Consider the following 57,671-nt stretch of genomic DNA (forward strand, 5'->3'; position numbering starts at 1 on the left):
CGTCGTTAGCGAAGCTCGACCGCCTGGTTCGGCTGGTGCTGGAAACCGACCTCGTACCGTTTCGTATCAGAGTCACCATGCGCTGGGAGTCCGTCACTGTGCCGGACGTGTTCGGTCGGAATCACCGCGTTCGGCAACCGCGCTACGTCAAGGTTGCGGCGCCGAATTCGTTCAGCAACGCTACGGAAGGACTGGCCAACTTTTTCAGCTCGAGGGAGCTTCGCGGCGGCTTAACGGTACTGCAGCAATCGAACCCGGCCGCTAATCAACTGCTGCATGCGCCGCACATTCGACTGTTCATGGATGTGTTCTTCAGACACCGGATCAGTGAGTGTTTGGGGGGCGCCATGGACACGTTGGTCGATGCCGAAGGTCATACTCGAGCGGAGATATACAACGATTTCTCGGCCAATTTTCATCGGGCCATGCGGGACAGCGAATCTCTGCGGCAGGAGTGGCACAACTGGAATCTCGGCAGCCACGAGAACGCCGCCAACCTGTCCCGACACCTCGATCGACTATTCGAGAAGCACGGCAGCTTGACCGTGCTGCACCTGCGTCTCTTTCATGCAAAGGAGCGCACCAATCTGATCACGTCCCCGGTTGAGGCGCAGATCCAAGACCTGCAGATGTTGCGGGCATGCCGCACGAGATTCCTTGACCGTCTGCGGCGAAAGCCGGCGCTCTTTACCGATGAGCCCGGTTACGTTTGGGCCATCCTGCCGTCGCTGGAGGGCGGGTATGACCTACACTTTACCTTGCTGTTCAGCACAGTCGCCTTGCGCCGGGTGCTCGCAGACAAAACAGTGGAAGCCGGGCAGCTTGGTGTGGTCCTTCAGGATCACGCTGATCAGGTCGGCGCCTACTGGGTGCAGATGGCAACGGGCGGTCAGGGAAGCTACTTGCGCGGCGACGCGAACGCCGTCCTGTACGGTCCGGATTGGGTGCACGGCGAGGTTCGTGCCGATGACGTTGAGCGGCGTGGCAAGCTCATGAAATCGCTTGGCTACCTGGCTATGCGACGCGCATTGGTGCGCCTGAAAAACGAGCCGCCTGGGCAGTATTTCGGCCTGCCCGAGCGCAAGGTTCGCCGCTCACGCCGGCGGTCGAGAACAGCGCACTGATGCCCTGGATCGGTGCGAACACAGATGCGGCATCTCCGAAAATCTGTATCCAAGATGCCTAACCTACTGATTTTATTGGGGCGCTGATTTCATGAACTTTGAAGCCCAACGACCCCCTCTCCCCGTCCGCTAGGCTGCTGACTGACGCGTTGCCCGGTACTTGCGTTTGTATGAATTCCGGTCGAAATTCCGCACAAATATTCGCAGGGAAATTCATGGCGTGAAGACGTGCGCGCGGCAGCACTTGTACGCGAAATTCTGCTGAAGAATTTCTGCGAATTTTACGCAGAAATCTTCGCGGCGATCGGTGTGTATCGCCTCGATATGAGCCTCAGTTTGCGGAACTGGCGTGATCGTCAGTGTGGGGGAACGGTCGCACTTGTTTTTGCGTCTAGCAGGCGGAGCCTGCCGCTTTTTGTTCGCGTTTGTCACAGCGTCTTCATGCGTTTGGCCGGAGCGTATCTCGGCATCATCGGACAAAATTTACTGCGTGCAGATGTATACATATGAGGAGCGGCACAAAAGCGTGAATTCCTCGATAGGTTCCCGATCGAATCGATGATTTTTCTTGCGAATCCGTCTGTGCAGACTTTTTCTTCCTCTATATATGGAATACGAAGTATCTAAAAGAAGAGAAGGGATGGTAAATCACAGAGACATCGAGATCATGAACATGACGTAGAGGATGCTCAACATCCTCGAAGGCATGTACTCAGGTTCGGTCGAGAAACCAAAAAAGAAGGTCCCAGGTATCCGCTGAGATGACCGACCACGGTCAGATCAGACAGCGTACCCGAGACCGAACACGACGAACCACCGTCGCCACCACAGCGACGGATCACATCATTGACACCATGAACAACATCATTGAAGACTTGGAAACTCAGGAGGTACTCGCTCGTCATGACGAGCGTAACCGCTACGAAGAAGTCGAGATCAACGATCGGAAGGTGATCTTCCGTCATCGCAGCATGCGATACCTATTCACAATCGAACAGTTCGTGAAGGCGATTGAAGATGCGTATGCAAAGAGAGGCAATACAAAAGGTATTCGTGAATGGGTAGATCGAAAGGGCTGCTTGCAGACTCACAAGTACCCGCTCGGAAAGAAGTATTACAGCAAACTTAACGGGTGGCTGGAACGCTATCGAGAAGGAACGCGGTACTCACCACACGTTGAAGCGTTCCATGATGCTTGCAAGGAGCTTGGCATCATTGGCCAGCGACGCTTCTGGTTCGGTGAGCCGGGCGATACCGATGCGCAGCGCGATAAGCCGTATACGGACTGGTTCAATGAACTCATCGTGAAGATCCACGAAAAATGTCAGTCGCGCAGGTTCAAGGAGCGCATGCGTCTGATCGAGGTTCACAGGCTGCGCAGCTTTGATCGCGTGATAGCGTTTGGAGAGGAACTGTTCTCGGAAGAGAACGGGCGAGCATGCTGGCTGGTGATCGAACTGACGCTGCAATACGAATCGAAGTATCGTGGATCAATCACGCTGGACGATGTGATGAATCACCGCGATAAGTTCTTCCGGGCACGCTGGTCCGAGAGTAACTTGATGTCATGCATCAAGGCTTACGCTTGGGCTATCGAAGAAGGAGAGGACACGGGGTTCCATCTGCATGTCGTGCTCTTTTGCCTGCCAGTGACGAAAGACGACGAAGCGCTTGCGAATCAGATCGGTGATTTCTGGAACGAAGGGGTGACAGACGGCCGCGGCAAGTATTGGAACAGTAACCGTGCAAACCTGAAGCCTCGTTACGAAAAGTATGGTCACGGTGTCGGCGTGGGCCTGATCGAGCATGGCGCCCGCAAGATGCGCACGGCGATGCTGGTAAATTTGCTTTATCTGGCAAAAGCGGAGCAGCAACTGCAGATCAAGGCGGGGGGCAACGTCCATACGTTCGGCATGAGCGATGTACCGAAGAAGGTGAAAGCGGGACGTCCTCGTAAGGGTAGCGTCGTTGATGTCGAGAACAATGACGTTGGTCAGTTCTGGGGCATGCAGATGGAAGGCGTGGTCGTGCAGCAAGGCTCGGCAAGCGCTGCAGAAGGCTCTACAAACCGCTTCTGCAAGTCGGGAGTGGCGTGGCCCTTCCCGATAGAGGCAACGTTGTTAAAGGCCTCAAATCGAGCGTAATTGTAAAAGAGAAGAGCCAGAGTGACTGGCTCTCGTCACGGAGGTAGTGGTCGACATGAGTTTCACGTGGTGTGGCCTCGTGCTGGAACGCACTTGCACGAGGCTCGCTCGGAAACTGTTAGAGGGCTCGAATCGCGCTGATCACGCCCGCGCCGAGTGCGCGTGTATTGAGGAGTTTCCCGCTGCCGTTCTGTAACGAAACGCCTAGTTTTGCAGCAAGTTCTCGCAGTGCGGGCTTGGCCGGCAATTGGAGCACGCCATCTCGCTCGACCTCGATGGTGCCGGTATCGCGGCGACGGATGACATGCGCACCATAAGTCACTTCATCCGCTACGCCAGAAGTGGCCTCGTATTGAATCGTATCTGCACGCGGCATGTGACTGATGATGGCGTCAACGGCGGCCAACGTACGCGGCCCCCATTGGTTCGAGAGCGCATAAGTCTTGCCGTCTATATGAAACAACTCGTCATCCGCCGTAAAGTAGCGTGTTTGTTCGCCTCCGATTGCGTTCTCTAATCCGGCTTCGTCGAGGGTGCCGTCAGCGGACAGAAAGAGATTGCCTCTCCACGGCACTGAGCTCTCGATAGCGCTTACCGGTACGCCTTGCTTGAATGCCTCACCGACGATGGCATGAATGAGCCGGCGCTTTGGAAGATTTGGATACGCGTCATCGCCGATCGTCAAATCGTAGCGGGTCAGATCTCGTTCTGACTCCCGTGCGGCTTCCTGCTCGAGCGATTTTTCCCGAACAGCAACCTGATACTGCTCCGCTTCCGGGAGAGGTATGACCTGCTGTATGTCGAGCAATACTCGGTCGGCAATCTGGTGCGGTCGCATCTGCACGCAGCGAATGTCTAGCCGTTGTTTGTTAAGCCACAGGACGGTAGTCGTCAGCTCGGTCGAAAAGTCGGCTGATGCCAGGATAATGCGCACCTTATCCGACAAGGCGACGTTGCCCTCTTCCACACCGAGGAACTCTCGAATCACCTGTTCCGCATCTTCGTCTGACCCGATCGACTGGAGATATTTTCTGTGCGCGGCAACAGCTTGCTCGAATCGCATCGTCGAAATCATTGCCGCGTATCGCAGCGCTTGCAACTCCATGTGGCCATCGTTGTCACGCTTGAGCTCTACGACTACGAGCTGAGCCTGATCGTCAAGGCACAGCAGGTCGATGCGCCGGTTCGCCCCGACCCAGTCTCCAAACTCTTCCGCAAGCACCATTGTTTTGACGCTTGGCGTAATCGCGGCTATGTGCGCACGGATGGCTTTCTGGATGTTCTGACGCTCGAGTATCCCGAGCTGCGTGAACGTCTGAGGCCTGATTTCTTTGAGGCTTTCGCCGGTCATCTCGTACAGCGCCATCAAATTTCCCCGTATGAACAGTGGCAGTGTTCGCCACAAATGCGTGAGATCATGCAGATGTTCCGCACCCGGCGCGCTAGGCGACTTTCAGGAACGCGTCGCGGTGGCAAACGCAAAGACCATTGTAGTCTTCATCCTTCGGTCAGAGATGCTTGCGACAGGAACGGGATCTCCGTCACAAACTGTGGCTCTAGCAGCCTGACACTCGGAAACGCCCCGGCGATGCTGATGGCGCTTCGCATTCGCCCGGCGCCGCCGACTTGCATCCATAAATGAGGGGACATGCATGGACAACTAAGCAAAGATGTCGGTCTACAGGCATTTGCCCAAAATATGGGCAAATCACTTTTTCGATACCGGTGAACTACTGCTGACTACGCTGCCGAAGTGTCGGGAACACGAGGAGGAGAGTCGGCGAGACGGAACTGATGGCAAGCTTTCATTTGCGATTCTGGACGGGCAGCAGATCATGGCCGGTCTGAGTATTGCCGGCAAGAGCAGTTATCTACTCTGCACTAGTTGCTCGTGTGCTGAGCCGATTCAGCAGCGCTTCGGGACCGATAGCTGGATCGAGATCATCGACGTACAGGGATTCGCGCAAGCCGTTTGTCGAGCGGTGGGGAGCGATACGCGCCCCATGTTCGTGCCGTGCCGCTACTTAGTGGACAAGTCGGTGACCATCAACGCGGCTTCGCCTATCGCGGATGACTTTGCCGAGATGTGCGAAGCCGTAACGACAGGTAAGACAGAGAACATCAAGCAACTATTTTACGAAACCAACGCGCGGCTCAGGGCGAGGGCCGAAGCCTTTGAGCATGATGTTTACTTCCTGAAGCCGGCGGACCCATATCAGATTGAAGAAGAGTTTCGCTTTGTCTGGACCGTTGATGCAGCAGTGTCCGGGCCAAAGGTGTTCGACTGCTCCGAAGCCAGGCAGTTCTGTCAGCCGGCCCGGCTGGCGGGCTGAGGAAAAATACGCAATAAGGTACAGCGAGCCAGCGGCTGCGAGGAGGCCTTTGCTTCTCCGGCGTACCCTGAAGATCCGCACTTGGAAGCCGCCATCGTGACCGCCCTGATTCGAATGTTGCCCATGAGGCCGTTTCGGCCGACCGCATCGGTCGGCAGTCGGCCATGAGCTGCCGTTCGACAATGGCTCGTAGATCGTCGACAATTGACCGCGTTTCCGTAGAAAACTACTGACCGAGGGGCCATTTGCTATGGAATTCGAGCACGCTCTCGTCGTTGGCGGTACCGGCATGCTCGAGAAGGCAAGCCGTTACTTGTCTGATCATGCATCACGCCTGACATTAGTTTCCCGGAATGGCGAAGGTGCTCGAACACGATTGGGTCTGCCTAGAGTCAATTACATATCGGCGGACTGGACCATGACCACAACGTTTCTCGACAAAGTGAAACCAGTATTCGATCTTTGCCCGGTCGATCTTATCCTGTTGTGGATGCACCGGTCCGGCTACGATGCGAGGCTCAGTATGCTCGATATGGCGCGCGGATCGAACTGTCGCATCATTGACGTGCACGGAAGTGGTGTTGGCGATGCCCTGGCAAAGGTCGAGCAACGTCGATTTGATGCGGGCCAAGCGGGTTGCCGTTACAACGCCGTGTTGCTGGGCACTGTCAAGGATGGCGGCGAATCGTCGCGCTGGCTAACCCACGATGAAATATCGGCGGGCGTTATAAAGGCAATAGAGGCTAAAAACGACGTTATGGTTGGATATGTCTGACCAACTGCCCCAGGCGATTGTCTGCTTTCAAGCGATGCGAACGACAGCTACGGTCGCGTGCTGCCGATCACGGCCTCGCATGGTTGAAGCTGCGCAGGCCCATTGCATGAGACAGCACCCGAACCGAATCGCCCGCCGGTCGCGTTCCGGCCGTTTTACTTTACTTCAGTGACGAAGTTATCGCGGCTGCGCCGGACTTTCTTCAAGTTCACAAGCCAATCACCTTCGGCTGCTCGATATCCAACCGGCAGCATGACAACGCTACGCAGGTTCTTCGATTTCAAATCGAGGATCTCATCGACCGCTACCGGGTCGAATCCTTCCATCGGCGTAGCATCAACATCTTCGAAAGCTGCTGCAATCAAGGCAGCGCCGAGGCCAATGTAAGCTTGCCGCGCGGCAGCGTGATAATTAGCCTCCGTTCCTCGATCGGCAACGATACCTAGTAACATCTGGCGATAGTTTTCCCAGCCCTCGTTTTTGAAACCTCGGACTTCGTTGGTGAGATCGAACATCATATTGACGCGATCAGCAGTGATGTCGTCCCATGCAGCGAATACCAGCAGGTGCGAACAGTCGGTCACTTGCGCCTGGTCCCAAGCCACTGTCCGAATCTTTGCGCGGATGTCCGCATTGCTGACTACGAACAACTCAAACGGTTGGAGCCCGCTTGAGGTAGGTGCCAGCCGCACCGCTTCAACGATACGTTCAAGCTTATCCGCAGGCACGCTTTTCGTCGCATCAAACTTCTTGGTTGCATAGCGCCACGCCAGTCTTTCATTTACTGCTGTCATTACATTTGCCTTTAGGTGTGAATCTGCAAGCCGATATCGGACCGCCGTTTCAAGATCAGCAGACGAGGACATGGCCTCTGCTCACCCCTCATAGACGCAGCCGAAAACACAATTTTGCCGACATCCTAACGTAAAGAGCGTAAAGAGCGCCTGCCCGCAGACAGGCAAGCACCAAGGGGGCCGCTTTCTGAACCTGTCTGGTCGTCACCATTGCAGGCGGGCAAGATCGGCCGAGGCCGTGTGAAAACGCAAAAGTGCTCGGTTTTCGGGTGTCGCTTTACCCTTCCCGAGTCGCCACCAGGCCGATACGCGGCGATCTGAAGGGGCGACTTTTGAGAAGCCTTCGTGCGGCGCGAGTTTTCACACGGCCTCGGCCAAAAGCCGACGTCCATCGATGTAGGTCGAATCGCCGACAATCGGTTCCCTCGTGGTAGGGCCGTTCTCGTGCGGCGGTTGCGCACCCGCCGCATGCCGCGCCTTGTCAAACCGTACCTATCAGCGCTCGGGAACGACGTCGAGCGGTGTAGCCAAGATTGCAATCGTCGCTATTTTTTTCTTCAAAACGTTGTGTAGACTCTTATCTCGGAAAAGAACTGCTTACGTGCCAATGGCATTATTTTTCTGTGATTTCGTTCAGGCGCGCGCCTAAGGGACAGCAAATCAATGGACAAGAATACCCAGGCTGCCGCTCCGGACTCTATCGGGCAGAAAATCACAGAATTACTCGCTGCGATTAACTCAAACGACCGCCTTGCAGTTCGAGCGTTTCTGGATGAAAACGTCGTTTCCCCGCCGGCTTCGCAGAAATATCCTGCCCGAAACGATCTCGAATGGTTGCTTGGCCTTTTCCGAATTACGCAGGGCGTGGACTTACTGTCCGTGGCCGAAGATACGAGTAACTCGACGGTGGTGGTCACCGTCGAGGACCGAGTGTACGCGGGATGGCACGAAATTCGATTGATTATGGAATCTGGTGGGTCAGGACGCATATTCGAGATGACCGCGAGGCCAACTCTCACGCGAAACGCAACTCGGACACAACTGGCCACGACGGATTTGGCTGAGCAGGCGCTCGAACTCTGCGTGAAAGGATTCAATGCCGGTGTGTTTTCCGGGGCGGTGCTCATCGCGCACGGGGGTGAGGTTCTGTTCGAATATGCATGTGGTCACGCAAACAAGCGCTTTCACATCAATAATGGTCCGGATACCAAATTCAACCTGGGGTCCGCGAACAAGATGTTCACTGCCGTTGCGCTCGCGCAGCTGACAGAAACCGGTCAGCTCAGTTTTGAGGACTCTCTCGACAATTATCTGAGCGATGAGTGGCTTCCTGCCTCCGTGTCGAGTAGGGTAAAAATAAGACACCTTCTTACCCATACCTCTGGCTTGGGAAGTTACTTCAATGAGACATTTTTCAAGACTTCCCGCGACCTTTTCCGCAGCATAGACGACTTCAAAGTACTCGTTCGAGACGACAGCCTTGCGTTCGAGCCTGGAAGTGAGTTTCTATACAGCAACAGCGGTATGTTGCTGGCAGGTGCCGTTATTGAACGGGTAACTGGTGCGGACTACTTTAGTTATGTTCGCGATCGAATATTTGTTCCGTGCGGAATGTTTGACACCGACTGCTACGACATCGACGACCCCATCGAAAATCTCGCGATGGGCTATGTTCCCACATCGCAGAATCGGTCCGGGTGGCGCGAAAACATATTCACCCACGTTGCCAAAGGCGGACCGGCAGGCGGCGGTTTCTCAACCGTTCGAGATCTTCACCGATTCGCCACGTCGCTCTTGTCCGATCGCCTGATCAGTCGCAAGACACGTGATTTGCTGTGGAGAGATCACATCGGGGCGCAGTATGGGTACGGATTTTTTGTGTGTGGTGAGGGGAGCGACTTAAAGGTCGGCCACGCTGGTGGTTTTCCGGGCATCAGTGCAGACTTCGAGATTCAACTGAATGGCGGTTTTGTTACAGTTGTGTTGTCTAACTACGACCTTGGAGCATTGGAACTATCACGGCGCCTACACGAGCTAGTTGACCAAATACATTTTTGAATTGTCTCGATTCTCGCAACTAGCTGCCCTCCGCTGAATCTGCTTCAGCGGCCGGCACGACCGTCGAAGATGAAGTTTGAATGTCCGCTCTGGAATCCGTCGAAAGACCGCTGTGGGTCGGCTCATACCTTTTGCATCGGGCGCGCGACCAAGATGAGCGTCACGCTCGGTCGTCGGGCGCTGATCGGCCCACTTTGAGACGTTCGACACGACCGGCCGAACCGTTGACAATCAGCCTTCGAAATTCTCTTACTTCAGACTGACGCAGAAGAGCTATGACAGCAACTGTTACTGATATCTCGACGCTCGTCCATGAATTTTGGACACTCATGGGTTCAAACGACTTTGCGTCAGTCGAGTCAGTGCTAAGCGAGCAATTCATCCTCGAATGGCCCCAGTCGAACGAACGCATCAGAGGCGCGGCGCGGTTTGCGCAAATGAACTCGGAGTACCCGGCAGAAGGGCCCTGGCGCTTTACGGTGAACCGAGTCGTCGCCAACACCGGTCATGAAGCAGTATCCGATGTGACCGTTACCGACGGTGCGTTGACGGCGCGAGCCATATCGTTTTTCTCAGCCGAAGCCGGGAAGATTACCAAGATTGTCGAATACTGGCCCGAGCCTTATGCTGCGCCCGTCAATAGAGCGCATCTTGTTGAGCTCATCGACGAGAAGAGCCCATATTGACTGCTGTCTCGTGGCTAGATCACCGGCACGGACCGGCCGAGGCCGTGTGAAAACGCGCTCCGCACGAAGCCTTCTCAAAAGTCGACCCTTCAGATCGCCGCGTATCAGCCTGGTGGCGACTCGGGAAGGGTAAAGCGACACCCGAAAACCGAGTACTTTTCCGTTTTCACACGGCCTCGGCCAGAAGGCGACATTCACCGGTACACTAGGAATTCGATACTTCCCTATATTCGAACCAGCCGTCGGCAAGGATGTCCTGGATGAAGCTTTGGAGCATTCGCGACTACGTGTTTTTGCTTTCAGCGCAATCGGCGTCCACCTTGGTCGGTGCGGGTATGAACGTGGTCTTTCCGCTGTTGATCCTGAAATTCACCGGATCGATGGCTGCCGCAGGGGTGGTGGGTGTCTTGAGGTCCGCGCCTTACTTATTTTTGAGCCTACCATTAGGGGCGCTAGTCGATCGATGGAACCGCAGACACATCATGATGGCGTGTCAGACCGGGCGGTACATCTGCTTTTTCGCCCTTGGCCTAATGGCACACTACGGCGTGGTCAATCAGTGGCACATTTACTTCGTCTGCATAGTGGACGGCATCTTGTTTGTATTTTTCAATATCGCTGAAGCGGCAGTCCTGTCGAGCGTAGTGCCCCGCGAACTGCTGTCTCAGGCATCTAGCACGAACGAGGCTGGCTTCGGTACAGCGATGATTCTCGGGCCGGCTGCTGCGACTTTGGTCTATCAAATCTTGGGGATTAGCGGGGCGCTTTTCGCCGGCGCTTTTTGCTACCTTCGTTCCTTCATCCTCCTCAAGATACTTAAGACCGAACTAAATGTTTCGCGTGTGGAAGCGCGACGTTCCTTGACGGAGGAAATTGCGGAGGGAATTCGATGGCTTTCAGGTGCCCGTCTGGTTCTTTTGCTTGCATGCATTATGGGGGGCCTGAATTTAATCAACGCCGCAATGCCGCTTTTGGCAATCACTGTGGGACAGCGTTTGGGCGTCAGCGATACGTCGATTGGGACGATGGTCGCATGCGGAGGTATCGGAAGTGTTCTCGGGTCCATTTGCGGCACGCGTTGGTTGCGTCTCCATGGTTTTGGCCGAGGCGTGGTGCTGGCCACCTCGCTCCATGCGATTGCCTTTGGTGCGTTGTTCATAGCGACAAATCTGCCGAGGCTTGGCTTAGTTTATGGGCTAGTCGAAGCGTTCTACTCTATCTACGCCGTTATGCAATTCGCTTACCGTGTTAGGTCCGTGCCAGAGCAGCTTCAGGGAAGGGTCAACAGTGCATGCCGATTAATAGCCTTTTCTTTGTATCCCCTAGGTTCGGCGCTCGCTGGGATAATCTCCGAATACTGGGGCGTACGAGTTTTATTGACTCTTTTTACAGCGGTCGCGGTTCTGCTGGCTTGTACTCTATCGCTCAGTCGGTCGATCGCGCCTACACGGCATGAAGGTTCTGTTCGGGAAGGCTTACGAGAATGATTGTGATCCTGCGGGAACACCGGCTGGGCGATATCTGTCGCGCGGTGTTCGCTGAAGGATATTTCGAATCGGCAAAATGAGTGAGGTAGCGTTTATGCATGTCCCGGCGATGGCAACCGCCCCTGCCCCCTTGCTGTGAAGGGCCGCTTTCTGGAAACCCGAAAGTCCCCTTCGGGTCGGTTGCTGTCCTCCGTGAGATGCGCGGTTTGAGAGTTGTGGCCCGCGCTGGAATTGGGCAGAGGTCGGCCCAGCAAGGGACCTTCGCCCGGGGCGTCTCTCGGACATTCAGGAGGCCGCCTCGGTAAGCGGCCATTCGATCGCTGACAATCGGCGTCTCTGTCAGACATTGCCGACATTGAGGCGGGTTGGTTTCTACTTCAGCAATGCAACGGCGCATTGCTGACATTGGCGGCATCCTCCGCTACCTCCTTACTTCATGCGCCTAAGCATGCCGAGGGGGAAGCCGCCGCCGACGCTGTTGATGACGTCCTGCCACTTGTCACAGGCGAAGATGACCGAAGCGTTCTTGGAAGTCACCCGGATTGCACCGTCCTTGTACTGTCCGTGGAGGTCACCAGTTTGGCCAGTTTGAGTGATGTCAACGCCATCACCAGCACGAGCGATGACGACCGGCGCCGTCGTCCCGTCGGACCAGTTGCCGACGTATTCGTGTGGCTGTTCGTCATGCGGGCCGGCCACGATCGACAGCGGCTCGACAAAAGTTAAATTCGCCGCTGGTAGGCGCGCATCCTCAGTCGTAAGCTGTCGCTGATCAGAACGCGAGGAGGGCTCTCGTGAAGAATTCCGAAAGTAAAGAAGACCCCGGGCAGGCGCCGGAGCACGCGCGACCCCGCACCTGGACCTCTCGGCAGATTATTCCGAAGGTCAAGCGGCCCTCGAGCGGGCACCGAAGCACGCGTGGCCCCCGCATCTGGGCCCGGCTGCTCATTCCAAGGGGCAGGCGGGGAAGCGGGCCGCGAAAGCACGTGTGGATCGGGCACCGCGCCACCGGGGCGGCCGGTCTTTTCCTGCTGCTAATCTATGCGGCGTTGCCTTCGATGCGACACGCCGGGACAGACCTCCTTGATGAGGCCGCCGGAGGCTTGCTGCGCGATCTGGGCATCGCGCTTATGGTCGCCGCAGTCGTGGCGAGGCTGTTCGACACGGTGTATCACGAGAAGATGTTCGGTGACCCCGTGCGCGACCTCAAAACGTCAGTGAATGAGACGACCGCAGATCTGCGTGATAGGACGCGCAGAGTTTCTGCGGCCATCGAAAAGACCGTATGGGACATGCGGAGGAAACAGACGAGCCGCGATACCTCGTTAAGGAAACAGTATGACCAGATGGTCGAGAGCTTATCGCTGCTCTCCCGATCGAGCGCCCTGGGAGTGGTTGGATTCCACGAACGGAATCACTACTTCAGGGAAGAACTCGGCAAAGCCCTGCGAAGCGCCGAGCAGCACTGCTGGATTGTCGGACGGACACACAAGGAGATGCTAGGCGCGCAGGACGAGGGTAAGGGGTGGCTAGTGGAGGATCTGGAACGCAAACTCAAGGCCCGGCCGGACTTTTCGCTGAGGATCCTGCTCGCCAACCCTTTTGATCCTGTTCTGGAGCCCTCGCAGACGGACATCGAGGTCGACCGAACCGTGCCCCGGACACGCAATCCCGCTCGCGTGCCGCTGCACGGTTTTGAGGATGCGCGCAAGGCAATCTACCAGATACTGGACACCCTGAAACCCCATCAGACGATCAGGCCGACCGAGGTGAATCAGAAGAACAGGCGCATCGAGGTGAAGCTGCTGCGGACGTTCGCGGTCCCTTATTGCATGCTCATGACGGAGGAGCGCGTGTTTGTCGAGCACTACCTTCCGTCGCGCGAAGGTGGAGCGTTATTCATAACCTCAATTGTGCGCAAGGATCAAGCGCGCGAACAGGCGCCCTATGATTGCTTCAGGAGCGACTTCAACAAGCTCTTCGAGCATGGAGAGGATTGCGATACGGTGCTTGAACGGTTCAAAGAAAGAAAGATCGACCAGTATTCGGACGACCCCCGCGGGCTGTCCGTGGAGCACAGGTATCCCGGGCTCGAACAAGCGATAAAAGACGCGCGGGCCCTGAATGGCAAGCCCGAGGAACTGACGGGCGAGGCTGATTCAGCCGAGGGGGGGGTGACCCCTTCTGATCAAAGGTATCCCGGGCTCGAACAAGCGATAAAAGACGCGCGGGCCTTGAATGGCAAGCGCGAGCAATTGATGGGCAAGGCTGATTCAGCCGAGGGGGTGGTGACCCCTTCTGATTTCAGGAGCAACCGCGTTACCACCGACCAGCAAACCGTCTATGCCGACGTCATCCGCTACATCAAGGGCCATCGCGGCAAGATCAAGACAGCTATCGTCCTGCAGTACTCCGCCGTGAAAGTCGAGGACGTTCTAATCGCGCTGATGGACGCGGGGGCAACCATTTATCTCTTTGTGCAGTCGCCAAAGATCGCCGATCCCGAAATGAAGATGCAGTCCGCGCGAATCCAGGCCCAGCGCAGTCACCTGCCCAAGGTGCTCATACGCCGCATCACCCAGGGGAAGTGCAAAATTTTCGAATATCGTCCGCGCGCCACCTTGCGGGGCATATTGATCCCGGGCCATCTTCTCGCTCTCGGTCCTTACATCTACCAGGCATCGCCGACTTCCTTTATGGAGGCCGATCCGTTTCCCGACGATAGGATCGAGATCAAGGGCCACGACGCGCCGGGCATGCTCTACTGGTATGACTCGCCTGAGTACCGTGTTTTCTGCGACGCGTACCTCGATCTCGTTGAGAACTACGCGCGCGACACCACTGCACAAGTGCGCACCATCCCCGATGACTTTCTGCCCCCGCAGGAGCGCTCGGATGGCCAGGCAGCGGCGGTAGACGGCGGAACCTGAACGTGTGCCGTGATGGCCGGTCGACCCGCCGCCACGGTAAAAAGCGCCCCTCATCGAAGAGGGGCGTTGGAGGTGCCGCTGACACGCGGGCGGCGATTCAGCTAGTGCAGCACGAGCCTGTGCGAATTCTGCAGTCAGCCGGCCAACCTGAGCTTAAGACGGTTTCATAAAGACTGCTGACGCCTAAGAGTGTTCCAGATCAAGCAGCAGCGAAGTTTGAGGAACGCTTCGTGAATGTCAGCGCGACGTTCGAAGCGAATACGTAAGCGACGAAAATGATGCAGCTGTGCTGATGGGTGGTGTTGTGCGATGAAGCTACGTCGCACAGGCGAAGCGCGTCAGTGCGGCAACCCACATACATGACTGTCGATGCTCGCATGTTTTCAATGTTGCAAACGATTGGATTAGCGGCAATGCGCTGAATGGCGTAGAAAATGCCTTTTGTTGCGCGATCCGTCATGCGATTCGACGGAATTCGAGCGACGCCCGCTGGCCGCTATGCTTCGAGAAGCCGCCGCTGTGGCCGCTAGGAGGCATTTGACCGAAACGGGTCGTGTTGAGACCCTTGCCTCCACCCTGCAGATCGGCGAAGAACCAAAAAAAAACAGGAGCTGGCGAGTATCTGGCTCCTGCCAGAAATTGAACTGTCGCGCATGCCGATAGTCCTCATGTCGTCAGCATTGTTCTTGCCGGCTGTTGTCCGTTCTTTCGCTGGCAAAAGTCGTGTCAATGATTGCGAGCGTTGATCGCCTTCATCAACTCCTCGTCGGCATCGCGCGCATTGGTGCGCTTGGGCTTTCTGTCCGTGACACAGGTGGACGTGTCCGAGGTCGCGAAGTCGTACAACGTTCGCGTTCGAGCATTACAACGAGAAGCATCCCCATAGCGTGCTGAAATACCGCTCGCCTCGCTAGTTTCGGAGCTCGGTGGATTCGGCAACCTCAGTGTGAAGTTGTGTCTGGTATTACAGGGGCAACTTCACTGCGCGTCTTCCGTCTGTTGATGACTCTCAAAGAATCGATAGGCTCCCTTGCCGGCCCTTTTGGCGGAATAAAGTGCACGGTCGGCGTGCTCAAGAAGCTGATCTGGATTTTTCCCGTCTTGTGGCAAAAGGGCGATGCCCACACTGACACCGATGCGTACGGTGGTACCGTCAGCAAGCGTGAACGGCGTGTGGATCTGCTGGATGATGTGCTCGGCAACAATGGCGGCATCTTGCTCGTGCGCGATCTGTTCCAGAACGATGACGAACTCATCTCCCCCGAGGCGAGCCAGCATATCGGTGTGCCGCAGGCGGGCGTTGAGCCGAGCCGTGACTGCCTGCAAGAGTTTGTCGCCAGTCTTATGTCCGAACGTATCGTTAACCAGCTTGAATCCGTCGAGATCAACGAATAAGACCGCGCCGGGAACATCCTTCCGATAGCGGTCGAGCATGTGCTCCAGTCTCGACATCAGTAGCAGGCGATTTGGTAGCCCCGTGAGTGGATCGTGGTGCGCAAGCCGAACCATTTCACGTCGCATGTCCGATAGACGGGTATCGTCAATAAGCGTCCAAATGAGGGCGACCGTATTCCCGTGGTCGTCGGGAATAGCATTGATGCGCAGTGGATAGCGATGCGCGCCGTCGTACACGAGCGGGCCAGGCATTTCACCTTGCCAGCAGCCCGTGGAAGCGATGGACTTGCGGATTGCCCGATAGAGCGTCCGGTCGAAATATCCAGCCCAAAGGCGGCGCAGGTTTTTGTCCTGGATTTCATCAGGACGGTATCCGGTCATACGCATCAGTGAGGTGTTGGATTCGATCACGCATCCCCGGGCATCGGTGATCACAAGGCCGTCCGGACAATGTTCAAAGATCATTGCACGCAGCACGATTCGTTGAGCTGCGGTAATCGGAACAAGAGGTTTCTCGCTTTCCAAACTGCCTCCCTGAGTCAACGAGTCTTTCCCTGATCGTGTAGGTTAGAGGCCCAATGGGACAAATTGTGTCTTGTTATGGAAAGTAGTTTCCGGCGGTAGTGCGCGGGGTGGACGGCGACCGCTGTCATATGCGTTGTGAAGTCGCGGCCTAAAGAACTTCGGAAATGTGCCGTTAAGGCAGTCTTGAACAGTTCTACCCCTATTCCACCTCCGACATGCTGGATCGAGAAATCATGCAGGTCTTGCCCGATGCTGCCAGGGGCGAAGAGCCAATTTCCACTCCCGACGTACATCGCAAGCTCAGCGTCATGCTGCTCGATCCGCCGGTTGTGAAGACGGTGCAGCGACGGCTCGAAGAGATGCTCAAAGATTCGCTTGTTGTCATGGAGCAGCGCGGGAGGGCCAAGTATTGGCGCAAGGTTGCAGGAGCAAGCGGCCTTGCCGCAAAGGCGGCCGGCATGATGACGCACGACGAGGCGCTCGCCCTGCAGACGTTGCGTCGCTTTTCAACGTGGCGGATTCCGGCGCTGGTGGCCGAAACGCTTTCACCGTTGTTCGATGTGGCGGGCAAGCGTCTGGCGACGGTCAACAACGAGCACGAGCGGCGCTACCGTAAATGGATCGACAAGATCGAGGTCGAAACCGGCGGCTTCGCGCTGCGATATCCCGAGGTTGATTCCGATATCTTCGCAACTGTTTCGCAGGCGCTCTTTAACGAGCAGAAACTGGAGATCGTTTACCAGCCGCCTTCGAAGATCGACAATGCCGAATCGAAGACCATCTACCCGCTCGGGTTAGTGGAGGTCGGCGGGTTGGTCTATCTCGTGGCTGAGATGCAGCGCCATCCCCATCCAGCGATGTACCGGCTCGACCGTCTCGCATGCGCAACCATGTTGCCGGAGTCGTTTGCCTATCCACGTGGATTTCGACTCTCGGAATACGTGCGGGAACAACGTCAGTTCGACTTCATGGTGGAGGGCGAAATCGACCTGAGGCTGCGTTTCAGGAACGGTGCGGGGAACCATCTGCTCGAAGCGCCGCTGTCCGAGGACCAGCAAGCTGCCCAAAATGGCGATGCGCTTGAAGTACGCGGCACGGTGCTGTTGAGTCAGCGACTGAGGTGGTGGCTGAGGGCGTTCGGACCGAACGTCGAGGTATTGCAGCCGGCGAACCTGCGGGCCGAACTGGCGGAAGAAGCAAAGGCTTTGGGCGCGATTTACGAAGGACAGGGCGCATAGTGATGCTCGGACATGATTTGTCTCATGGGGTGTTTATCTTGAGAGAACAGCACATCGATGCTGCTTTATCGAACCTCGAACAGGAGAAACCATGTTTAATAATTATTCCCCGCTGCAACATCTGGCTGCCTTCGCGATTGTTTTCGTTGCAGCCGTGGCGGGAACTGCGGCAGTTGGCGCGTATGTCGATTCGGTCAAGTCCGATGCGCAGAAGGGATAAATCGACCTTTGGAATGGCAGGTTTGAAATAACCCGTCGCGTATGACGAACAAGCAGCCGGAAGCGATATGCCAATACGCCCAGCGCCCTTTACGTTGAAATGTAGTCAATGTGGATGGAAACATACATTTGCCCCGCATAGCGATGTCCTGGTTCCGAACGTGGACATCCGTTCCCATTGCCCACGGTGTGGTGCACAGGCGTTGGCCCGATTGCAGCCCAATCTGGTCGAGCGGGTTTCCGCGCGATTAAGACAGGTCTGGCCGCGCATGTGATTGAAGTGCCACGGACTAATTCGGCTGCATCGCAAGTTATTCACCAGAAAGGTTCACCATGAATTCTCCCGAGCTCCTGCTCAATAATCTGAATCAGTCTCTTCGTGCGCTGAGAGGCGCAAGTGCTGTGCTGGAAGGTCCGGGTATCGATGAGGAACTGCGGCCCGTGATGCAGCGGCTGCTGCTGGCGCAGGTGCTGGGAGAACTGTCGATAGTCGCCATTGGCGGGTCGCAAGGTGCAGGCAAGACGACCTTGCTCGCAAAGCTGTACGACCTGTCGTGCGATGAGTCGTCGTGGCTCAACGCCAACGAAGGCCGCGGCGAGCAATTGCCTGTCTTGATCCTTGAAGATCAGAACGCGACCACGGCGCAAGGCTACCTGCGCCGGCTCGTTTTCAACAAGCAAACGAAGCAATGCGAGCTGATGGAAGATCCGGTCAAGGACGCACGCGAGTTTCGCAAAGCATGCGGGGGCGCCGATTCCGATGTGCTGCTGCCCGTCCTGCGCGTGCCTCCGAAGTTCTTTTCCGGCACGCGGCAGGCATTGATGCTGCTTCCCGGCTACGAGCGCGCGACGCGAGAAAACCGCTTGTGGCAGACGATGATGCGTCAGGTGATGATCGGCTCGGCGGGTTGCGTGATCGTCACCGACAGCACGCGCCTCGCAAACCAGCAGCAACAAGAAATTCTCGGCGACGCGCTTCAGGACGATCTCAAGACGCTCGACACGCTTGTCGTCGTCACCAAGACGGAAGAACTGGCGTCTAATGCGGAGAAGCTGCAGGCGATGCGCACGATCGCGGCGCAGACGTTCGACATCGCCGAGCCGGACCGTCGCGTGATCACGGCGGGCGTGACCGATGCCGACTACGTCAAGCAATGGCTGCCCGCGCTCGAAGTGGCGATCAGACAGCTGGGCGCGAGCACGGTCGAGCATCGTAATGCGCAGCTCGGCAATCTGGAAGAAACGGTCGGGACCGACCTGGGCCGCGTGCTGTCCACCGTGCAAAGTCGCGCGCGCACGTATCTCGCACGCAACGACGATTCGGACAGCGCGCAGGCAATCGTGAGCCGCTGTCTGGACGCGTTCGATGATTCGAATCGCGATCTGCGAGAGAAGTATCGCAGGCAGATCGAGCAGATGTTGCGCACGCGTACCGGACACGCATGGGATAACCTCCAGGAGCGTCTTAAGAACAATCACGAAGGGTTCGTGGAGAAGGTCAAAGGACTCTTCGATAAGGCGACTGAAAGCCATCAGAAGCTGCAGGCCGACGTTGCTGGCGCGTGGGACCATGGTGGACCGGTCGGCGACTCGTTCATTCAGATCGTCACCACGCTCGTCGAGGCACGGCTGGGTGCCCCGGCATTGCCCGTCGCCGCGAAACTGACCAACGACGCGGCGGTACCCCAGCGTCTTGGCTACGCGGATGACAAAGGCAATGCTGTCGCGTGGAAAAAGCTTTCCGACGACACGATCAGCGACCTCAAGGCGCTCTTCTGCCAGGTCAGAGAGGAAGACACGCAGATCGAGACCAGCAAGGCGCTGGACGCCAATATCAAGCTGCTGCCCGCGCTCGGTCTGGAGTACGTGCGCGCGGCCAGCCTGCTTCCGGGGCTTGTCAGGCTCGACGAGCACGGCGTACAGGCCAGCCTCGACGGCGACCTCATGACGTCGCTGACCAACGTCCGCGGCCAGCTGCAGGCGTTCCAGTCCGAAACCAGCACGATTCTGAAGGGCCTGGCAGTCGTGATGGCGATCGACTTCTTCGCGGACGGCCAGATGAATTCCGTCGCCCCGCTGCTGAAAGTGCTCGGCCTCGGTGCTGCCCAGGCCACCGAAGCCGCGGCGACCGGCGCGACGACGGCCGCATCGACCGCCGCCACCGCGATGACGGCGGTCTCGGCCATAGGCGCGGTCGTGGCGACCGCCGCCACGGTAGGTTTTCTCGTCTATGCCGGCATGCGCGAGGTCCGGCAGTACGACAATCAGGTCCGCAGCTACGCCTATGCAGCGCTGCAAGGCATTCAGGATCTGCACGAACGCCATTTCATGTCGCATTTCGACGACCTGATGGGCCATCTGCGTGATCGCCTGAGTGAAGGCCTGCGCCGCCGCTTCAAGCTCGATGAGGCGCTGATGCGCCAGGACCGTCTCGCCAAGGCCATTGCGGACGCAAAGCAATACCGGCTCGATCTGCTCGACGAGATCGCGCGCTCGGGCAAGACACTCGATATCTATCGGGGGCTGCTCGCCGCATGAACGCACGAGATCCAGCGGGCGAGCCCACTCTCGCCGCACGATGGGCGCAACTGAGCGCGCAGCGAATCAAATGGGCCTTCGGCGCCTACGGACGCTTTATCGGCAGCCTGGGCGAGGAAATGCGCGCCCACTTCCCAACCGGCGACGCACGCGGCGAGGCCTACGTTGTCGTGTTCGGCCGCACGCAGGTCGGCAAAACGACACTGCTGCTCGATCTGATGGGTGTGTCGCCGCAGCATGCGGTGCGCGTTTCCAGGGTCTTGCGCGGCGGGCGCGAGATCGGCAAATCGGCCACGGCTACGGCAATGGAATATCGCCGTTCGCCCGACGACCGCTGGCGACTCTATTGGAAGGCCGAACAGGTGCTGGACGACGACAAGGCCATGGAAGAGGAGCTCGGCAAGTTGCGCGAGAACATGTCCTCCGGCCAGCTCGTCGTGGACGCACCCGTCAAGGTCTCGATCCCGGCCAGTTGCTTCGACGCCGCGACCGACGGCACGCTGCGCGTGCGCATGCTCGATCTGCCCGGCGACAATCCGCGCGACGACACGGAGCAGGAGCACGTCACGGACATGGCCGAGAAGTTTGTGCCGAACGCGGACCTGATTCTACTTGTCGGGCGGGCGGACGATCTGTCCTTCCTGAATCCCGATGCGATGACGCTGCCGCGCATTCAGGACTGGCGCATCATCCCGCAGCGCTTTCGTATCGTCACCACGTATTCGTTCACGCCCGACTCGCAGCGCAAGGCTGCGGAGTCCGTCGGCGGTCCATTGGACGCGAAGTATTTCCGTCAGCGCCTGCGCGAACAGATCGAGACTTTCGGGCGGCCGCTGCCTGAAAGCGAAGTGCCGCCGGATTTGCTGTTCCCGCTGGAGTTCGGCGACTCGTGGGCGAGCCAGGCCGCGCGCGGCGACGGATTCCATGAGCGCGTCAATCCGGTCATCGAGCAGCTCAAGCAGCAACTTCGTCACGACATCGAGGAATCGGCCACGCAATATGGACGTCTTCGCTCCGCTATTCAGGTTCACGTAACCGCGGATAACGTGAAGGCGGCGCATCTCAAGCAACTCGATAAGGCGCTTGAGACGGAGCGAACGAAGCTGGCGGAGCTCGATAAGGAGTATGCGCAGGTCGCGAACCGGCTCGATCTGGCGAAGCAGAAGATCGAGCGGTTGGTTGATGTCGGTGCCTTGAAGGAACAGGTGCTGGCCGCAATAGAGCCTGATTGCCAGGTGATCGCCGATTGGGGAAAAGAGCGTGGCGGGCAATTGCGAAAGGGGCTCGATACAAACCGGAAAAGTTTCTCGCTTCAGATCGTGCGCTACTCGTCGGAACTATTGACGCGCGCGCGCGATTATCGGCCGACTCTGCTGCAAGACGGCAACGAAATTTTCTGGGTGGATATCACCCCGGAAGAGGAGCCCGATGCGGGCCGGCTGCGCAAGACCCTCGATGGTGAGTTCCCGGCAATCAAACTGAAACTCTCAAAGTACATTTTCGACGAGTATTTCCCTAATGTTTCGGACGACTTCAGGGCCGACAAGATGCTACTCGATTGGGAAATGGGAAGTGCCGCGAGGACCGTCATCAAACGGCTCGTCGAGCACTGGACGACGGTCGCCAAAGACCGCATCGAGCGAGCCGAACTCGAGAAAAGGCTCGCTGAATCGCACATCAGCCTAGGCCGCCTCGACCTGAACGAAGTGGACCGCCGGCGCACGGCGCAGCGCGAAACCGTTGCCGCGCGCGAACACGAGCGCGAGTCGTTCAGCAAGCGCCTAGATAGGGAGCGCGCGGCGAGCGGCAGCTTCCGGCGACATCTGGATGAGGCTTATCTGAGCGCACTGCGCGAGCGCACGCGCGAGGCGCGGACGGCCGCCACGCCGTCGGAGTCGTTGCTGCTGTACCTCTCGGCGGCTCAAATGGGCGAAGAACGTAGAAACATACTGATCGGACAACAACCATGAACGCAAAAGACTTCGATTACGCAGATCCGGAACTGGAGGAAAGCATCCAGAAGGAAGAGGAAGAACTCGGTCTGCTGTTGACCCGGGTGATGAGCCGGTCGCTTGAGCAGGTTACGTCGAGGCTCGTCGGCATGGAAAAGCGTGTGATCGACGTGGACGAAGCGATGCGCACCGTCAAGGAGACCACGCTGGTCGATCTCGTCGGCCAGGTGCAGGGAGTCGAAGACGGACTGAGCACGCTCAAGAAAGCGGCGCAACGAAACGGCGAAGAACTGGGCGAGATGCTCACGGGCCGCCTCGACGAAGTGCGGCAGGACATCTCGACGATCGGCACTGGCCACGAGCGTCTCCAAACGCAGTTGACTACAAAGGTCGAGGAGAGTGGACAACAGATCAAAGCCGGCCTCTCGGCGTTGACTGCGCAAGGCGTTGCAGCCACCGCCGAAAAGCAGGTGACCGATGCGCGGCTGGTCGCAGCGGTGGCCATGCTGCGAACCGGCATCGACCAGCAAAACGAAACACTGAAGAGCGCCGTGGAATCGCTCGACCGGCAGTTGCAGGCGCAGCATCAGGCCAGTCTCGACGCGCTGGCAGCTGGGCTGGCCGAGGTAATCAAGCGCGTAGGTGTCGTGCAGCGCAGGGTGCGATGGTTCGGCATCTTGGGGATATTATTCGGAATTCTTATTATAATTTTATCTTTGTCGCCTCACTGATAATCTCCAGATTTTACGTCTCGACAGCCACCTGGCAGGGGCAGGGTGAGTTTCGGTTAATACACCTGATGCGCTTGAACGAAGGTACTGTCGACTGTAACCAAGATCGTCGGCAATCGGTCTGCGCGCACACAGCCGCAAGCGAACATAGCACTTCAGTGCAAGGCGTCCAAGCAGGATTGCATAGCCACCACGACACGCAATCCTGTTTTCTTTCGAGATCGTCCAGCTTTCCGCTATGAACCGCTACTGCACGATGTGATGTAACGGTCGAAACACTCCAGCATGTCCTGCTCATGAGCCTGTGCTCGTTCGTCGCTCCACGTTTCGTTTTCGTAGATCAGTGCCATTTTCAACGAGTCGAGTCTGGACTTGTTGCTGTTCAGGAAGCGTTGGCGTTTCTCGTTGAACGGCAGGTTCCCGTATTCTGAGTTGACGCTGCGTGAGACGAGCGCCAAATTGCCAAATCGGTCCATCATTTTGTCGACCCGGTAGTCGTCGCGTTTGCTCGGCGTCTGCGGTGAAATATGCTCGACTGAGTTCTTCGCGGTCAGTCTGAAGCGCTGCCATTCGTCCGACTTCCGTTTCTGCTGATGCCACAACACGAACTCAAGTTTGTAGAACCAGTAATGCGCAAAGTTCACGCCGCCCGGCTGGGTGAGCACGTCCCGGTACACGAGGCTCCGCCGCTGCCACGGATCTTCCATGAACGAGCGTGTGCGGATTGCCAGGGGGGCGTCCGCGACCGAGCAAAGCAACTGGTTGTCGAGGTTCTGCAGGAACTGAAAATACTCATCGACCGGTGCATCGGGGCGTTGCATCATGAACGATAGCAACGGGGTCAGCCAATAGTGCGTCGTTATTTCCTGCGAGTGATACAGCATGCTTTGCAACAACGCGAAGCCGCGATGCGAGTCGGTGTCTCTCGATCGGTTGATGTAGCTCCGGTTCGCATTCTTGGTCGTCGTGGTGCTTGTCGTCACGCTGCTGATCAGGTGGATATCCTCGTCGCCGCGGTCCACCCACTTGATCACGTGGAAGTCAAACAGCACCCGCACTTGCCACAGCAGGTCGATAAATTCGCGCACATCCTGCGCGCCTGTTTCGGAGCTGAAGAAATACTCATCGAACAGCGTCAGCAGCTCGCGGTCCAGGATACGGGGCAAGTCGGCGCGCTCGCGCTGGCACAGCCAAATGCGCAGCACATGCTGCAGCAACAACGGGAACCCGACGATCGAGCGCACCCGCCCAGGGGCTACGGCGGTTTCCTCCTCGGCCGCCTCGTCGGCGTCGTCGGACTCGACGCCAAGGATGGCCGCCATGTCCAGCGCTTGATGGTCGCCGGTCGCCTTCAGGCGGCTGCCGATCTCGTCGCGCACGGCGTTGCCATTGCGAAGCCGCTTGCCTGCGTACAGCGCATGGACTTCGTAGGCCGGCAAACCGGACAGCGCCGCGAGGTTCCGTTCGCAATAGTTGTCCATGTCGGCGCAGGCGCCCCAAAGCACTGCGAAACCCGCGCGTTCGCGCTCGTCCAGCGCTTCCAGCATATGCGCCTTAAGGATCTCGTGGTGCTGCAGCTGAACCCCGCGGTTGTTGACCACCTCGAACAGTTTGTTCAGGTCGGTCTCGCGTGGCACCTCGGTCACCACAAATTTCACCTTGTCGAACACGAATGTGGTGAGGCGGTTCCAATCGATCGTCTTGGCCGTTCCTGACGCCGCTTGCGCCCGAGCGGCAAACGCCTGCTTCATGCACTCGACAGCTCGTCCCATGCGCTCGAGACCGGCCTCGTCCGACTCGATGAACGTCGCATCCTGATTGGCCCACGCGTCAATCATCCGGTTGACCTCCGGGCGAATGGCGAACCGAAGCCTCGATTTCTTCGTCCGACCAGCCGGCACCGTCAGGAACGGCTCAAGCGCATGCCGCCACGCGTGAGAAAGCATCCAGAGCGTCGTGAAGCGCTGTTGACCGTCAATCAGATCGAACACGCGCTCGGACGGCACCACGTCCGCGTTGGGAGCGGACTGTTCGACCATCAGCACGCCTCCGAGGTAGAAGAGCGACTCGTCCCGCTCGAATGCGTTGATCAGGTCATCGAGAAGCGTCTGTACCTGGTCCGCGCCCCAGACATAGAGCCGCTGATAGATGGGCACATTGAAGCGCCAATGGGGGCGCTCGTTCGTCAGCTTCGCCAGGCTGTACAGCCCGGAGTTCAATTGCATCGTCGACATGCTCACCCCTCCGACAGTCGCTGCGCGACCCACTTGCTCTTCGCCGCGAGGCCACGGTCCGACGGTTGTCCGTAGTAATTGAGAACCGCTTGCTTGTACGTGGTCTGGACGCCGCTCTTATCCATGTCGATCTTTTCACTCCGGTAGCTGTCGTAGCGCTGACTTTTCAGGTTGTCGATGACCTGGTCCGGACGAAAGGCGCCGGCAATCACGTCGAGGAGGTTCATCACCGGCGCATCGCGGAAGAACTTCTGCGCGCTCTCCTGCCTGACCTGCTGTTTCTCGACCCGAACCGCCCCCAATGCATGCTCCAGCCAGAGCGAGAATTCCCACAGCCGTTCGCTGCCGAACTGGTCCGTGTAGAACAGCGCAGCGAGCAGGAAAATTTCCTCGAGGAACAGTGAGTTCTTCCGGACCAGCCGCCGGTGCACATCGCGAAAGCGAAGCACGTCGCGCTCGGCGGTCTCATCCTGCATCAACCGCCTAAGCATTGCTGCATATTTGTCCGCGTAAAGGAAGAAACCCAGGCCGCGATGAATCGGCTGCCGAATCGCGAAAGGCAAGTCGGCGGCATGCGGGCTCAGCGAAATCTCGCTCAATTGCAACGCGCCGTGGCCATCCTCGGCAAGGGTTAGCGATAAGGCCCGTCGGTTGCTGCGGGCCTGATAGAGCGGGACGGTGTTGTGTGCGCCGTCCGCCTGCAAACTTTGCAACTGGAATTCATGTAGCAGCGCATCGTGATCGCCCTCGATCGCACGCTTGCCCGTCCAACGCCGGGCTCGCCACAAGAAGCGGGTGAACATCGTCTGTACCAGCGCCTGTTCGTGCGACATCACCGGCGCGCTGTTCTGCAGTTGCTCCCATCTCTTGGCGCACTGTCTTTGCAAACTTTCCTGCTGGGCGGTCGTTTCGCCGGTGACCGCACGCAAGTGATACGCCTTCAGCAAGTCGGTGGCATGCAGCGGAACGCCTCGATTGTTCTGGGTGTCAAAGAAAGTGAACGCCAGGTCCGCATGGTCGACCTGTACCACGGTAAACACCACGTTCTCGAGCAACGTCGTATCGAGCCTCGTCGTCGCTCGCCGGAATTGACGTGCCGCCACACGAATCAAACGCGCCGACGCAGGCGAGTAGCGCAACGCGCATTGCGGCGGTAGCTCGTCGTGAAGGCTGTGGTAGAGCACGCATAAAGCGGTCAAGCGTTGCTGGCCATCGATCACGTAGCGCTTCTGCTTCTCGGCGTTCCGGTGGAGCAGTACCGTGCCCATGTAATAAGGCGGCTTGGGCGCTGGCTGTCGCTGATAGGCGACCAAATCCTCTATCAGTTGCGCGACCTTGTCATCCCCCCACACAAAGCCGCGCTGATACGTATCCACCGCCAGCGGCCAGTCTGCCGCATCAAACAATTCGTTGAAGCTCCGTACACCAACGTCGACCGGATTGCCGGTCGCGTTATTCCTTTCACCCATTTCCGTCCCTGTCCTTGGAGCAATTCCCGCATTGTCTGTTACTTCGGCGCGAACGTTCCGATAGCGCTTCAATTTCTGGAGGAGCCGTCATAGGTCAAACTCCCAATGCAGAAGCGCGACACATTCTTCGGAGTGAGACCATACCGGCGGCCTCTCCGCATGGGCAATTGACTGCAGTCGCCTAGTTCTGCCCCGTGTGCTACGTGTTCGTTCGGTGAGTTTGTTCTCCGGCGTGCCCATTCCCCTATAAATCCGCAAAGAACCGAAAAAAAAAGCGGTCGACCGATTGCCCCGGCGACCGCCGAACACACGCCGAAGATTAGAGTCTTCAGCCGCACCAGGCGCCGTCGGTGCCTGATTCTTTGTGCCACCCCCGCAACCTCTCCACGCGTCGCCTTGTGCGGCCAGCGATCCCCGATGAGGCGCGATGGGCGTTCGCTCAGTTCTGGACGCAGTAGTTGCCGTCCGAGTGGTAACCTGACGGGCAAGATCCACTCTTGGGCAAGACGTTTTTCGGGTTCGCGCTGTTGGCCACACAATAGTTGCCATCGCTGTGCCAACCCGACGGGCATGAGCCATTTTTTGGGATGGCCGGCTTGGCGTTGGCGTTCGGCACGCACATGTTGCCGTCCGAGTGATAGCCGGAGGGACAAGAACCGTTCTTCGGGATTGGCATGGCCTGCATCGTCATGGGACGTTTCCTTTGTTTTTCGGCGTTCATAGCGACGCCGTGGCGCCTTCCTGCTTAGCTGGTTTACGGCGTTGAGTCCCGTCAAGAGTAGGGCCTTCTGCCCCGAGCCCTGCTCCACGCTCCGCCGATTGTTCCCTGCGAGTTTCAACGGACAGGTGCCTAGAAGCATAACGTCTCCGAGAGGACTCTCGCCATCCGATCCGGCGTTTGCTCGGGGTGCAGCTGGCACCACTTCTTCATTTCGTGCACTTGCACGCCGCCGTCGGGCGTCGCCTCGACAACCAAATAGCGCTTCGGGCTTTGTCGTTCGATGCGCGGTCTCTCTTCTCGGCGAGGCGGGGCCTCCCTTATAGGGTGGCTCATTTTAGCGGGCTGTGCCCGGCTCGAAGCGACCAACCCAATGCGAGCGCGAGGGCGCGCTGTCCTGAACGACCTGGCCGCTGCCAATCGAGGGCCGGCGCGAGGTCAGCGTTTCCTGAATTTGCGCGATAATCACGCGGTCGTGAGTGGCGTTGCGGCCGATTGGGTGTGCATCGAAACGAGGGTTCGCCATTCGCTGTCGCAGCAAGTGGACACGGCTAAACGCTGACCAAACCCACGAACAAGAGCAACAGGCAAATTGCGGGGGTGAAATGGCAAGACCGAAGCGGAAAGCGGACGACTCGATGGGGTCGCTCTTCGAAGAGAACTACCTTGTCCGCACCTTGGGTCATATCGCCCACGACCCGGAGATTGCTCTCACCGAGTTGGTGGCTAACGCTTGGGATGCGGGAGCATCGCTGGTCGATCTCATTATTCCGCCCACGCATAGCCTCGTCTTGACGGTTCAAGACGATGGCCACGGCATGACGGCTGCCCAGTTCAAGGCCCGGTGGATGAAACTCGGTTATGACCGGACCAAGCATCAAAGCTCAAACGTGGAGTTCCCGCCAGAGCGGAAGGGGTGGCGGCGGCGGGCCTATGGGCACAATGGCGTCGGGCGTCATGGCTTGTTGTGCTTCGCCGATCAATATTCGGTAGAAACCTGGCGCGAGGACAAGGGCGCGAGCTTTGAGATCGGCACGCAAGGTCAGGAGTCGCCTTTTAAGATCGAGAAGGACGGCGCCTTCTTGCGAGCGGGCCACGGAACGAGGCTCTCGGTGATGGTCGAGCGGCACCTGCCCAACCCGGACCGGATTCGCGAAATCCTGTCCGCCCGTTTCTTGCACGATCCGCAGTTCGTTGTGCGGGTCAACGGTCAGTCCGTCGAGTTGGCGGATCAAACGGGGCTCATCGAGCGAATGGACCTTTCAATCGAAGGGTGTCCCCCGGCGGAGGCCTACGTCGTGGACTCAACGCGAGTTGCCAAATCGACGAGCTACCAGGGGATTGCCTTCTGGGTGAATGGTCGTTTGGTCGGCACACCCGGTTGGGTTGTCGGCTCCGAGGCGGTCCTCGACGGTCGCGCTCGATTTGCAAAGCGCTACTCGATTGTGGTCAAGACCAGCGATGGCTGGATGTCGGAGGTCGAACCGGACTGGGCTCGATTCAAGAATGGGCCGGCCGTGGACGCGCTGTTCGCGGCGGTTCGGCAATATGCCCAGAAGATGTTTGCGTCTCTGTCTTCCACTCTGGTGGAGGAGAGCTCGGAAGAGGCGCTGATTCGCAATCGCGAGCAGTTTAAAGAGCTATCGCAGCTCGGTCGCGCTGAGGTGGCCACCTTCGCGCGTGAACTCGTGAAGACGACGCCCACGGTCTCACAGGACGTGCTTTCCGCTGCGGTTCAGGCCTTGATCAATTTGGAAAAGGCGCGCGGCGGCGCCGCTCTGCTTGAAAAGCTCACTAAGCTTGACGAATCGGACATCGATGGCCTTGACCGCCTGCTGAGTCAGTGGACGGTCCGCGACGCGTTGTCGGTGCTCGACGAGATCGACCATCGCCTGGCCGTGCTTGCGGCAATTGAGAAGCTGTGCGGAGACGAGGCCACGGACGAACTGCACACGCTGCACCCGTTGGTCACGCAAGCGCGCTGGCTCTTCGGGCCGGAATTTGACAGCAGCGAATATTCATCGAATGTCAGCTTGCGCACGGCCGCCGAGAAGATCTTCAAGAAGAGATTGTCCACCGAGGCCTTCATCAATCACAAACAGCGTCCCGACATCGTGGTGCTGGCTGATGCGACGTGCTCAATCGTCGGCACCGAAGGATTCGACCCGGCGGATCCGACGCTCACGCGCATCCAGAATGTGCTGATCATCGAACTCAAGAAGGGCAAATCCGCGATCGGACGCGACGAGATGACCCAAGCCGACGGCTATGTGCAGGACTTCCTCGGCAGCGGCGCGCTCGATGGGACGCCGATGTTTAGAGCCTTCGTGGTGGGGCACGAGATTGCGGCGAAGACGACGCGCGAGAAAGAGCTCAAGGAAGAGGGCGTTTTGCGAGGTCGGGTTCAGGCAGTCACCTACGGCCAGATCACCCGATCGGCGCACCAGCGGCTGTTTCGCCTCAAAGAGCGCATACCGGCTCGTTACGAAGACGTCTCGGGGGCGGATTTGTCTGCGAAGGTGATGCAGACGTCTTCGCAAGCTTTGCTGGCGTTGCCCGCACCGGTCCCGGACTAAGGAAAACACACAAGGCACGACATGACAAACGATCGCGAAGCATCGTTCGAGTCAATCGACGAGACGCCCGTAAACGCAAGATCTCTCGCCGCACAGAAGATCCGCAGGAAGCCCACGAGCAAACGGGCTGCGGTCAACGAGTTTCAGGCGCGGATGCTTGTGGTTTTAGTCGACACGCTCGAAACGGCGGCGCAGGGACACTTCGGCGTGCGAGACCACGAACGCCTGCTCGCGGAAAGGCACGGGGAGTTCACCGCCTTGCCCGAATACCGACTGTTCGTGGAGGGGGCTTACGCGTGCGGGTTTGTCTGCACAGACTTCGCGCCCGGCGGCCCAACCATCGAGCGCGGAGTGCGTGTCGAGGACGCAGTGGGTTCGTGGTCATTTTTTGAACTGCGCCACTACGTGCACACGCTATTGCGTTCGGAGCGGTGGGCGGACGGCTATTCAAGCCCGATATTTGAAGCCTTGATTCAGGGTGTGTTGCAAGCGATAAGCCGAAGGCTCGCGAACGACGACGCCCTCTACGAACCGCTTTAACAATTCCGTCGATCCCGCCGACGCCGCTCAGCGCACTCTTGCGCCGCGTCGGCTAAGCGACGGGTAGCCGCCAGACTGGAACCAGTACTTGAACGACCTATAAAGGCTGAGAACTTGCCGGCGAATTCACCCCGAGAATGGCCGCTGTACTCTTCGGATTCAACCGGTGAATGGTTCGCAAGATGGCGACCGGCAGCAACAGGTCGAACCCAGCCGAATACGGCATGCTAGGTTCGCCCATAAGCAAGTGTTCAATCAATACTCTTCCGGCAGCAAAATCGTAGTCACGGAACGATCTGCCTCAGTAATGATCCAGACCTTGCTTCGCCCGTCCGGCAGGTTGTAGCTCGACAGCAACCGCTTTCCTGTCAGTAATGCCAACTCGTTCGCGGCAAGATCCTCTGCGCTCAGATCACCCCAGTCACCGTGAATGTGCCGCGCGAGCAGCAGCACACCTTCGATGCCCGCCGCATCGAGCGCGGCCTGAGCTGCGGGAGTGATGACAGACCGCCCCATTGGAAAACGCGGGCCGTTTGTGTAGCTCATGCGCGGCTCTCCTGTAAGTAGTCGGCCTTAGGCCAAGCTGGATAGCGACGGTTCGCCGGTTGAGCCGAGTGCACGTCGCTACTAGGCACGACGTCATCGAGCCGTTCGATCGTTGTGTTCGAGCGATCCCACTCCGTGACGATCAGGATGCGGGTCTGGTCCGGCAGGCGGTAGATCGAGATCAGTCGCAAGCCAGCCATGATCGATACGTCGTTCTGGCGTTTGTCATCCTCGGACACGATGCCCCAATCACCGGCGATGTGGCGGAGCACGATGCTGATGACCGGTACGCTGTTCGCGCACAATGCGGCGAGTGCTGCGTGCGAGACGAGCAGTTTGCCCGGATGGAACAGGGGTTTGAGACGGGTAGGTTGGTACATCGTCTTCTCCTGAAAAATGGACGAGCACGCTCCTCCGGTCGAGCCGGATGCGTGCGGGAAATGAAGGAAGCGCGGCGGCGCGTGCCGGCTGTGAGGGGAAATGCGTTACGGGCGAGGGTTGTCCGGCTCCAGCGGAAGGCCGACGCCAAACTGGGACAGCACCATCTCCGAGTGCGCGCGGAGCGCCGGAAAGATGCTGGGGGCACCGGGCATCGAGGCGAGGACGCGGATCTTTTCACGCCTGCGGTGCTGCTCGAACGCCCATGCTGCGGCGAAGCTGATGGCCGTGATACCGGCCACGACGCCGAGTCCCTTTGTCACGGGACCACGACGCGGCAGATGAACGAATTTCGTTTCATGCATGGATTGCTCCAGATAAAGGGTGAGCACGGGCCTCCGGAGGAACCGGATGACGTGATCGCGTCGTTGTGAAAAAGGAGATCGGGCGCAGGGCGCGCCCCGCTTATGCCGTGAGATCGACGAGCTGGCGGCGCAAGGCGGAAGCCTTGGCCTGAGAGCAGCCGAGGTACTGACGGATGCCGGCGACGGTCGGTTTGACGGCTCCAGATTCGATGTCGCGACGCAGCCTTGCGAGGTCGGATTCGGGGAGCGTGACGGTCGGCTGTACGACTGGGGGAACGGTTGACTGGACGGTTGCTGGCGGAGGCGACTGGACGAGCGTCGTCACCGGAGACGTTGCGGCAGTCACGTCGCGTGCTACCCCGTGACGATCCGTAACGGATGACTCTGCGGCCGGAGGAATCCGTGCGATCCACCAGAGCAGACAGGCCACGCCTTCGAGAACAGCCGCGAATGCCAGTCCGGCGAACAGATCGAGCCTGATATCCGCGATTCCGCAAAGCGTCGCGAGTCGTGCTGTGACCGGATCGTCACGCGCAGTCACGCGGCGCCCGGCGTTACCGTCCTCGATGGCCTGATACCGTCGGACATCAGCCGCTTCGGCGTCGAGCGCATCGAGCCGGGCGGCGAGTGACGTTCGACGCGCCTGCCATGTCGGGCAGTCGCGAGTACAGCGCCGTGCATCCGCCTGCGCCAGTTCCGACGTGGCCGATGCCCGATCCGCCATCACGGCTGTTAGTTCCCGGTGAGCCGGGATACCGACGGCCGGAACAGCCGACACGCGAAGCTCTCCCGCATGGGACTGCGACAGGAGGAAGAAGGTCGCATGCCCGTATGAGGCTGCGGCCATACAGCCGAGCCACAGCACGGCACCGACCACGCGCGCGGAGAGCGGAGCCGACCGACACAGTGCGGGCAGCAGATGCGCGCCGACGACAAGCACGACACCGATTGCCACCCACACCAGCCGTTCGGCAAGCCACCCGCCGCGCTGCCAGCCAGCGAGCACCGACATGCTGATCGCCGTTCCCGTCGCCAAGACTGCCAGAAGCAGGGCCGGGCGGACGCGGATCACGCGGCCTTCCCGCCGAGTAACGCGGCGCGCTGTTCGAGCTTGCCCCTCAGGCCGGAAGCGGGCGGCACATCCGGTTCGGCGATACCATCACCCTGACTGTCGCCGCGACCGGATTCGGATGGGTAGAACTCTTCGGCGACGGCCGCGCTTTCCTCGATACTGTCCTCGAATGCGCCGTTACTGAAGCCGGCACGCGCAGCGGCGTCGAGTGCAGCCTGATCGAAACCTGCCGCACGGCGACGCGCATCCAGCTCGCACGCTTCCGTGATCGCCGCTTCGAGCGTGCTGCCGGACCGCACGCCGAGATCCACGTAATAGATCGCCGAGCGATAACTCTGCGCCGTGGACTTGCCGCGCAGCTTCAGTTCCAGCGGCAGGCAGGCCAGCAGATTGCCCGATACCGCCGCGAAATAGTGAAGGCGCGCGGCGAGTGTGCGGATGCTGTTGTACGACGTAGTACGGAAGATGAAACTGCCCATCTCGTCCTCGTCGCCGATCACGACATTGAGCCGCCCGTACGGCTTGCAGCCACCCGCTTGACCGAATGCGCAGCCGTCTGGCGACGGACAGGGCAGGCTTTCGATGCCGTTGTCACTGGCTCGTTTGCACGTTTCGCCGTTGCCCACGCAGACCGGTCTGCCGGTGTCGCGGTCGAACAGCGAATACTCGGCGCGCAGGTTCAGATCGGGATCGCGGAACATGAACCGCACGGGTATCGACCTTAGCTTGCCGGTGTTTGCTTTGCGTAACGACTCGTTGACGGGGTGCAGGACCCAGCCATCACGGTTTTGCACCTGACTCGTGATCGTGAATTGGTCGTCTTTCTCCGGCAGGCGCTTGCCGTTCTTCTCAACGACGCGGCCAATGGAAATGCGCCCGACCACTGGCGGCGTGATGGCTAGACCCTTGAGCATGACTACTCTCCTGTGTATCTCAGACGGAAATGAGGAACCGGCGCGAGCCGGGTTTCGTGATGGCGTATTGCGGTTCAACCTCGGGGTGATCGGCCAGCAACCGTTTCAGATCGATGCCGTCCGAGTCTTTGCTACGTTTGAACGAGACTTCGCCGGTCTCGAACAGCGCCCGTGACGCATTGCCCATGGCCTGCTGGATGGTTTGCTTGAGCTCCGCCTCGTGCTCCTCGCGAAGTTCGATCTCGGCCCGAACGGCGACCAGATCCGCGAAGGTTGCGCATAGTCGCCGGTCATCAGTGAAATCCACCATGTCAGCATTGCCCGGATACAGGCAGCGCAAGGCCCGGCCTGCCGATTCGGAACCGTCGGCAGGTGGCGGGGCGTCGTTCGTGACGTATTGCCAGAACTGCGCTTCGAGTTCGACGAGCCGCGCAATCAGCCCGTCATCACGAACGACGCGATGGACTTCGAGCGCTTGACCACAGAGCAGGACTGCGACATCGGCCGCCTGCCTGCCCGTGACCGCGAGCTGGTGCTGCACCTGAAGCTGCACATATTCGGGCACGCCATCACGCCACAGACGCGCACCGAATTCGCCGGCGGTCTTGCATTCGAGCAGTTGCACGTCGCGACAGCCGACCACCTCGCGGTCAACGTTAGCGAGCATGAACGGGATAGTCGGGTGTTGAAGTACCGCGTTGACGCGTCTGACCTTGTTGCCGGTCTGCTTCGTGTAGGACGCGGCAACGATTGGCTCCAGCAACGTGCCCCAGTACACGGGTTCGCTCGTATCCTGAGGATCGGGGCGGGGCAGGTCCGCATCGCGTCCGGTCTTGATCAACCAGAGTTCGAGCGGGCTCATATACGGATTCAGGCCCACAGCAGCGGCCGCATCCGAGCCACCAATCCCGTTCTTCCTCACCTCTAGCCAGTCTTCACGAGACAGGTCTTTCGTTTCCACGAGTCGTAATGCCGGACGGTTTCTGCTACGTCCAGCGGGTAGTGCCTGTGACATACGTACCTCCGAAAATGAAGAAGCCCGGCGGGGACGATCCCGGCCGGGCTGTTATGACGTTGAGAACATGATCAGGCGATCAGCTTCATCGCCTCATCGAACGCACGCTGCTTCAGCGTGGCACCAGCACCGAACCACGCGGCATCGCGCCGGTGATCTTCGCTACGCGCACGGCGTTGGTGATCGACGAACTCGGTGACGCTGTTCACGAGACCCCATGCCGTACCGGATGCCGAAGCAAGCGTGGCGCCCATGCCTTTGCCTGCGTACAGGGATTGCACCGCCTTGATTGCGCGATCATTGGTAGCCGGCATCGGCATGTTTGGCCCTCCCGTCGGGTACGTGAGCACGCGCTGGAAGAACTTCTCGGCCACGGCATGGCTGACCTTGCGTTCGGCCAGCGCCTTCATGCGAGCCATGAAACCGTCCCACGAGGAGATCGCGATACCGAGCTGGCGCTTCACAGCTTGGGCATCGAACTGCGAACGGTGTGGCACCTTCACGCAGCCGGCACTGTCTCCTAGTGCAATCTGAAGGGTGTTGTTGCAGACCACGCGTACCGACGTGAATTGTGCGGTGGTCGCGAGCGTGCCGTCGCATGCGGTGGCGAGCAGCAGGTAGCCGTTGACCGTGTCCTTGCCCTTGAGCGTTGCGGACTGGCCGGTACGGGCCAAGGCCCACAATTTCTTGCCATCCTTGAGCACGCCCGCGGTCTCCAGCTCGAAGCCGCCGACTTCGGTGAGGTCGCGATAAAACTCTAGGATTTCGCGAGGTTGAACCACTTGGTATCGAGCCGATACGACCGACAACGGAGCCTTGGTATCTGAACGGAACAAAACGCGCTGCTCGGGGAACGCATGGATCGAACCGAGATTGCCACTACCGGCGACGAATCGGACATCGGCAGATTCGATCTGCCAGTCCATCCCCGACTGTTTCATCCATACCTCGATCGGCTGACGTGGAGAGAGTTGATTGCCAAGGCCATGCCACGGGGTTTCACCAACATAGGCCATGTTGCGGACGAGATGCATAAGTAGCTCCTTGTGAACGGCATAAAGCCCGGCGTGTGGCCGAGCAAATGCGAGAGAAAAGTGAAGGGGATACTGCTGAAGAGAAAAACTACGGATCAGGTAGATGCTTTGTGGCGGCTGAAGGTATGCCCGCAGGTGTGACAGCGGAAGTTATCGAGCACCTTGTCGTCGATCACTTCGCCGAACACGGAGCCAGTTGCGCAGCCGGCTGTGCCGCCGACGAGACCTGCGATCACGGCACCCGCGATGGCTCCGCACACGGCACCAGCAGGTCCTGCGAGCACGCCGATCGCTGCGCCGGTTTCCGCACCCGACAGGGCGAACGCGACCCCGCTTGCCGTACCGGCGACCGCGCCAACGGCTCCGCCAGTCTTGCGAGCACGATGGCGTGCGTCGACGCAATCAGACTGGCATTTCGGACACGATGGGATCAAGCCTGATTGCGCGTTGGCTCGGGTGTGGTTCGGCTGTGCGTGCGGGGGGACGAAGCCTTGCTCGAATGGTTCGCTATTGTCGTGCCCGTTCAGATACATGTCATCCGGATCATGCGGATCGTGAGGATGGGGGTAGAAGCGCGCATCACGCATGTGCGACCGCCTCCCGCCGGATCTTGTCGCCATACTGGCGCAGGCCGACCGACGTAAGCACGCCGGCCGCGAAGACAATGCCGAACGCGAGCAGATATTCAAAAGGGGAAGGATAGGTAGGCATCACGGCTTCCGGGGAAGTTCGCCAGCACGTGATTGCGCGGGCGGAGCGAGCAGACTTCTGCCGTGCTCGGCGCAGTGATATAGGTCTATTTTCCGTTTGAATGGGTGTTACCAGGTGTTATTCCCAGAAAATGTTCACGGCCTTGTGGATAACGTGGGGGAGACTCACGCAAGGGTTTGATTGGATGCTTTTACGTCTGCTGCTCCAGCGATTTTCATTAGTATGATAAAGTGTGATCCATCGATTAAATCAAGAGCTAGCCATGTCCGCGACCTTGCAACGCCTGACGATTACGATGCCGCCGGAGATGGCTATGGCTATCCGGCAGGCCGTCGACGATGGCGCATACGCATCGACCAGCGAAGTGATCCGCGAGGCACTGCGCGAGTGGAATACCCGGCGTCAACTGATGCTCACGGAGCTGGCCGAACTTAAGGCCGAGATCGACCAAGGACTGGCCGACGTTGCTGCCGGTCGTGTGAAGAAGTTCGACCCGGACAGCATCATTGCGCGCGGCAGGCGGCTATTGGCTGCACGGTCAAGTTAGTCGCTCCGATGCATGCTGTATTCACACTACTAGAGCGTAACAAGAGCCAGCGCCAGATCCAGCGGCTCACGGGCATCGACCGCAAGACGATCCGTCGCTATCAGGCGATCTTCGAGTCCGAGAAGTCCGCTTCGGCAAACTCCTCCATGGTGACCACCGGCTCCGAAACGGTCGTCACGCAACCTCCGCCGCCGCCGCGACCACCGGCTACCGACGATTCCGGCGAGACCACAACGTTCAATTTCGCCCGCTCGGCAAGCGAACCGCATCGCGAATGGATCGAGCAGCAGGTCCGCCTGAGGCGAAACGCGCAGGCGATCTATCAGGATCTGGCCGATCAGTTCGCATTCACCGCGAGCTACGGGAGCGTCAAGCGTTTCGTGCGCGCCTTGCGCCACATTGATCCCGAGCAGTTCGACCGTCTCGAGTTTGCCCCCGGCGAAGAAGCTCAAGTGGACTATGGCGAAGGCGCACTGACCCGCGATCCGAAGACCGGCCGCTACCGGCGTCCGCGGTTGTTCGTGATGACCCTCCGGTACTCGCGTCGCAGTTTCCGGCGCGTGGTCTGGAAATCCAGCAAGCAGGTCTGGGCCCAGCTTCACGAGGAAGCCTTCCGCTACTTCGGCGGCGCTGTCAGCTATGTCGTCCTGGACAATCTCCGGGAGGGCGTCATCACGCCCGATCTGTACGAACCCGAGATCAACCGGCTCTATGAGGCGATGCTCGAGCATTACGGCGTCGTCGCCGACCCTGCCCGAGTACGCGACCCGAATCGAAAGGGGACCGTCGAGAACGCGATTCAACATACGCAGGGCACCGCGCTCGCCGGCCGCCGATTCGAGTCGCTCGAAGCCCAGAACGAATTCCTGATGCACTGGGAGGCGAACTGGGCGGCCAAACGCATTCATGGCAGCACCCGGCGACAGGTCGAGGCCATGTTCCAGGAGGAGAGGCCGCATCTGCGGGCGTTGCCGACCACCGGCTTTCGCTACTTCATGGAGGTCGTGCGTACCGTCTGGGACGACACCACGGTCAGCCCCAAACCACATGGTTCACGCTCGCGCCGCTATGACGCGAGGATTCTATGAAGCTAATATGAAAGTATATTGACAGGCTTTAGTAATTTTTGAATCAGCCTGGTCAGCCGGCCTGCCCCGCCTCTAGCCCGGGCGGCGAAATTCGTTTTCGACCCAGGCCACAGCGCTCGCCTTGCTGAGCTTGAAGCTGGGCGCGCCCTGCACGTGCGCCAACTGCTCGCCGAAGGTGTCGAGCGCGGTCAGCAGCGCGTACGGTTCGATGTCGTCCGGAACGATGTCCAGCGTGATGTCGAGTTCGTCGTTACCGTTCGCGCTCGCCACCCGCACTTCTTTATGGAGTTGCGCACGCAGTTGCTGCTCATGGCGGCGCAGGACTTCCGAGGCGGTCTTCACCAGCGTGTTGAACGCCGACGTGTCGAGGGGTTTCGGATCCTTCTTGTTGCGGCCCATTGTCCACGGCCCGACGAGCGCCGGTTCCGCTTCGCCGTCCTTGATCATTTCGACGGCCCAGCCTTCGTCGTCTTCGTTCTTGATGACGCGCGCGGTCCAGCCGTCGTCGCGCCACAGACGTGCTTCGTGCACGGCTTCGCCTAATCCGGACGAGTCTTCCGTCGTGGAATCAGCAGCGGTGTCGGACGATGGAAGGGGTGTATGCAACGCTGCACGTTCGGCGTCGACACGAAGCCCAGCGCGAATAGCTTTTGCGCTTTACTTTTCCGTCCGGCGGACCAACGCAGTCGCGTGTGTCCACGGCGCCAAGTGTTGTGGCGCGGTCGGTTCATGCGCATCCGCTGTTGTCGGCCTTGCAGCGACGACTGATGCAAGCGCCCATTGCCATTCAACCGTCGAATCGACATATTCAAATGAACCTAATCGAACTGCTCACGCTTGCTGCTATCTGGGGCGCATCATTTCTCTTTATGCGCGTGGCAGTGCCAGAGCTTGGGCCGATCCCTCTGATCGCACTCCGCGTCGCAATTGCGGCACTCGTTTTAGCGCCCGTACTGAGATCGGCTGGTTCCCGTAGACAATTTCGCTCGAAGTTGTGGCCGTTGTTTGTCGTTGGGGTTACAAACTCGGCGGTACCATTTTGCCTGACTGGCATGGTCGTGCAACGAACTGGCTGCCGCCGCGTTCCGCTGCGTCATCTGGCCCATCTGCGACACCGCCTGGTTCACCTGCTCGATGCCTTGGTGCTGCTCGTGCTCTGCGCGCCTATCATCGCTGCCGTGGTGTTTCGCAGCATGTGTGACTAACCTCACTTCAGCGCAAGCGCGGCGTTGATGTCACGCGCCGAACCACGCAGCGCAGGCCTGTCGCACGCGCTCCGCGACTGCGGGCCACGGTTCGTCCAGCCCTCGCCTGAACAGGCGAACCGTATTGGGATACCACGGCGAGTCGTCACGGCCGTGCATCCACCGCCAGTCCACGTCGCGTGCCGGCAAGAGCACCCAGCATGGTTTGCCGAGCGAGGCTGCCAGATGTGCCGTCGAAGTGTCCACGCAGATCAGCAGATCGAGTTGCGAGATGACCGCAGCCGTGTCGCTGAAGTCTTCGAGATCTGCGCCGAGAGGCAGGATCGGGAGGCTCGCAGGGAATGACAGCGCTTCGTCTTCCCCCGCGCCCTTTTGCAGGCTCACGAACTTCACGCCCGGCAGGCTCCAGAGCGGCGCCAGTGTGTTGAGCAACGGTAGCGAACGGTGCACGTCGTTGTGGTGTTTCGGGTTGCCCTTCCAGACGAGACCCACTCGGTGTCCCGCGCCCAGCACGGCAAGGCGCGCGCGCCAATGCTCGACGCGCGACGGGGCCAGGGTGATGCACAGGGGAGGCGGAATCGTGTCGAGCGTCGTGCCCAGATACAGCGGTGCGCTGAGGGCGCTGATCCAGCAATCGAATTCGCCGGCGCGCGCCGAGGCTTCCTCATGACTGAGCACCGCGTCGACTCCATCGACTTCGGCGAACAGGCGTTGCAGCGGTGCCGTACAGGCAAACGCGACCTGCGCGGCGCCCTGAGCCTTCAAGAGGCGCAGATAGCGTCCAAACTGCAGCATGTCGCCGAGTCCATCCTCTTGCCAAACGAGGAGTGATTTGCCGGCGAGCGGCTCGCCTCGCCAGCGCGGACACCTCAGCATCGACTGCGTGGCGTGATGCGCGAACCCAGGCATCTCGTAGCGGCATTCGTAGAGGAGAAAGCCTTCTTCGAAGCGACCCATGCTGATGAGCAGCGTGGCGAGACGGAACTTCGCGTCGCCGTAGTCGGGGCGCAGCGCGAGCGCGCGGCGGTAGGCGGCTTCGGCTTGCTCCGGGTCGCCGAGCTCTTTCACGATGCTGCCGATGTTGAAGTGTGTTTCGGCGATGTCGGCGCGCAACGTGAGCGCGTGGCGAAACGCCGCGAGAGCCTCGGGCAGGCGCGCTTGCGCAAGCAGCGTGCAACCCAGGTTATTGGCCGCTTCGACGCGGTTCGGCGCGAGCCGAAGCGCCTCGCGATACGCGCATTCGGCATCGACCAGTTTGTCCAGTGCGTGCAGGACGCAGCCGAGGTTGTAGTGCGCCTCGGCGAAGGCGGGGCGCAACGCGAGCGTCTGCCGGTAGGCGCTCTCGGCCTCGGGCAGGCGCTTCAGTTCGGTGAGCACACAGCCGAGATTGTTGAGCGCGTCCGCGTAGGCGGGGCGGATCTGAAGCGCGAGGCGGCAAGCCAGCTCGGCTTCCCGGAGCCGGCCGAGCTCCCTGTAAAGCGCCCCCAGGTTGTTCAGCGCCTCGGGGTATTGCGGGTGCGCGAGCAGCGCTTGCCGATACGCTTCTTCAGCCTCTTCGATCCGGGCGCGTTCGCGCAACAGATTGCCGAGGTTGTTATTCGCTTTCGCAAACTGCGGATTCGCGGCGAGCGCTGTGCGATAGGCCGCCTCTGCTTCGTCGAGGCGGCGCTGTTCGTGAAGCACGATGCCGAGGTTGTAGTTCGCGTCGACGTGGTCCGGGCGAAGTGCGAGCGCCACGCGGTACGCGGCCTTGGCCGCGTCGTGCCGTCCGAGACGGTGCAGCACGATCCCGCGATTGCTGTGGACGTCGGCGTCATCGGGACGTATCGCAGCAAGCCGCCCGTAAACCGCTTCCGCTTCGGCAAGCTGATTGAGGGTCGCGAGCATCGCTCCGAGCCCCAGATACGCGTCGGCGAAATCCGGCTTCGCTTGAATGCAGCGCAACCATAGAGCTTGCGCCTGCGCGGGCTGGCCCACGCCCGTGGCGCACATGGCCGCGAGGTTGAGCGCATCGGCGTGCTCCGCGTCCTCGGGCGTGGCCTTCGCGCCGACGAGCGGTGCAAGCAGCGCCAGTGCGTCGGCGAACTGCCCGCTGGCGCTGAAGGCAGTGGCTTCGCTCAGAATGTGCTGGCGCGTGGGGGCAAGTGGGCTCGTAGCGGTCACGGTGGTCCTGGAGGGGCGGTGGGGATTCGCAGCTTAAGGCATGCGCACGCGCGGTGGCGGCCCGAATTGAGCGGGCAGCGCGGTTCAATTCGACCGATGACGTGCTGCGCGGGCTTTGTCTTTCGAAGCCGTAAGGCCGGGCGCACATCAATTGCGATCCGGTGCGCAATCAGCATTGCGACGCGAAAGGGGCATCGACGCCGGCGAGCCTCAAACCGCCGAAAACCGAAGGACGAAGCCCAGCGTCCCTTATCTTGAAAAGCGCGTCCCCACCGCGCGCTGATGCGGGAAGGGCGCCAGCCAGCAGGGGCGCATCGACAAGCAGCTAAAGTTTTGCCAGGCCGGGTCGTAATCACAAACAAGGCGGCCGGCCAACGAACCGCTGCCGTTACTGGGCCGATGGCCCCATCAGGAGAATCTCAATGCTCGGAATCAACACCAACACCAACTCGCTCGTCGCGCAACAAAACCTGACCGGCTCGGGTAGCGCACTGTCGCAAGCGATCACGCGTCTGTCGTCGGGCAAGCGCATCAACAGCGCAGCAGACGACGCAGCAGGTCTTGCGGTCTCGAACATCATGCAGACCCAGATCAACGGTCTGAACCAGGGTGTGTCGAACTCGAACGATGGCACTTCGATGGTGCAAACCGCATCGAGCGGCCTGTCGTCGCTGACGAGCAGCCTGCAGCGTATCCGCCAACTGGCTACGCAAGCGGCGAACGGCTCGATGACCGACGACGACCGCGCAGCACTGCAGCAGGAAGTCAACCAGCAGGTTTCAGAAATCAACCGTATCGCGTCGCAAACGACGTATAACGGCATGAACGTGCTGAACGGCTCGCTAGGTACCGTGTCGTTCCAGGTCGGTGCGAACGTCGGCCAGACGATCAGCCTGAACCTTTCGCAAGACATGTCGGCTGCGCAGCTCGGCAGCGGCACCGTGCAAGCAGGCAACACGCTCGGCACCTACACGAACCTGAGCCTCGATTCGACCGGCGCTGCGGCTGCGGCGGGCACCGCGCCGGCAATCACGTCCATCAATGTGCTCTCCGACGGCAGCGGCGGCTTCACGTTCACGGACCAGAACAACGAGAGCCTCAGTGCCGCTGTTGCCACAGCTGCAGGCCTCACCGTCACTGCGGCCGCGGGCACCACTCCCGCGACGATCGCAAGCGCGGCCACGATCGTGGATGCAAGCGGGAATGCCGAAACGTCGGTCGATAACCAGATCAACGCCTACAACCAGCCGTCGACCGTTGCGAACATCGACATCAGCAGCGCGAGCGGTGCGAGCATGGCGATGGAGTCCATCGACAACGCGCTGACCACGCTCAACAACCTGCAAGCAACGCTCGGCGCGGCACAAAACCGCTTCAGCGCAATCGGCACGACGCAGCAAGCGCAATCGACCGACCTGTCGAGCGCCCAGTCGTCGATCCAGGACGCGGACTTCGCGCAGGAAACGGCTAACCTGAGCAAGGCACAGGTTCTGCAACAAGCCGGTATCTCGGTGCTGGCACAAGCGAACTCGCAGCCGCAGCAGATCCTGAAGCTTCTCCAGTAAGGCGCTTCCCGCTGCAGGCCTCCGGCGCGCGGCTCGATGCGTGCCGGAGGCAAACCCGTCGGGAGGCTTGCCTCCCGATTGTCTTTTCCAGCGTAACCCCGCTTGTTAAACCGCTTTAACCGGAATTGCCGACGCACGGAGCCTCCTCATGTCCACCGTAACCGGATCCACCACCAGCGCGATCGCAAGTGCAGTCGCCACCACGACCGCAAGCGCCAACGCCACGCTGCAGGCAGCCGCCCAGTCGATCATTAGCGGCTCGACCAATTCGTCGATGGACACAAGTTCGCTCGTCACCGCGCTCGTCAACTCGAAGACTGCCGGCCAGGCCGCGACCATCGCTGCCGAGCAGACTGCGGACAACACGCTGATCTCGGCCTACGGCACGCTCTCCGCGGCACTGTCCGCGTTGCAGGCCGCCGCCGAGCCGCTCAGCGACGGCGCGACGCTCAACTCGTTCTCGTCCACCTTGAGCGGCAGCGGCGTTACCGCCACGGCCAGCACCGGCGCGGTGGCGGGTTCGTACTCGCTCAATGTGGCGCAGGTCGCCACGTCGCAAGTGCTCACCTCGGCGGGCTACGGTTCGACCACGAACCTGGCTTCCGGCGCGGCCACGATGACCGTGACGGTCAACGGCAAGACCAGCACGATTTCCCTGAATAGCTCGAACAGCACGATTGCCGGCATTGCATCGGCGATCAATTCGGCCAACGACAATCCCGGCGTGGTCGCGACCGTGGTGACCGGCGCGGACGGCGCGCATCTCGTGCTGCAATCGACCTCGACCGGCGCGTCGAGCGGCATCAGCATCGCGATCAACGATTCGAGCTCGACCGACGACCTGAACAAGCTCGCGGTGACGACCACCAACGGCAAGGCGATCTCCAGCGCGAGCGACCTCTCCGCTCAAGTTTTGGATAGCAGTGGCAACCCGGTTCTCGATAGCAACGGCAATCCGGAGACCTACAACCCCAGCCAGTCGACCATTACCGGCACAGGCTGGACCCAGACGCAGGCCGCCCAGGATGCGTACTTCACGCTCGGCGGCGTGGGCGTAACCAGCTCCTCGAACTCCGTGACGACGGCTGTGTCCGGCGTGACGCTGAACCTCACGGCAGCGGCGGTCGGCACCACGCAGACGCTCACGATCGCGCAGAACACCAGCGCGGAGTCCTCGGCGATCAACAATTTCGTCAGCCTCTACAACACGCTCGTCACGACGATGGGGTCGCTGACGGCGTACAACGCGAACTCGACGTCGCAGGGCGTGCTAATCGGCGATTCCACGTTGAGCACGATCCAGAACCAGCTCGCCAAGGTCGTGAGCGGCGGCGTGGGCAGCGGCACCTCGCAGACGACGCTTGCCGCGATCGGCGTTACGCTCCAGGCGGACGGCACGCTGTCGGTCGACGACACGACGCTCAGCAATGCGTTGCAGAACAACCAGTCGGCCGTGGCCTCGCTGTTCAACCCGACGAACGGCATCGCCGCGCAACTGGACGACAGCATCACGACCTATACCTCGTCCGGCGGCCTCATCCAGAACCGCACGGATGCGATCAACAGCGACCTGACGAGCCTCTCGAATCAGCAGACGGCGCTCACGACGTGGCAGGCCCAGCTCACTAGCATGTACACCGCGCAGTTCACCGCGCTCAACACGCTGATGGCAACGATGAACAACAACTCGCAATACCTCACGCAACTGTTCGGTGGCACCAACAGCGCAGGCGCGCTGGCCACGAACAAGAACTGAGCGCAACGGGGAGCGAACCATGCAGAGCGTTGCCCCGATCGAGCGCATCTGGCAGATGACGAAAGACCTCGAACTGGCGGTCGCTGTCGGCGAGTGGGAGCGGGCCGCGCAGCTCGCGAACGAGCGCTCGCCGCTCTTGACGGCGCTCGGCGCGCCCCAGCCACAGGAGGTCATGGCGCGGCTCAAGGCGATCCACGAGATCGACAGCCGCATCGTCGAGGCCGCGCAGGCCGCGCAGCAGGCGCTGGGTGCCGAGTATCAGGCGAACATGCAGGCGAGCCGCAACGCCGGGCGGTATCTGAGCATGGCGCGGTACTGAAGCAGGAGCAACAGTTCATCGCGTCCTTCGCGGCGCAAGCGCGTACCCTGGCCGCGCCTTGCGCGGGCATTTTCTTTTCCTGAGAGTGGGCAGTATCCACAATCACTTCAGGCGAGAAAGAAGATGTTTGCCGCGGCAAGAAAGCCATTCGCGTTCCATCATTTTTGCTCATCCAGGTCGAGTTCACGCTTGATGTCCCGTATGCCTCTCGTTATGGAAGGCAAATTGGCGCCCATTTTGGCGCTAGCTCGGACGATCGGCGCAATTGCCCGCCCCCCATAATTCCAACGTCCCGAGTTCCTGACGCGTACGCGCGCCTTCGTCATGACCGCCTTCCTCCCTCCGGGCTGCACCGCCACGCCTGCCTCGAAATCGCAGCAGAATCACGACATTGCGCTCGCCATGCAGAGCGCGATCGAACATCATCGGCAGCAGGAATATGACGAGGCGGCCGCGCGCTATGCCTCCGTCCTGGAGGCCGCGAGCGATCACACCGATGCGCACTACCACCTCGGCGTGCTGCTCATGCAAACGGGGCGGCCCTCCGAAGCAGTGCCGCATTTCGAGGCGGCGCTCGGGCAGATGCCGAAAAATGGGCAGATCTGGCTCTACTACCTCAACGCCCTAGTCGCCAGCCAGCAGACCGACGCGGCGCGGATCGTGCTCGACCTCGCGCGGCAACAAGGCCTGCCCGAGGCGGCCGTCCAGATGCTGCACGCACGCATCAATGGGGAAGAAGTGCCGCTCCCTGCCACGCCGGAGCCCGAGGCTGCGCCCGCGCCCGCTCCCCAGGCTGCTGCGAGCGGGAGCGATACGCGCCCCCCTGCGGCATCCGATACGGACGAGCGCGTGAAGCTCGATACACGCCGAGCAAGCCTCAAGGAGATGCGCCAGTTCCAGCATCTGTTCAACAGCGGGAAACTCGAAGCGGCGCTAAAGGTCTCCCGCCGCCTGACGCATCAATACCCGTCGCACGGCGAATGCTGGTACGACCTTGGGCGTGTCCTGCAACGCTCGGGCCACTACAATGAGTCTGTCGAGGCGGCCGCGCACGCCGCCCGACTGCTGCCCAACTTCATCGCCGCCCAGACGATGCTGGCTAACGGGCTGATTACCACCCGCCAGTATCAGCAAGCCGAAACGCATTGCCGCCAAGCGCTCGAAAAATATCCCGAAAGCGCCGTGCTACATCGCAACCTGGGTACCGCCTTACAGGAGATGGGCCGGTATGCCGAGGGGGTCGTCCATCTCCGCCGTGCCGTGGAATTGGCGCCGAACGACGCCATCGAGTGCGACGCGCTTGCCCACTCGCTACTCAAGCATGGTCTGTACGACGAAGCCGAAGCCGCTTTCCGCCGTGCGCTAAGACTGGCACCGATGCAGGCGATAACCCACAGCAACCTGCTGTTCAACTTGATGCACAAGCCGGATCTCGATGCGCTCAGCGCATTCGCGGAGTTCCGCGAGTTTGCAGCGCGCCACGAAGCGCCGCTTCGTGCGCGTCGACCCCGGCACACCAATGACCGCGATCCGTCGCGGCGCCTGCGAGTCGGTTTTGTTTCCGGCGATCTGCTCGGTCACCCGGTTGCGTATTTCTTCCTGTCGGTGCTAGAGCATCTGGCGCTCGATTCGAGTCTGTCACTGCACATCTATTCGAACTACGCGGTGACCGACGGCTTCACCGAGCAGATTCGTGCGCATGCGCAGACGTGGAGCGAAATCTTCGGCATGAGCGACGACGCAGTCGTGCAGAAGATCCGCGACGACGGCATCGATATCCTCATCGACCTGTCCGGCCATACCGGCCGTAACCGGCTCGTGGCCTTCGCGCACAAGCCGGCGCCGGTCCAGGCGAGCTGGATCGGTAATCCGGCCACGACGGGCCTGGATGCCGTCGACTATTACCTGTCGGACCGTTTTGTCACGCCGCTCGAACAATTCGAGCGCCAGTTCTCGGAAAAGCTCGTGTTCCTGCCGGCGCTCGCGCCGTTCAAGCCGCACCCGCAAGCGCCGGACGTCAACGAGTTACCTGCCCTGAAAAACGGCTTCATCACGTTCGGCAGCTTCAGCCGTATCGTCAAGATCGGGCCTGAAGTCGTGGCGCTCTGGGCACGCGTGCTGCGCGAGGTACCGGATTCGCGCATGGTCATCGGCGCGATTACGGCACGGGAGCAGATGGACAAGCTGACCGGGCTGTTCGCGAGCGAAGGGATTGACTTGAGCCGTATCAGTTTTTTGCAGCGCGGGAATGTCCCGACTTACCTGCAGCAGCACAATCTGATCGACGTCTGTCTCGACACGTTTCCCTTCGGCAATTCGACCACCACCATGCAAGCGTTGTGGATGGGCGTGCCCACCATGACCCTGCCCGGCGTTTCGATGGCGAGCCGCGGCAGCACGGGGTGGCTCTCGCACCTCGGGCTCGACTCAGCCTTCGTTGCGCAGGACAAGGACGACTTCGTGCGCAAGTGCGCCGCGCTGGCCGCCGACCCCGAAGCGCTCGCGGTAGTGCGCGGCGAGCTGCGCGAGTACTGCAGACAGTCGGTCCTGATCGACGCCGGCGCGATCTCCAACGCCGCCTCTCGCGCGTTTCGCACCATGTGGCAGCGCTGGTGCGACGGACTGGAGCCGGAACATTTCGAGGTTCTGGCGCATGTCAGCAAAGCGCAGACCGCCGGGGATAGCCCAGCAGGCCTGTCGCCCGAGCAGCGCGCCGCGCTGGCCGGTGAATTCGTCGATACGCTCACGCTCCTGCTCGACAAGCAGCAGTTTGCCGAGGCCGAAGCTGTAGGCCGCCAGTTCACCACGCTCTTGCCAGAAATCGGCAAGGCATGGCACATGCTGGCGACGTCGCTACGGCAGCAAGGGAAATCCTTTGAGGCACTGGAGCCTTTGCGCAAGGCCAATACCCTGCTGCCGAACGACAGGAACATCCGCCAGGAACTGAGCCGAGTCTCACAATACGTGAGCGACCTTGAGCGCATCGCGCCGGTCAACCAGGCTGAGCCAGCGAGCGAGCTGGCAGCGCTCAGGGCGGATAGCCGGCAATACCGGCATCCAGTCGGCGCCCTGATCGCCAATGTGCCGGTTCTGATCCCGACCTTTAACAACGTCACATATCTGCGCCGGATGGTGTCGCAGCTCCAAGGCAGAGGATTGCGCAATCTCGTCGTCGTGGACAACGCATCGAGCGCCCCCGGTATGCTCGACTACCTCGCCAGCATCCAGGATACGGTGAGCGTCGCACGACTCGACCACAATGTCGGGCCGCGCGCGTTCACGCTTTCGGACGTCATCTATCACCGGCTGCCGGACATTTTCTGCATTACCGATCCCGATCTCGAACTGAATCCCGAATTGCCCGATACTTTCCTGTTCGACCTGATAGACGCCACGGAAGCATTGAAAATCGGCAAGGCTGGCTTTGCTCTCGACATCTCGCAACCCGCGCTGATGGACGAGAAAGCACTCTCAATCATGCAGTCGGACGGCATGAAGAACTACGGGCTGATCGACTGGGAAGCACGCTTCTGGCAACAGCAGATCGCGGCGACCGCCAACGGTGACCCGATCTTTCGCGCGCCGATCGATACGACCTTTGCGGTCTACAACAAGCGGTACTTCCGCCGCGAAACTCATCTGGCTGCGGTGCGTTTCGGTGGACGTTACACCTGCAGGCATCTGCCCTGGTACAAGGACAACGGACTGGATGCTGCGGAGGATCAGTACTATCGCAAACACCAGGCATGGTCGACGTTCCTGAAGTGACCATTGCGCCTGGTCGGTTAACTAAAGCTTTGTTGCGGGCACGTGGGGTAGAGCGATAGTTCAGGCGACAGACTATCGGCGGTGCTAATGCCTGGTATCCCGTAGCCATGGGCGTGCACTCAATCAGGGCCAACTAGCCAACCTCTCCCGCACCCGCTCGACCACCTCTTCCCCCAGAGCGGCGCGAGCAACGCGACCGCCGGCAACGACCGGCTTGCGTCGTTGTGATGCTGCGACTTGCCCCGCCAAACGCGACCGACGCGCAGTTCCGGCAGCAGCGCATCGAGCAGCACGAGAATGTGTCGAGGAGCTGGGACGCGTGGCAGCGGCGCTACGACCAGGGGGCCGAGCGGGCGCTTTGGGAGCGCGCTTGAAAAATATGCGCTGTGCGACTGCTCTTGCGGGGAGGCTGGTGTGCCTGGCCGCGTGTGCCAGCTTCCCACCCACATCAGGGATCGATGTACTGGAAGAGCGACAGGTTCCGCGCGGACGAGAAGGTTTCCTGCGACGCCACTGTGCATGTACTGACTGATCGCCGAGACCATGTCGGTGATCGTCAGAATGTCGAGGTTCGACCGGGTCTGCACCTCGTTCGACGACATGATCGTCTGGAGCGCCTTGACCTCCGCCTACCGAAGCCAGGATCGTGACCACGTTCGAGTACGAGTTGGAGAGCCGCGCCTCGCCCGTCGTGAGCGCGTTATCGAGCGCCGCCGTACCGGCAGGTGTGTTGCCTGTTGGCGCGCGCATTGCCGGGCGTCACGCTGAACGCGTCGCCGTCCTTCGGGCGTACTCGAGATCGGGACGCTCAAGACGGAGCCGGCCGCAATTACCGAGACGTCTGTGTACGTGCCGGTCGTTTGCGTCGTCGTATTGGCCGAGTTGTCCTGACCTATAGATCATCGCGCCGGTGGTAGTGTCCGTCGCGAACTGGATTGAGTGGTTGTCGTTGACGTCTGACGCCGCCGGTTGGTCGCGTGCCCGTGCCCAACGCGCCCGTGCCCTGATTGGACGAGCCGGCCGCGGCGACGTAGGCGGAGCCGTCTGCCTGCACGCCCTGGAACACCGTCCGACCGTTGTCGGTGATCTTGATCTGCCGCGGGACCGACACCTGCACGTAGCGCGTGCCCGCGTCGCGGTTGTTCGTGACGCTGCCGCCGGCGGCATTCGTGAACACCAGCGGTGCTCTGAATAAACTTGAGACGCGCGCCATCGTTTGCGCCATGCATCGACCGCGTTCAAGCGCGAGGCCTGCTGAGTAGCCTTCGTGCCCGGGGCTGCAACGCAGTGCAAGGCGGCGTATGCTCAACGGTCCCGGGTTCGCCGGGCCACTTCCCGCATTGCGTTCGCCCACTCATTCCTGGAGCCATCATGGAACTACGCAGGATCGGCACTTCCTCGTTGCAGGTTGCCCCGCTCATGTTCGGCGGCAACGTATTCGGCTGGACGGCCGATGAAGCCACCTCTTTCTCGATCCTCGACGCGTTCGTTGAAGCCGGACTCAATTTCATCGACACCGCCGATGTCTACTCGGCCTGGGTGCCCGGCAACCAGGGCGGCGAGTCGGAGACGATCCTCGGCAAGTGGTTCCGACAGAGCGGCAAGCGCGAGCGGATCGTGCTCGCGACCAAGGTGTCGAAGCATCCGCAGCGCAAGGGGCTATCGGCCGCAAATATCCAGGCGGCGGTCGAAGACTCGCTGCGCCGCCTGCAAACCGATTACATCGACGTCTATTTCTCCCACGACGACGACACCGCGACACCGCTCGCGGAGACGCTCGGTGCGTATCAGAAGCTGATCGAGGCCGGCAAGGTGCGCGTGATCGGCGCGTCTAACTATAGTGGCGCGCGCGTCGAGGAAGCGCTCGCGGTGTCGCGCGAGCACGGGCTGCCCGGGTATCAGTTGCTGCAGCCCGAATACAACCTCTACGACCGCGCGCAATACGAGTGCGACAGCGAGCCGGTGGCGCTCGCGAATCATCTCGGCGTGGTCGTCTATTACAGCCTCGCGAGCGGGTTCCTGTCGGGCAAATACCGCAGCGAGGCCGATCTGGCCGGCAAGGCGCGCGGGAGCCGGGTCGAAAAATACCTGAACGCGCGCGGCTTGCGGATTCTCGGCGCGCTCGACCGCGTCGCGCATCGGCACGGCAGCACGCCGGCCGCGGTCGCGCTTGCTTGGCTGATCGCGCGGCCGAGCGTTACGGCCCCTATTGCGAGCGCAACCTCGGTCCAGCAGTTGAAGAGCCTGGTCGCGGCCGTCCAGCTGTCCCTCACCGCCGACGATATTCGTGAGCTGGACGAAGCGAGCGCCTGATAAGGCGAACACTTCGGCCGCCGACACGGGGGCGATCCGCGCCAGGGAAAAGCCTGGCGCAATCGGTAAACCCCTGGTAGGATGGAGAGTTTCCTGATATGATCGGGAGTGAATTGAGATCTTTGCCTGTTTCGTCAGTGTTCTTCGTTGATGAAAGGTTGGCGAAACGGCAACAGACGCGGCTTGTGCATTACGTCTGTCCGCGTTCCGCGGTGAACTCCCCACCTCTCTTTTCCGGCCTCCGTGGCCGCTTTGCCTCCGCTTCATTCGTGGTTTGGCCGGGGTTGTTTATCAGCCTCGCGTTTGCCTGTTACTGGCCATGAATCGGAGCGACCGGAGGGCCGGCGCGTGAGTGGTGACCTGAGCGGCTACCGCCATGCAATTAAACCGTATCTAGTGATTGAGTTAGGAATTACATGACGACGATTCTTCTGAAGGAAAACGAGCCGTTCGAAGTGGCAATTCGCCGCTTTCGTCGCGCAATCGAAAAGAATGGCCTGATCGCTGAACTGCGTGAACGCCAGTCGTACGAAAAGCCGACCACGGCTCGCAAGCGCAAGAAGGCAGCAGCTGTTAAGCGCCTGCACAAGCGTCTGCGCAGCCAGATGCTGCCGAAAAAGCTGCACTAAGCACGCTTTTTACATACGCCGAACGGCGGTGTGAGCTTCGAAAGAAGCCACATCGCCGTTTTGCTTTTACGGCGTCGGATTTTGCCCTGCGTGCAGCCGTTACGCCGCGCTCCTCAGCCGCTCGGCCGACAGCCCGAACTAGCGCGCGATCGAGCCCAGCCGGTCGTGCCACTCCCATGTGCCGAACACGTCGTGCACGTTTTGCAGGCAACTGAGCAAAGCGATGGTCACTGGGTCGTATACGTTGATGCGGGCGCGAAGCAGCGCTTTTTTCAGCGCAGCCAAGCCGACATCCATGTAAGCGGGCACTTCGGCCGGTGGCTTGCCGATGAAGCGCACCGGGACCCTTTCCATTGCGGTCATGTAATCGCGCGGCTTGATCAGAGGTTGCCGACCGGGCAGCCGCCGCAATAGCCGCGGTAGGCGCCGCCCCTCGGAAGCAATGCGGCGCGTTTCTGTCCGAACAGATGCGTGACGGACTGATCGTAAATGTCCTTGTGGGTCAGGAAGCTAAGTGTTTTCATGGTTGGTCTCCCGCCCAATTCGCTCATTTGCACGTCCAGCGGACGCTGCGGCTTCACCCCGCCTTCCGACCACGCCGCTTCTTGCCCAGCGACGCACATCGCTCGCGGCACATGCAGGTCGTCTCATGATCGTTGACCATGCCGACCGCCTGCATGAATGCATAGCAGATCGTCGAACCGACAAATTTGCAGCCGTAGCGCTTGAGCGCCTTGCTTAGCGCGTCCGATACTTCCGTCGACGCAGGTGCATGCTTATACGAAGCCCATTCGTTCTGAATCGGTGTGTCGTCGACGAATGACCACACGAAGTGCGCGAGCGAGCCATGTTCGACCTGAATCTGCTGCACAGCGCGCGCGTTCAGGATGGCCGCCTCGATTTTGCCGCGATGTCGCACGATGCTTTCATCGGCGACGAGTGCATCCACGTGCTTCGGCGTGAAGGCCGCGACCTTGTCGATGTCGAAGTCGGCGAATGCACGGCGGTAGCCGATGCGCTTGTTGAGGATCGTCGACCATGACAAACCGGCCTGCGCGCCTTCGAGCACGAGCATCTCGAACAGGTGCTGGTCGTCGCGCGAGGGCACACCCCATTCGGTGTCGTGGTACTGTGCGAGCGCTTCGCTCGATACCCAGTTGCATCGTTGTGTCACTGTCGCGCTCCCGCGTGGTCATGTCGTTCGCCAGCATAGCGGAAGCGGTGTACGCCGCAAGCTGGCCAATCGGCTAATTGCGCGATTCAAACTGACCTGCCACGCTAAGCGTTATTCACCCACGGAACCGATTCGATTCGATGAACCACGACTTCTTTCTGATCGGCGTCGACGGCGGCGGCACCGGCACGCGCGTCGTGCTCGGCGACGCGCAGGGCCGCGAACTGGCGCAAGCGGCAAGCGACCCATCGGGCCTTGGGCTCGGCATCCCGCGCGCATGGCAGTCCATTCAGGCCGCCTGCGGCGAAGCGTTCGAGCGAGCCGGAGTCGCGCTGGACTGGTCGCGCTGCGTGCTCGGTTGCGGACTGGCGGGTGTCAACAATCGCGACTGGCTCGCCGAGTTTCACCGGCAGGCGCCGCGGCTCGCCGGACTGGCCGTCGAAACCGACGCCTACACGACCCTGCTGGGCGCGCACGATGGCGCGCCCGGCGTGATCGTCGCACTCGGCACCGGCAGCGTCGCGGCTTCGCTCGCGAGCGACGGCGAATTCCGCATGGCCAGCGGCTACGGCTTTCCATCGGGCGACGAAGCGAGCGGCGCGTGGCTCGGCCTTCGGCTGATCGTGCACGCGCAACAGGCGCTGGACGGCCGCGTTCCCGTCGACGATCTCACGCACGCGCTGCTCGCGCATACCGGCGCGCGGGATCGCGACAGTCTCGTCGTGTGGCTGTGCGCGGCCAATCAGACTGCCTACGCGCGGCTCGCGCCGATCGCGATCGAACACCGCGCACATCCGTTCGCGGCGCGGCTGCTCGGCGAGGCCGGCGTCGAAGTCGGCAAGATGATCGCCGCGCTGGACGCGACGGGCGCGCTGCCTGTCGCGTTATGCGGAGGCCTCGGTACGCCGTTGCGCGAGTACGTGCCGCAGGCGTATCAGGCGCGCCTGCGCGAGCCGCGGGCGGATTCGGCGCATGGCGGCTTGCAACTGGCGCGGCGCGAGGCGCAGCGGCTGGCTGGAGGAGACCTGTAAAATACCCGCTTTGACGCTGCCTCGACGGCTCAGCCGCCAGACTCACCATGTATAAAGTCATCGCCACGGATCTCGACGGCACACTGCTCAACGCCGATCACCAGGTAGACCCGTTCACGGTCGCCACGGTGCGCAAGCTCGAAAGCGACGGGCTGCAGTTCGTGATCGCCACCGGGCGGCATTACTGCGACGTCGCGGGCATCCGCGATCTGCTCGGCATCAATCCGTATCTGATCACGTCGAACGGCGCGCGCATTCACGCGCCAGACAACGCGGTGATCCACGCCGACGATCTGCCGCCGGCGGTCGTCCAGCGTCTCGTGCAACCCGAAATTGTCGGCGCGCATGGTCGAGTGATCGTCAGTCTGTTTGCAGACGAGGCGTGGCTGATCGACCGCGATGCGCCCCATCTGCTGGAATTTCACCAGGATTCCGGCTTCACGTACGAAGTGACCGACCTGCCGAAGCACGATGGCGTCGACATTGCCAAGGCGCTGTATATCGGCGATCCCGCCGATCTCGCGCAGGTGGCCGCCAATCTGGAACGCGACTTCGGCGAGCGACTGTACGTGACGTATTCGTTGCCGGATTGTCTCGAAGTGATGACCGCGAATGTGTCGAAGGGGCGCGCCCTGCAGATCGTGCTCGAGCGCCTCGGTTTCGACGCGTCGCACTGCGTCGCGTTCGGCGACAACATGAACGATATCGATCTGCTCGAGACGGCCGGCCATCCATTCATGATGAACAACGCCAATCCCGATCTGATCACCCGTCTGCCGCATGTGCCGCGCATCGGCAACAATTTCGAGGCGGGCGTTGCGCATCATCTGCGCAAACTGTTTGCGCTCAACGACGAACTGGCATCTTGAACCGCAGTCACTGCGATTGAAAGCGGCCCGCATCCACTCGCGTGGATGCGGGCCGCAGAAGTTGCTCGCGAAGGGCGCAGCGTGCGCTCCGCTTGCGCTCGTCAATCCCGCCAGCCGCGGTGCTCGCCTCGATTGTCATGACCCCAGCGACGGTTGTCGTGACCCCAGCCGCGGTCATCGCGGTGATAGTTGCGGTAGTAGTCGCCGCGCGGGTAGCGATGATCCCAGCCGCCGTAGTACACCGGCTCCGGCGCCGCGTAAACGCGCGCGGGTGCTGCATAAACCGGGGCACCGAGCGATAGGCCGACGCTCAGATCCGTATGCGCTTGCGCGACACCGCATGCGCCCGCCGCGAGTCCGGCAGCAACCAGCAAGTGAGTGACGATGCGTTTCATGTTGGTCTCTCCTGTGAGGCGACGTAGGTTTGTCGCACAGGACCAATGTACGCACTCGAGGTGGGCTGGACTGCGACCAGATGTTACGGACTGCAAGCATCGTCGAAGTCATCCAAGGCAGGAAAAGCACTCGCGCGGACCTTGCGCGCAGTCGCCTTGTTTCGCTTGCAGCCGCGCCGTACGGGGCTTTGCGGCGGATCAATTCAAGCCGGCAGGCGGCTCGTCGCGCACGCTTGCCGCTTGCCGCGCCGGCGCACGTAAACACGGCTTACATCTGTATTGCTCAATTAATCCGCCGCAGGCGCCGAAGCGGCCGAAGTTGCGGAAGAGGCCGCCTCTGCCGAAGATGCCGACACTCCCGGCAAGGCCGCGCAAGGGCAATCGGTTGCCCGTCCGTCGAGCCCTTCGCGATCATGTTTGAAGCTCGCGCGCGGCGTGCTGTTCTGCCAGTCGAGTCGGACGATGTAAATGCTGTCGAAGTCCTCGCTTTGCCATTTCGGCACGTCGGCCGCGCGACCGCCATGCGCGCTCAACATCTGTCGCAACAGCGTCTCGATCAGCTTGTGCTCCCACGCAACGACGATGAGCTTGCCGCGATTGGCCGGGTCGACGAGCGCGTTGCCGAGCTGGTCGATCTGCGCAAAACCGTACGGTGTTTGGACCGGCATCTGGAATTGAATCGCGGTCGGTTCGATCGTCGCGAGCGGGCGCACGTAATAGTACGGATGACCGCCGTCGTCTTTTTGCTGGCCGGGGTCGGGCGCGTAGATCGCATCGGGTTTGCCGAATTTGGCGGCGATCACGGCCGGCAACGCGAGCGCACGGTTGAGCCCTTGGCAGTCTAGCTGGCCGTACCCCTGCGCGGGTTTCTCGCCGTGTCGAACGAATACAAGGGTTTCGATATTGCCGCCCGCCGTGGCAACGGCGGGGGCCGCGGTCGCAACGACGGTCGCCGTGTTCGTCGCCGCGGACGCGGCCGGCAACGCCATCGTGCTCGCGCACAGGCCGCCGAGCGACAGTGCGACGCCATGCAGGACTCCGCGGAAACGGTTCATCGAAAACACCTGTGCGAGGCTGGGAAGTCGCCCGATTCTAGCAGCGGTGCCCATCGGCACGCGGCCGGTGCGGCATTCATATCGCATTGGCGAGCACAATGAATAATGGGCGCCGAGGCGCCCATTCATGCCGACTACGCGACGATCACGAGACCGGCGCGTCGAACTGGCCGTCAGTCGAGCGCCAGCCTGCTCGCATCGCTGCTGCGATCCTCGGCGATCAGCGGATAGACGACACCCGCGATCACCGCACCGATGATCGGCGCAACCCAGAACAGCCACAGCTGATCGATCGCCACGCCGCCGACGAATAGCGCCGGGCCCGTCGAGCGTGCCGGATTGACCGACGTATTGGTGACTGGAATCGAGACCAGATGGATCAGCGTCAGGCACAGGCCGATCGCGATGGGCGCGAAGCCGGCCGGCGCGCGGCGGTCGGTCGCGCCGAGAATCACGAACAGGAAGAAGCCAGTCATTACCACTTCGCAAATGAAGGCAGCGGCGAGCGAGTAGTGACCCGGCGATTGCTCGCCGTAACCGTTCGTAGCGAAGCCGCTCGCGACCAGGTCGAAGCCAGGCTTGCCCGACGCGATTAGCGACAGTACGAATGCGCCGAGCACCGCGCCGACAACCTGCGCGACGACATACGGCAGAAGATCGCGCACCGGAAATCGGCCGGCGACGGCCAGTCCGACGCTCACCGCCGGATTCAGGTGGCAGCCCGAAATGTGGCCGATCGCAAAAGCCATCGTCAGCACGGTCAGGCCGAAGGCCAGCGACACGCCGACGAAGCCGATGCCCAATCCGTGAACCGGCCCGGCGAAGTTGGCGGCGAGGACCGCGCTGCCGCAGCCTCCGAGCACGAGCCAGAAGGTGCCGAACAATTCGGCAACGACGCGCTTTGACAACTGCATGTTTGGTGATCCTAAAAAGAATGGGTACTTCAGAAGCACGCATCGAAAAGGGCGAGTACGTACCTTGAGCGCGCAATTCTAGGCGGACAGCGCCAAACCGGGTGTCAAGGATTGTCAATTCGGACAAAATTTATAAACTATTGCGAGATAAAGCGGAGGTTTTACAATTCACGCACTTTAATAATTATCAGAGGAAATTCGCTAAACCGGTATTAGTCGCCATTGCGAATTTCTATAATTGCAGCTAGTCTGCGGTCGAATGAGTTCTAGAAAGGGGAGAACCGAATGTCTCAATATGCAGACCTCAAGGCGCAGATTGCCAAATTGCAGGCACAGGCAGAAGAAGCGCGACGCACGGAAATCGACAATGTCGTCGCCG

General features: G+C 60.4%; 50 protein-coding genes and 4 pseudogenes (2 of these 54 only partly in view). 29 read left to right on the forward strand and 25 right to left on the reverse strand.

Annotation, left to right across the window (positions count from 1 at the left end):
• The 3 genes from OKW45_RS32795 to OKW45_RS32805 all read left to right on the forward strand — a co-directional run.
• Positions 1-1,124, forward strand: partial view of a hypothetical protein gene (locus OKW45_RS32795; RefSeq protein ID WP_429473029.1) — the 3' portion only. 136 nt of this gene lie to the left of the window's left edge; 1,124 of the gene's 1,260 nt are visible here — the last part of the coding sequence; its start codon lies beyond the left edge, outside the window; the stop codon is at positions 1,122-1,124.
• Between the two features lie 228 nt (positions 1,125-1,352).
• Positions 1,353-1,634, forward strand: a complete 282-nt coding sequence (locus tag OKW45_RS32800) for a hypothetical protein (protein WP_429473030.1) — start codon at positions 1,353-1,355, stop codon at positions 1,632-1,634.
• Positions 1,635-1,978: 344 nt separating this feature from the next.
• A complete protein-coding gene (locus OKW45_RS32805; RefSeq protein WP_429473031.1) occupies positions 1,979-3,268 on the forward strand; it encodes a YagK/YfjJ domain-containing protein in 1,290 nt (429 codons plus the stop codon).
• Positions 3,269-3,386: 118 nt separating this feature from the next.
• On the opposite strand, the gene OKW45_RS32810 is transcribed toward OKW45_RS32805, so the two are convergent.
• Entirely contained in the window at positions 3,387-4,634 is a 1,248-nt protein-coding gene (locus tag OKW45_RS32810; protein ID WP_429473032.1) for a hypothetical protein, read from the reverse strand.
• A 304-nt stretch (positions 4,635-4,938) separates the two neighbouring features.
• On the opposite strand from OKW45_RS32810, the gene OKW45_RS32815 reads away from it, so the two are divergent.
• Positions 4,939-5,601 carry a hypothetical protein gene (locus tag OKW45_RS32815; protein WP_429473033.1) on the forward strand — a complete coding sequence of 221 codons (663 nt, stop codon included), beginning with the start codon at positions 4,939-4,941 and terminating at the stop codon, positions 5,599-5,601.
• 250 nt (positions 5,602-5,851) lie between these two features.
• The gene (locus OKW45_RS32820; RefSeq protein ID WP_184038757.1) at positions 5,852-6,376 is read left to right on the forward strand and encodes a Rossmann-fold NAD(P)-binding domain-containing protein; all 525 of its coding nucleotides are present in this window, start codon (positions 5,852-5,854) and stop codon (positions 6,374-6,376) included.
• A gap of 155 nt (positions 6,377-6,531) precedes the next feature.
• Here the strand turns inward: OKW45_RS32820 and OKW45_RS32825 are convergent, their stop codons facing one another.
• Positions 6,532-7,170, reverse strand: coding sequence for a nitroreductase family protein (locus OKW45_RS32825; protein WP_429473034.1), 639 nt, complete (start codon positions 7,168-7,170; stop codon positions 6,532-6,534).
• A gap of 663 nt (positions 7,171-7,833) precedes the next feature.
• Between OKW45_RS32825 and OKW45_RS32830 the strand changes: the two genes are divergently transcribed.
• The 3 genes from OKW45_RS32830 to OKW45_RS32840 all read left to right on the forward strand — a co-directional run bounded on the left by OKW45_RS32830 (position 7,834) and on the right by OKW45_RS32840 (position 11,401).
• Positions 7,834-9,228, forward strand: a complete 1,395-nt coding sequence (locus OKW45_RS32830; protein ID WP_175158571.1) for a serine hydrolase domain-containing protein — start codon at positions 7,834-7,836, stop codon at positions 9,226-9,228.
• A 275-nt stretch (positions 9,229-9,503) separates the two neighbouring features.
• On the forward strand, positions 9,504-9,914 hold the full coding sequence (locus tag OKW45_RS32835) for a nuclear transport factor 2 family protein (RefSeq protein ID WP_429473035.1): 411 nt from the start codon (positions 9,504-9,506) through the stop codon (positions 9,912-9,914).
• A gap of 260 nt (positions 9,915-10,174) precedes the next feature.
• Positions 10,175-11,401 (forward strand): MFS transporter, encoded by a 1,227-nt coding sequence (locus tag OKW45_RS32840; RefSeq protein WP_429473036.1) that lies wholly within the window; start codon positions 10,175-10,177, stop codon positions 11,399-11,401.
• A 429-nt stretch (positions 11,402-11,830) separates the two neighbouring features.
• Here the strand turns inward: OKW45_RS32840 and OKW45_RS32845 are convergent, their stop codons facing one another.
• The gene (locus OKW45_RS32845; RefSeq protein WP_429473037.1) at positions 11,831-12,100 is read right to left on the reverse strand and encodes a hypothetical protein; all 270 of its coding nucleotides are present in this window, start codon (positions 12,098-12,100) and stop codon (positions 11,831-11,833) included.
• 95 nt (positions 12,101-12,195) lie between these two features.
• Here OKW45_RS32845 and OKW45_RS32850 point away from each other — a divergent pair, with 95 nt between their 5' ends.
• Positions 12,196-14,331, forward strand: coding sequence for a hypothetical protein (locus OKW45_RS32850; protein WP_429473038.1), 2,136 nt, complete (start codon positions 12,196-12,198; stop codon positions 14,329-14,331).
• Positions 14,332-14,495: 164 nt separating this feature from the next.
• On the opposite strand, the pseudogene OKW45_RS32855 reads toward OKW45_RS32850, so the two are convergent.
• Both OKW45_RS32855 and OKW45_RS32860 read right to left on the reverse strand, forming a co-directional pair.
• Positions 14,496-14,621 (reverse strand): annotated as a pseudogene (locus tag OKW45_RS32855) (IS5/IS1182 family transposase); the annotation flags it as partial.
• Positions 14,622-15,309: 688 nt separating this feature from the next.
• On the reverse strand, positions 15,310-16,251 hold the full coding sequence (locus tag OKW45_RS32860; protein ID WP_429473039.1) for a diguanylate cyclase domain-containing protein: 942 nt from the start codon (positions 16,249-16,251) through the stop codon (positions 15,310-15,312).
• A gap of 233 nt (positions 16,252-16,484) precedes the next feature.
• Here OKW45_RS32860 and OKW45_RS32865 point away from each other — a divergent pair, with 233 nt between their 5' ends.
• The 5 genes from OKW45_RS32865 (at position 16,485) to OKW45_RS32885 (ending at position 22,929) form a co-directional block, all read left to right on the forward strand.
• On the forward strand, positions 16,485-17,489 hold the full coding sequence (locus OKW45_RS32865; RefSeq protein ID WP_429473040.1) for a helix-turn-helix transcriptional regulator: 1,005 nt from the start codon (positions 16,485-16,487) through the stop codon (positions 17,487-17,489).
• A gap of 91 nt (positions 17,490-17,580) precedes the next feature.
• A complete protein-coding gene (locus OKW45_RS32870) occupies positions 17,581-17,709 on the forward strand; it encodes a hypothetical protein (protein ID WP_429473041.1) in 129 nt (42 codons plus the stop codon).
• Between the two features lie 332 nt (positions 17,710-18,041).
• On the forward strand, positions 18,042-20,246 hold the full coding sequence (locus OKW45_RS32875; protein WP_429473042.1) for a hypothetical protein: 2,205 nt from the start codon (positions 18,042-18,044) through the stop codon (positions 20,244-20,246).
• Positions 20,243-22,216 (forward strand): GTPase family protein, encoded by a 1,974-nt coding sequence (locus OKW45_RS32880; protein WP_429473043.1) that lies wholly within the window; start codon positions 20,243-20,245, stop codon positions 22,214-22,216. Before OKW45_RS32875 ends, OKW45_RS32880 begins: the two co-directional genes overlap by 4 nt.
• A complete protein-coding gene (locus OKW45_RS32885; protein WP_429473044.1) occupies positions 22,213-22,929 on the forward strand; it encodes a hypothetical protein in 717 nt (238 codons plus the stop codon). The genes OKW45_RS32880 and OKW45_RS32885 overlap by 4 nt, the downstream gene beginning before the upstream one ends.
• A 236-nt stretch (positions 22,930-23,165) precedes the next feature.
• Here OKW45_RS32885 and OKW45_RS32890 read toward each other — a convergent pair whose 3' ends face one another.
• The 3 genes from OKW45_RS32890 to OKW45_RS32900 all read right to left on the reverse strand — a co-directional run bounded on the left by OKW45_RS32890 (position 23,166) and on the right by OKW45_RS32900 (position 27,323).
• Positions 23,166-25,163: a DUF262 domain-containing protein gene (locus OKW45_RS32890; RefSeq protein ID WP_429473045.1), complete on the reverse strand. Its 1,998-nt coding sequence runs from the start codon at positions 25,161-25,163 to the stop codon at positions 23,166-23,168.
• A 2-nt stretch (positions 25,164-25,165) separates the two neighbouring features.
• Positions 25,166-26,632 carry a DUF262 domain-containing protein gene (locus OKW45_RS32895; protein WP_429473046.1) on the reverse strand — a complete coding sequence of 489 codons (1,467 nt, stop codon included), beginning with the start codon at positions 26,630-26,632 and terminating at the stop codon, positions 25,166-25,168.
• Between the two features lie 439 nt (positions 26,633-27,071).
• Positions 27,072-27,323 (reverse strand): hypothetical protein, encoded by a 252-nt coding sequence (locus OKW45_RS32900; RefSeq protein WP_429473047.1) that lies wholly within the window; start codon positions 27,321-27,323, stop codon positions 27,072-27,074.
• A 665-nt stretch (positions 27,324-27,988) separates the two neighbouring features.
• On the opposite strand from OKW45_RS32900, the gene OKW45_RS32905 reads away from it, so the two are divergent.
• The gene (locus tag OKW45_RS32905; protein WP_429473048.1) at positions 27,989-29,926 is read left to right on the forward strand and encodes an ATP-binding protein; all 1,938 of its coding nucleotides are present in this window, start codon (positions 27,989-27,991) and stop codon (positions 29,924-29,926) included.
• A gap of 21 nt (positions 29,927-29,947) precedes the next feature.
• Entirely contained in the window at positions 29,948-30,466 is a 519-nt protein-coding gene (locus OKW45_RS32910; RefSeq protein WP_429473049.1) for a hypothetical protein, read from the forward strand.
• A 255-nt stretch (positions 30,467-30,721) separates the two neighbouring features.
• Here OKW45_RS32910 and OKW45_RS32915 read toward each other — a convergent pair whose 3' ends face one another.
• The 9 genes from OKW45_RS32915 to OKW45_RS32955 all read right to left on the reverse strand — a co-directional run bounded on the left by OKW45_RS32915 (position 30,722) and on the right by OKW45_RS32955 (position 36,501).
• Positions 30,722-31,012 (reverse strand): SH3 domain-containing protein, encoded by a 291-nt coding sequence (locus tag OKW45_RS32915; protein ID WP_429473050.1) that lies wholly within the window; start codon positions 31,010-31,012, stop codon positions 30,722-30,724.
• Complete coding sequence (locus OKW45_RS32920) at positions 31,009-31,392, reverse strand: hypothetical protein (protein WP_429473051.1); 384 nt, start codon at positions 31,390-31,392, stop codon at positions 31,009-31,011. The genes OKW45_RS32915 and OKW45_RS32920 overlap by 4 nt, the downstream gene beginning before the upstream one ends.
• Positions 31,393-31,497: 105 nt before the next feature.
• On the reverse strand, positions 31,498-31,782 hold the full coding sequence (locus OKW45_RS32925) for a hypothetical protein (protein ID WP_429473052.1): 285 nt from the start codon (positions 31,780-31,782) through the stop codon (positions 31,498-31,500).
• A 73-nt stretch (positions 31,783-31,855) separates the two neighbouring features.
• Positions 31,856-32,827, reverse strand: a complete 972-nt coding sequence (locus OKW45_RS32930; RefSeq protein ID WP_429473053.1) for a hypothetical protein — start codon at positions 32,825-32,827, stop codon at positions 31,856-31,858.
• The gene (locus OKW45_RS32935; protein WP_429473054.1) at positions 32,824-33,741 is read right to left on the reverse strand and encodes a recombination directionality factor; all 918 of its coding nucleotides are present in this window, start codon (positions 33,739-33,741) and stop codon (positions 32,824-32,826) included. Before OKW45_RS32935 ends, OKW45_RS32930 begins: the two co-directional genes overlap by 4 nt.
• Before the next feature lie 19 nt (positions 33,742-33,760).
• Positions 33,761-34,756, reverse strand: coding sequence for a YqaJ viral recombinase family nuclease (locus tag OKW45_RS32940; RefSeq protein ID WP_429473055.1), 996 nt, complete (start codon positions 34,754-34,756; stop codon positions 33,761-33,763).
• Between the two features lie 71 nt (positions 34,757-34,827).
• Positions 34,828-35,790 carry a DUF932 domain-containing protein gene (locus tag OKW45_RS32945; protein ID WP_429473056.1) on the reverse strand — a complete coding sequence of 321 codons (963 nt, stop codon included), beginning with the start codon at positions 35,788-35,790 and terminating at the stop codon, positions 34,828-34,830.
• A gap of 95 nt (positions 35,791-35,885) precedes the next feature.
• Positions 35,886-36,377: a hypothetical protein gene (locus OKW45_RS32950; protein ID WP_429473057.1), complete on the reverse strand. Its 492-nt coding sequence runs from the start codon at positions 36,375-36,377 to the stop codon at positions 35,886-35,888.
• A complete protein-coding gene (locus tag OKW45_RS32955) occupies positions 36,370-36,501 on the reverse strand; it encodes a hypothetical protein (RefSeq protein ID WP_429473058.1) in 132 nt (43 codons plus the stop codon). The genes OKW45_RS32950 and OKW45_RS32955 overlap by 8 nt, the downstream gene beginning before the upstream one ends.
• Before the next feature lie 262 nt (positions 36,502-36,763).
• On the opposite strand from OKW45_RS32955, the gene OKW45_RS32960 reads away from it, so the two are divergent.
• Complete coding sequence (locus OKW45_RS32960; RefSeq protein ID WP_429473059.1) at positions 36,764-37,048, forward strand: ribbon-helix-helix domain-containing protein; 285 nt, start codon at positions 36,764-36,766, stop codon at positions 37,046-37,048.
• An 8-nt stretch (positions 37,049-37,056) separates the two neighbouring features.
• Positions 37,057-38,082, forward strand: a pseudogene (gene istA / locus OKW45_RS32965) (IS21 family transposase); the annotation flags it as partial.
• Positions 38,083-38,208: 126 nt separating this feature from the next.
• On the opposite strand, the gene OKW45_RS32970 reads toward istA, so the two are convergent.
• Positions 38,209-38,742, reverse strand: a complete 534-nt coding sequence (locus OKW45_RS32970) for a hypothetical protein (RefSeq protein WP_429473060.1) — start codon at positions 38,740-38,742, stop codon at positions 38,209-38,211.
• Between the two features lie 206 nt (positions 38,743-38,948).
• On the opposite strand from OKW45_RS32970, the pseudogene OKW45_RS32975 reads away from it, so the two are divergent.
• Positions 38,949-39,182 (forward strand): annotated as a pseudogene (locus OKW45_RS32975) (EamA family transporter); the annotation flags it as partial.
• Between the two features lie 189 nt (positions 39,183-39,371).
• On the opposite strand, the gene OKW45_RS32980 reads toward OKW45_RS32975, so the two are convergent.
• Positions 39,372-41,504 (reverse strand): tetratricopeptide repeat protein, encoded by a 2,133-nt coding sequence (locus OKW45_RS32980; protein ID WP_429473061.1) that lies wholly within the window; start codon positions 41,502-41,504, stop codon positions 39,372-39,374.
• Between the two features lie 422 nt (positions 41,505-41,926).
• Between OKW45_RS32980 and OKW45_RS32985 the strand changes: the two genes are divergently transcribed.
• The 5 genes from OKW45_RS32985 to OKW45_RS33005 all read left to right on the forward strand — a co-directional run bounded on the left by OKW45_RS32985 (position 41,927) and on the right by OKW45_RS33005 (position 49,286).
• A complete protein-coding gene (locus tag OKW45_RS32985; protein WP_429473062.1) occupies positions 41,927-43,069 on the forward strand; it encodes a flagellin in 1,143 nt (380 codons plus the stop codon).
• Positions 43,070-43,217: 148 nt separating this feature from the next.
• Complete coding sequence (gene fliD / locus OKW45_RS32990; protein WP_429473063.1) at positions 43,218-44,825, forward strand: flagellar filament capping protein FliD; 1,608 nt, start codon at positions 43,218-43,220, stop codon at positions 44,823-44,825.
• Between the two features lie 19 nt (positions 44,826-44,844).
• Entirely contained in the window at positions 44,845-45,144 is a 300-nt protein-coding gene (gene fliT / locus OKW45_RS32995; protein WP_429473064.1) for a flagellar protein FliT, read from the forward strand.
• Positions 45,145-45,468: 324 nt separating this feature from the next.
• A complete protein-coding gene (locus tag OKW45_RS33000; protein ID WP_429473065.1) occupies positions 45,469-48,912 on the forward strand; it encodes an O-linked N-acetylglucosamine transferase family protein in 3,444 nt (1,147 codons plus the stop codon).
• Between the two features lie 227 nt (positions 48,913-49,139).
• The gene (locus OKW45_RS33005; RefSeq protein WP_429473066.1) at positions 49,140-49,286 is read left to right on the forward strand and encodes a hypothetical protein; all 147 of its coding nucleotides are present in this window, start codon (positions 49,140-49,142) and stop codon (positions 49,284-49,286) included.
• Between the two features lie 518 nt (positions 49,287-49,804).
• On the opposite strand, the gene OKW45_RS33010 is transcribed toward OKW45_RS33005, so the two are convergent.
• Positions 49,805-50,089, reverse strand: coding sequence for a hypothetical protein (locus tag OKW45_RS33010; protein WP_429473067.1), 285 nt, complete (start codon positions 50,087-50,089; stop codon positions 49,805-49,807).
• 194 nt (positions 50,090-50,283) lie between these two features.
• On the opposite strand from OKW45_RS33010, the gene OKW45_RS33015 reads away from it, so the two are divergent.
• Both OKW45_RS33015 and rpsU read left to right on the forward strand, forming a co-directional pair.
• Positions 50,284-51,225, forward strand: coding sequence for an aldo/keto reductase (locus OKW45_RS33015; RefSeq protein ID WP_429473068.1), 942 nt, complete (start codon positions 50,284-50,286; stop codon positions 51,223-51,225).
• Positions 51,226-51,641: 416 nt separating this feature from the next.
• Positions 51,642-51,854: a 30S ribosomal protein S21 gene (gene rpsU / locus OKW45_RS33020; protein ID WP_006050883.1), complete on the forward strand. Its 213-nt coding sequence runs from the start codon at positions 51,642-51,644 to the stop codon at positions 51,852-51,854.
• 138 nt (positions 51,855-51,992) lie between these two features.
• Here rpsU and OKW45_RS33025 read toward each other — a convergent pair.
• Both OKW45_RS33025 and OKW45_RS33030 read right to left on the reverse strand, forming a co-directional pair.
• Positions 51,993-52,378 (reverse strand): annotated as a pseudogene (locus OKW45_RS33025) (hypothetical protein).
• A gap of 53 nt (positions 52,379-52,431) precedes the next feature.
• Entirely contained in the window at positions 52,432-53,028 is a 597-nt protein-coding gene (locus OKW45_RS33030; RefSeq protein ID WP_026225513.1) for a DNA-3-methyladenine glycosylase I, read from the reverse strand.
• 140 nt (positions 53,029-53,168) lie between these two features.
• On the opposite strand from OKW45_RS33030, the gene OKW45_RS33035 reads away from it, so the two are divergent.
• Entirely contained in the window at positions 53,169-54,059 is an 891-nt protein-coding gene (locus OKW45_RS33035; RefSeq protein WP_018418799.1) for a glucosamine kinase nucleotide-binding domain-containing protein, read from the forward strand.
• Positions 54,060-54,106: 47 nt separating this feature from the next.
• Positions 54,107-54,928: a Cof-type HAD-IIB family hydrolase gene (locus OKW45_RS33040; protein ID WP_429473069.1), complete on the forward strand. Its 822-nt coding sequence runs from the start codon at positions 54,107-54,109 to the stop codon at positions 54,926-54,928.
• 101 nt (positions 54,929-55,029) lie between these two features.
• Here the strand turns inward: OKW45_RS33040 and OKW45_RS33045 are convergent, their stop codons facing one another.
• The 3 genes from OKW45_RS33045 to aqpZ all read right to left on the reverse strand — a co-directional run bounded on the left by OKW45_RS33045 (position 55,030) and on the right by aqpZ (position 57,292).
• A complete protein-coding gene (locus OKW45_RS33045) occupies positions 55,030-55,323 on the reverse strand; it encodes a PXPV repeat protein (RefSeq protein WP_429473070.1) in 294 nt (97 codons plus the stop codon).
• Between the two features lie 287 nt (positions 55,324-55,610).
• Complete coding sequence (locus OKW45_RS33050; RefSeq protein WP_429473071.1) at positions 55,611-56,378, reverse strand: histidine phosphatase family protein; 768 nt, start codon at positions 56,376-56,378, stop codon at positions 55,611-55,613.
• Positions 56,379-56,551: 173 nt separating this feature from the next.
• Positions 56,552-57,292: an aquaporin Z gene (aqpZ, locus tag OKW45_RS33055; protein WP_429473072.1), complete on the reverse strand. Its 741-nt coding sequence runs from the start codon at positions 57,290-57,292 to the stop codon at positions 56,552-56,554.
• A gap of 285 nt (positions 57,293-57,577) precedes the next feature.
• Between aqpZ and OKW45_RS33060 the strand changes: the two genes are divergently transcribed.
• Positions 57,578-57,671, forward strand: partial view of an H-NS histone family protein gene (locus OKW45_RS33060; protein ID WP_013090908.1) — the 5' end (the start) only. It continues 209 nt past the right edge of the window; the window shows 94 of its 303 coding nt (coding positions 1-94); its start codon is at positions 57,578-57,580; its stop codon lies beyond the right edge, outside the window.

Source organism: Paraburkholderia lebeckiae (assembly GCF_050436225.1).
Classification (GTDB): domain Bacteria; phylum Pseudomonadota; class Gammaproteobacteria; order Burkholderiales; family Burkholderiaceae; genus Paraburkholderia; species Paraburkholderia tuberum.

What these genes read in the sequence shown, in the direction of transcription:
- OKW45_RS32805 (WP_429473031.1), top strand. Translation starts at nt 1,979, where the DNA reads ATGAACAACATCATTGAAGACTTGGAAACTCAGGAGGTACTCGCTCGT.
- OKW45_RS32810 (WP_429473032.1), bottom strand. Translation starts at nt 4,634, where the DNA reads ATGGCGCTGTACGAGATGACCGGCGAAAGCCTCAAAGAAATCAGGCCT.
- OKW45_RS32815 (WP_429473033.1), top strand. Translation starts at nt 4,939, where the DNA reads ATGTCGGTCTACAGGCATTTGCCCAAAATATGGGCAAATCACTTTTTC.
- OKW45_RS32820 (WP_184038757.1), top strand. Translation starts at nt 5,852, where the DNA reads ATGGAATTCGAGCACGCTCTCGTCGTTGGCGGTACCGGCATGCTCGAG.
- OKW45_RS32825 (WP_429473034.1), bottom strand. Translation starts at nt 7,170, where the DNA reads ATGACAGCAGTAAATGAAAGACTGGCGTGGCGCTATGCAACCAAGAAG.
- OKW45_RS32830 (WP_175158571.1), top strand. Translation starts at nt 7,834, where the DNA reads ATGGACAAGAATACCCAGGCTGCCGCTCCGGACTCTATCGGGCAGAAA.
- OKW45_RS32835 (WP_429473035.1), top strand. Translation starts at nt 9,504, where the DNA reads ATGACAGCAACTGTTACTGATATCTCGACGCTCGTCCATGAATTTTGG.
- OKW45_RS32840 (WP_429473036.1), top strand. Translation starts at nt 10,175, where the DNA reads ATGAAGCTTTGGAGCATTCGCGACTACGTGTTTTTGCTTTCAGCGCAA.
- OKW45_RS32865 (WP_429473040.1), top strand. Translation starts at nt 16,485, where the DNA reads ATGCAGGTCTTGCCCGATGCTGCCAGGGGCGAAGAGCCAATTTCCACT.
- OKW45_RS32870 (WP_429473041.1), top strand. Translation starts at nt 17,581, where the DNA reads ATGTTTAATAATTATTCCCCGCTGCAACATCTGGCTGCCTTCGCGATT.
- OKW45_RS32875 (WP_429473042.1), top strand. Translation starts at nt 18,042, where the DNA reads ATGAATTCTCCCGAGCTCCTGCTCAATAATCTGAATCAGTCTCTTCGT.
- OKW45_RS32880 (WP_429473043.1), top strand. Translation starts at nt 20,243, where the DNA reads ATGAACGCACGAGATCCAGCGGGCGAGCCCACTCTCGCCGCACGATGG.
- OKW45_RS32885 (WP_429473044.1), top strand. Translation starts at nt 22,213, where the DNA reads ATGAACGCAAAAGACTTCGATTACGCAGATCCGGAACTGGAGGAAAGC.
- OKW45_RS32890 (WP_429473045.1), bottom strand. Translation starts at nt 25,163, where the DNA reads ATGTCGACGATGCAATTGAACTCCGGGCTGTACAGCCTGGCGAAGCTG.
- OKW45_RS32895 (WP_429473046.1), bottom strand. Translation starts at nt 26,632, where the DNA reads ATGGGTGAAAGGAATAACGCGACCGGCAATCCGGTCGACGTTGGTGTA.
- OKW45_RS32900 (WP_429473047.1), bottom strand. Translation starts at nt 27,323, where the DNA reads ATGACGATGCAGGCCATGCCAATCCCGAAGAACGGTTCTTGTCCCTCC.
- OKW45_RS32905 (WP_429473048.1), top strand. Translation starts at nt 27,989, where the DNA reads ATGGGGTCGCTCTTCGAAGAGAACTACCTTGTCCGCACCTTGGGTCAT.
- OKW45_RS32910 (WP_429473049.1), top strand. Translation starts at nt 29,948, where the DNA reads ATGACAAACGATCGCGAAGCATCGTTCGAGTCAATCGACGAGACGCCC.
- OKW45_RS32915 (WP_429473050.1), bottom strand. Translation starts at nt 31,012, where the DNA reads ATGAGCTACACAAACGGCCCGCGTTTTCCAATGGGGCGGTCTGTCATC.
- OKW45_RS32920 (WP_429473051.1), bottom strand. Translation starts at nt 31,392, where the DNA reads ATGTACCAACCTACCCGTCTCAAACCCCTGTTCCATCCGGGCAAACTG.
- OKW45_RS32935 (WP_429473054.1), bottom strand. Translation starts at nt 33,741, where the DNA reads ATGCTCAAGGGTCTAGCCATCACGCCGCCAGTGGTCGGGCGCATTTCC.
- OKW45_RS32940 (WP_429473055.1), bottom strand. Translation starts at nt 34,756, where the DNA reads ATGTCACAGGCACTACCCGCTGGACGTAGCAGAAACCGTCCGGCATTA.
- OKW45_RS32945 (WP_429473056.1), bottom strand. Translation starts at nt 35,790, where the DNA reads ATGCATCTCGTCCGCAACATGGCCTATGTTGGTGAAACCCCGTGGCAT.
- OKW45_RS32950 (WP_429473057.1), bottom strand. Translation starts at nt 36,377, where the DNA reads ATGCGTGATGCGCGCTTCTACCCCCATCCTCACGATCCGCATGATCCG.
- OKW45_RS32955 (WP_429473058.1), bottom strand. Translation starts at nt 36,501, where the DNA reads ATGCCTACCTATCCTTCCCCTTTTGAATATCTGCTCGCGTTCGGCATT.
- OKW45_RS32960 (WP_429473059.1), top strand. Translation starts at nt 36,764, where the DNA reads ATGTCCGCGACCTTGCAACGCCTGACGATTACGATGCCGCCGGAGATG.
- OKW45_RS32985 (WP_429473062.1), top strand. Translation starts at nt 41,927, where the DNA reads ATGCTCGGAATCAACACCAACACCAACTCGCTCGTCGCGCAACAAAAC.
- fliD (WP_429473063.1), top strand. Translation starts at nt 43,218, where the DNA reads ATGTCCACCGTAACCGGATCCACCACCAGCGCGATCGCAAGTGCAGTC.
- fliT (WP_429473064.1), top strand. Translation starts at nt 44,845, where the DNA reads ATGCAGAGCGTTGCCCCGATCGAGCGCATCTGGCAGATGACGAAAGAC.
- OKW45_RS33000 (WP_429473065.1), top strand. Translation starts at nt 45,469, where the DNA reads ATGACCGCCTTCCTCCCTCCGGGCTGCACCGCCACGCCTGCCTCGAAA.
- OKW45_RS33005 (WP_429473066.1), top strand. Translation starts at nt 49,140, where the DNA reads ATGCTGCGACTTGCCCCGCCAAACGCGACCGACGCGCAGTTCCGGCAG.
- OKW45_RS33015 (WP_429473068.1), top strand. Translation starts at nt 50,284, where the DNA reads ATGGAACTACGCAGGATCGGCACTTCCTCGTTGCAGGTTGCCCCGCTC.
- rpsU (WP_006050883.1), top strand. Translation starts at nt 51,642, where the DNA reads ATGACGACGATTCTTCTGAAGGAAAACGAGCCGTTCGAAGTGGCAATT.
- OKW45_RS33035 (WP_018418799.1), top strand. Translation starts at nt 53,169, where the DNA reads ATGAACCACGACTTCTTTCTGATCGGCGTCGACGGCGGCGGCACCGGC.
- OKW45_RS33040 (WP_429473069.1), top strand. Translation starts at nt 54,107, where the DNA reads ATGTATAAAGTCATCGCCACGGATCTCGACGGCACACTGCTCAACGCC.
- OKW45_RS33045 (WP_429473070.1), bottom strand. Translation starts at nt 55,323, where the DNA reads ATGAAACGCATCGTCACTCACTTGCTGGTTGCTGCCGGACTCGCGGCG.
- OKW45_RS33050 (WP_429473071.1), bottom strand. Translation starts at nt 56,378, where the DNA reads ATGAACCGTTTCCGCGGAGTCCTGCATGGCGTCGCACTGTCGCTCGGC.
- aqpZ (WP_429473072.1), bottom strand. Translation starts at nt 57,292, where the DNA reads ATGCAGTTGTCAAAGCGCGTCGTTGCCGAATTGTTCGGCACCTTCTGG.